This window comes from Vreelandella sp. 162(4c) (assembly GCF_058152265.1).
Window position 1 is genome coordinate 920,444 of sequence record NZ_CM176981.1, and the last position, 57,671, is coordinate 978,114.

Below are 57,671 nucleotides of genomic sequence, written 5' to 3' on the forward strand. Positions count from 1 at the left end.
AGGAGCGCTCTCAGACAGGCTTGATGCTCATCGTTTTTGCATCCCGATTGGTGCCCTTCCTTTCGTTTGATGCCGTCAGCTATGCGGCAGGTATCACCCCCCTGTCCTTCTGGCGCTTTTTGATCGCCACACTGGCCGGCGTGATCCCCACGGCATATCTAATTGTCATGTTCGGCGAAGTGCTGATTACGGCCGACTCCCGTGGTCTCACAATCGCGCTGATTCTCATCAGTGGCATTACATTGCTGCCGCTGCTGGCGAAACGCTTATGGGCTCGACAGCCATGACCGATAGCAACCGAGTGCTCTAAATCAACTTCCGTAAGCACTAACAATGCTCAGCAGGCACTTACCCGCTACTACCTGTGAGACGTATACGTGAAATCTCGGACATTGCTATTTTTACCCCTATTGGGCTTTTTTGGTTTGAGCTTTTTCTTTTATCAGGGCTTATCAATGGATCCTAGCGCCAGAGATTCCCCCTTGTTAGCTCAGCCGTTTCCGGCCTTCAACCTGACGACGCTGGAAGACCCCTCAAGGGTCGTTGATGAATCTCTTTTTAAAGATAAGGTGACATTGGTCAATGTTTGGGGAGAGTGGTGCCCCACTTGCAAGCATGAAATGCCGCAGTTATTGGACTTAGCCGCGCGAGGCGTCCGCTTGGTTGGCATCAACTACAAGGATACCCAGGCAAAGGGACTCGAGTTTCTTGACGAGTTTGGGAATCCTTTTGAAGTCAATATTTTTGATCCAGAGGGTAACCTAGGTTTTGAGCTAGGTGTTTATGGCGCACCCGAAAGCTATCTGGTCGATACCGAGGGCACTATTCGTTACAAACATACAGGTTACATAACTTCTGAAGATGTTGAGCGAGTCATCCAGGAAGTCGAGAAGTGGAAACGATAAAACGGCTCTTAAGACGCAATAATTTTTGTTGATGACTCCAACAGTAACGATTGATTAAGGAAGATATATGCTGCAATACCCTCAAATCGACCCGATCGCCATCGCCATAGGCCCTCTTCAGATTCACTGGTATGGCTTAATGTATGTAATCGGGCTAGTGGCCGCTTGGTGGTTGGGTCGGCGTCGCGCCCACCGACTCGGCCTAAGCCACGATGATATAGGCGACCTGATCTTCTACGCCGCCATCGGCATCATCGTTGGCGGCCGCCTTGGCTATGCACTGTTTTACGGGCTCGAACAACTGCAAGCCAACCCCCTTTGGTTACTAAAAATCTGGGAAGGAGGCATGAGCTTTCATGGCGGCCTTGCCGGTGTGTTAGTGGCTGCCTGGCTGTTTGCTCGCAAACATCAACTGGCTTTTATTCAACTGACCGACTTCATTGCTCCGTTAGTCCCCATCGGCCTGGGAGCGGGTCGCCTCGGGAACTTCATCAATCACGAGTTACCGGGGAGAGTTAGTGATGTACCTTGGGCAATGGTGTTTCCATCCATGATGGAGCTGGGCCCAGAGCCACGGCATCCTTCGGCTCTCTACGAGTTTGCCCTTGAAGGTGTCGTGTTGTTTGCCGTGCTGTGGTGGCTATCGCGCCGACCACGTCAGCGGGGCCTCATCTCTGGGCTGTTCCTGCTTCTGTATGGAGCCTTCCGTTTCATCGTAGAGTTCGTGCGCCTCCCCGACCCTCAGTTGGGATTCATCGCTTTTGGCTGGTTAACCATGGGGCAGCTACTGACACTACCAATGATCGTCGCGGGCTTTGCTCTGGTCGCTTGGTCCAGAGGTCAGCCAATGGATAAGCCAAAGGCGGCGTTAAACTCATGAAACAAGTCTTCGCTTTTCTAACGGTGGCACTCTTTATAGTCACCCCGGTAGCGGCACGTGAAGAGATGTTTGAGGTTGGTGACAAAAGTTCCCCCTTTAACCGTTCGCCCCAACGTGACTTTCTACCGGCTAAAGAAGCCTTCCGAACCACCGCCTGGCGAGACGATGATCGAGTTTATATCGGCTTCACCGCCGCCGAAAATTACTACCTTCACCGGCATCAGTTCGCGATTGAGAGTCTCTCTCAAGATATCAATTTCGGTGAGTTGGCTTTGCCTCCTGGCGAGCCAATGTCGCACGCGTCTTTAGGGAACATTAACGTTTTCTACGATCAGGTGTTGGTGAGTGCGCCCATCGAGGCGAGCGACACCGTTACCGGGCCGCTGGCCATCATGGTGACCTTTCAGGGCTGTTCCGACCAAGGACTCTGCTATCCACCCGAACAGGTCGAACTCGTATCACCGTACGGTTCGCCTCCGGCGGCCTTCACCATCAGCCCCTCCCGTGATACGGCGGGTAGCTCCAAAGGTGCCCCTTAAATGAATCCCGCCGACATGAGCCTGCCGCCGCTGGCGGCGGCCTTCGTCTTCGGCTTGCTGGGAGGCGCGCACTGTATCGGCATGTGTGGCGGCATCATGAGTGCCCTGACCTTTGCTGTGCCCCCCAGCATGCGACAGCCGAGGCGTTTAGCAGGTCTGTTGCTCGGCTATAATTTAGGTCGTATCAGCAGCTACATGATCGCTGGTGCCTTGGTGGCCCTGCTCGGTTCCGTGCTCAACCATGCACTGGACAGCTTCGCCCTGGTGTTGCGTATCCTGGCGGCGGTCATGTTGATACTAATGGCACTGTATATCGCCAACTGGTGGAAGGGCTTGCTACGTATCGAGGCACTGGGGCGCGTCCTGTGGCGCCGCATCGAACCAATAGGCCGTCGCTTGATGCCTGTTGTAAAAGTACCCCAAGCATTCGCACTTGGCTCGCTATGGGGCTGGATGCCCTGTGGGCTAATCTATTCGATGCTGGCCTGGAGTCTTGCTGTAGCCGAGCCATTGCGTGCCGCCGCGATGATGGGGGCCCTTTGGGCTCGGCACCTTGCCTGCCGTCCTAGCGACCGGAGTGGCAGCGCGCCGTGTCTCAATATGGATACGTAGCCCCGCGACTCGTACGCTAGCAGCGCTGCTGATTATTACGTTTGCCGTCTGGCAACTCTGGCATCTGCAATCCATGATAGGGATGATGGATACGCACAGTGCCATGACTTCGCCGCATCACTAATGATTACTTCGCGAATCATTAGCCTCGAAAACTAATTTACCTGTCCCAAGCGATTCGATTAGTTCCTTCAGACTGAAGCTTTCAGTCATCTTGTCTTGGTTCATGTTATCTAACCATCGCTCTATCACCTGGAGTTCTTGGGTCCGCAAGTTCAGACGTCGCCTTTGAGTGGCGAGTGGTACTGGTTCATTAAACTCTACGGTGCCTTGATCCGCCCAAGATAATATTTGTTTGATCTCTGGAAGACTAACGCCCAGCGAACGCAGGCAGTCGATAAAACGTAGGCGCCCCAAGGACTCTATATCGTAGAGTTGATAACCGTTGCGCGGGTCGCGGTGCGGTTGCAACAACCCTTCCCTTGTATAGTGACGTACTGTTTCTGCCGTTACCCCTCCCGTCTGAGCCAGCTCGGAAACTCGCATTGGCTTACCCTCATTTGTTTACTCGTAGCCAGCTTACAACCGCCAGGCTGCCCAAAGGTCAAGTCTTCAATTGAGCGTTTATGGCAAACCTTTCGGTTGTACATCGAAATTTAAAATGAGGCCTTGACCTTAAAGTCTGCTTTAAGGATATCTTACAAAAGCACCTCTGCCACAAGGTAAAAACCGTAATCAAGTCCTACCACCAGCTCGTTTGGCAGAGTGATTCACACACGGAGGAGAGTGTCATGCGTAAACGTAATACTGCGATCCTGTTTACCGCCATTGTTGCTGCCAGTAGCTTCGGAGCTAGCTCGCTTCTTGCCCAAGAAGAGAATCAGCAGGAGCCGATGGAGGGCAATGACATGCATAGCAATATGATGCAAGAAGGTGGTATGCACGACATGATGGGCGATATGAAATCCGTGATGGAAAAATGTAACGCCATGATGGAAAACATGCAGCATGAGAACGACGACGCTTGAAACGACTCGGATGGGGTTGCTTGTACGCAAGCAACCTTTTTCTTATGCGGGCAGCGTCAATGAGACCTTCCGCCCTGTTAACTAACCGGACACTCAATATATGAAACATTGGCAAGCGTTAGCTGTTACGTCTTTGCTGGCTTTTCCCGTATCGGGATTGGCGGCTGATATATCAGCGACCCTCTACAAAAATCCCAATTGCGGGTGTTGTGCCGAATATGCCAAATATTTGGAACAAAACGGCTTCGACGTGGAGACGGTCGACACCCATGATCTAGTGGAAATGAAAGCCGAGTATAACGTCCCTGAAGAACTGCATGGCTGCCATACCACGGTCGTAGGAGACTATCTCTTCGAAGGGCATGTGCCTGTTGAGAGTGTGACCCAAGTGCTTGATGAAAAGCCCTCTATCATAGGGCTGAGTGTGCCGGGAATGCCGCTTGGCTCACCGGGCATGTCGGGAGAAAAACGCGGCCCGCTCGAGGTCTATGCCATAGCCTCGCAACCGACCGATAGCCCCGACATTTACGCGACTCACTAAGGGATAGTGTGGCGATGAAACTACCCATCCTGGCAGGATATCTCGTAGCCGTATTTCTGATGACTGCCACATCCCTTGCCATGGCCGCCCCGTCAGAAAGCTCAGGGCCACAAGGGTTTCTTCTCTGGGCCACCCCCAACGACGTATCGGAAATCAGTTTCGAGGATAGCGGCGGCACCCCTTTAACGTTGGCTGACTTTGAAGGAAAACTGATTTTACTCAACATCTGGGCAACATGGTGTGGGCCTTGTCGAGAGGAAATGCCCACTTTAGATGCCCTCCAGGCTGAGCTTGGCAGCGATAATTTTGAAGTGGTCGCCTTATCGATCGACCGTAAGGGGATCGAGATTGTTAATGAATTTTATCAAGAGATAGGCATTGAGCATCTGGCTCCCTATATAGATAAAACCGGGATGGCTAGTGCAGATCTTGGGGCTGTAGGTATTCCCACGACGCTGCTACTTGACCGCCAAGGCAAAGAAATTGGGCGCCTCGTGGGGGAAGCCGAGTGGAACACTCAAGACATGATCGACTTTCTTACCGAAATGATTGCAACCAGATAATGAGGTAGCACCATGAGTTGTTGTGACGACAAAACCCAACAGAGCAAACAAAAATCGGGGCTACAAGGCCTGTTGACAGGGCCTCGCGGCCTGATGTTGCTGGGTGGCGTGGCAGTGGCTGGCGGCCTTGCTTTTGGCTGGGATAACCTGGTCTTGCTCGGCATCGCGCCTATTCTATTGAGCCTATTGCCATGTCTCATTATGTGCGGATTAGGCCTATGCATAATGAAGTGCAAAGACAAAAAAGGTGAAGCGACCGAGCAAAGCGACGCTACCAATGTTCAGGCCCAGGTAGAAGACGCTTCAGAAGTGAATGCCGACACAGCGCCCACCACTCACCAAATAGTAGATCAAAGCGAGTCAATCAAGCAGTCCTCGTCAAAATTCCAAGCCTAGCATAGGTAAAGGATAATGCTTGAAGTAGCCAATATAGGACTTGCCACTGCCTTTCTGGCAGGCCTGATCTCGTTTATTTCGCCCTGTGTTTTGCCACTTGTGCCTGGCTATCTTTCATTCATGACCGGCCGCTCGCTCGGACAACTACAGGAAGCGGATAGACGAGAGCGTCTTCGGGTATTAACCCAGTCAATGTGGTTCGTGCTCGGTTTTTCAACCGTTTTTTTGATGCTGGGAGCCAGTGCCACAGCCATTGGTCGTCTGCTGTTGGTGTATCGCCAAGAAGCAAACCTAGTCGGTGGCCTTATCGTCATCCTGTTTGGTGCCTTCATGACCGGGCTCATGCCGTGGCGCTGGTTTCAGCAAGAATGGCGGTTTATGGGTCGACTGAAGGACGTCGGCGGAAGCCGCAGTGCGGCTTATCTGCTTGGTTTAGCGTTTGCATTTGGCTGGACCCCCTGCATTGGCCCGATTTTGGGTGCCATTCTTACCGTCAGCGCTTCCACGGCCAACGCCTGGAGCGGCATGGCGTTGCTCGGCGTTTATTCTTTGGGTCTGGGTGTGCCCTTCATGCTGAGTGCTATTTCGCTCGATCGCTTCATAAAGCACCAGAAATTCCTGCGTCGCTGGGGGCATTTCATACATATAGCGGCTGGGTTGATCATGATTCTGATGGGTAGCTTAATGATCACAGGCAAACTATCCGAGCTGTCATATTGGTTATTGCGTACTTTCCCTGCCCTAGGTGTTATCGGCTAATCGTTATTTAAGGAAATATTGAAATGCACATGATCGTGAGTCGTTTTTTACGTGTCTTCTTACTGACAGGCTTGGCCGCAGTCAGCTTTGGCAGCGCCATTACGGCCTTGGCAACTGAAGAAGGGTTGCTTGCACTGCAATATGACGTAACAGGCAAACGACTGTTTAAAATTGAGGCTAACCAACTATTCCAGCGTGCCGATGAAGGCATGACCTGGAATGCGATTCCCTTGCCCGAAGACGTGAATGAAGGCCAGTTGCGCGCGGTATCGGTCCCCTCCACTGATCCGCAAGCGCTCTATATCGCAGGCCCCTCAATCGGGGTGCAGCGTAGCACCGACAATGGAGAAACCTGGCAAGAGCTTAGCGCTAACCTACCTAGCCGAGAGGTTACTGCGCTAGCTGTACATCGCCGTCAGAACGAAACACTTTATGCGGTAATTGAAGAAGACGGCATCTACCAAAGCGAGGATGCTGGCACCACCTGGAAAAAAATGGACAGTGGTCCTTCACAAAAGATTAACCGACTCGTCCACTCTGACATGGAAGGCAGCATGCAGACCGGCTGGCTCTACGGGGTATCGGACGATGCGGTGCGTCTATCGATGGACTGCTTTTGCGGTTGGAGACCGACCGGAGCACTTGATGCTGGCAGCGTCTATGATGTGGCTTATAGCCTTGGCAACCCAAAGCGAGTCTATGTGGTTACACAGCAAGGACTATGGCGTAGTGAAACGGGTGGTCAAGAGTGGCAACAAGTAGCTGGTGACGGCACAGAGCTCGTTGCACTCACACTCTCCGCCAAAGACACTCTCTATGGTTTAAACCAGAAAGGGGAACTTCTACACAGTGAAGACGAAGGCCAATCCTGGACTTATCCCGATGCGTAAGCACTGTTTTTTCACTGCCTCATGGCTGACGCTAATGGTTGTGGGGCACGCCATGGCTGAGGACCGTCCTTTTTCAAGCGATACTCCTCAGCTGGAAGACGGAAAAAGAGTTTACCGACAATACTGTGCTAGTTGCCACGGTACACAAGGCGAAGGCATGCCCAACTGGGAAGAGCAAAATGCTCTAGGCGAGTTACCTGCTCCACCACATGGGCCAGAGGGCCATACCTGGAAACACTCTGATGCCATGCTCTACCGAATTATTGCCGAGGGTTGGCGCGACCCCTGGAATAAAACCGATAGGCTAACGATGCCAGCGTATCAGGAAGTTTTGGCTCCCAGCGAGATACGAGATGTGGTGAATTATCTCAAGATATTATGGACACAAGAGCAAAGGCGTCACCAAGCAGACGAAAGTATTGAGAACCCCTTTCCAATACAAACTGGAATACCCCCAGAGTAAATAATAGTGTCTATGCCCTATAACAAATTTTCTTAGTCACCTTATGGGTCACCACACTGTTAGCTACCGTCTCAACCGCCCACTTGTGTTATTAAGTAGAAAACAACCTCTTGGTCCTTTTAACTCCGACAAACCTGCTCCCGGCGAATGCTAGCCCTTACTTAGAAAACCAACTTCGCATTGTCAGCGAATAAATATACACTTTAGCGAATCTCAAATGTTTATGTTGAGACATGGAAGTTAACAAATTTCATATAAAATAAACTTATTACCTAACGACTGAGGCGCCTTCAGGCTTAGTAAGATTGACTGGCTCACTTCACAATAAAGTTTTCGTCGCGCCACATATTTGATCTGAAGGCTGTGGAAGGGAGTTAGATTATTATGTTAGGTAAGCAATATAGTGTTAATAAACAACTAAGAGGTTCATAACGGTGACAACGACCCACTCCAGCGCTCGCGCTTATGGTTGCAAACAGGAGAGTACATATGTCCGTTTGGCTTGTAGATCGTTGACCTGCTCGTGCACATGGGCCTTAGGTGAACGTAAACCTGCTGACTTCGCGATAAGAGATTGACGCGTTTACAGAGCAGGAACATGTCGATACGATTTCCCAGGGATATCTGGGCTATGAACGTATTGGCGGCTATGAAGAGCTTCATGAGCACCTGGGAGTTAGCGTTTCAGACCCTAATGCGACCACCTATCGCCCTGTGCTGGCAATTTTTGCCACTGCGTTACTCATCGATTTTTCTGCCAGTTGGGAGGTTCAGTGCATAATATTCACTGCACGCGTGCTAGAGTATGCCGTAGCCACAGCGATCATACCCCCGGGTCTGCAAAAGCTGCAGGGCGTAGCGAGCTTTAGCGCCATGTTTCTCAACTATGACCTGCACGCCCAGCGCCAAGTCCCCTTCAGTTACGTTTACCTTCACGCCTAGATACTTCCGAAGCTACTAATTGCTGGCCGATACGCTTATCTGGCTGGCTGCGCCACTGGCGCTATTCGTTGGCACCGTGTGACAGGTTCTGTCTTTAAAGCGATATACCTCGATAAACGTGAGCTCAAGTGCGCCTGTGTCGGCAACAGTAATACCCATTAAGCTTTGTATCGCTCACCGAAAACCTAATGATGATGGGAATGAGGCTATGGATACCGCTTGGGTAATTATCGCCTACTTTTTGCGAGGCGCTTGATCAGGATCATATTTCCCTCCGATGCTGTTCAGGTTGCGTTCAGACAAATCATCCATGCTGTTATTGGGGTTATTTATTTGATTTTTCCCAAACCAACGGCCTTAACTGCTGTTGGCTCTTTGGGCGAGTTACTGAGGTGATTATGAGTAACAGTACAAGTAGTCGTTTGCTGATGTTGTGGGTGCCACTTGCTGGGTTTGTCATTTGGGCGGGATACCTGATTGGAACCGAGCACCGTCTCCACCTATTTCAGTTCTTACCTTTCCTCTTTTTGGCAGCATGCCCACTGATGCATATTTTCATGCATAAACACCACGGCGGTCATAAGGACAAAATAGACAAGGACTGAACCACTCTATATATACATGTACGCGCCTGGGAGAAAGACCATGAAAACGACACAACAAGAGCACCGCTTGGGTGTTTCCAAAAACACACTGGTGACTCGGAATTTAAAAATCAAGCCTAGTAAATCCAAACGCATTGAAGAAGCGCTGTCAGATATCGACCGACTCTATGGAATGGATAAGGTGGTCTACAACGAGAAAAACCGAAATATCAGCCTTGCTTACGATGCGCTGAGGCTCTGCATCGATGACGTTGAAAAAATTCTCAAGCTCCATGACATACAGGTCAGCGCTGATCGGTGGAACCGCTTTAAGAAGGAGTATTACCGTTTCGTCGATCAGAACGTTAAAGACAACGCTAAACAGGAACCTTGGAGCTGTCATTAATAGTCATAACGGCTACATGACACAACCAGGAGCAAGACTAGCTAGTTTAGGGTAAGAGCTGCTTGCCTGTGGCCTCGCAAAATCAGACCTTCCGTTAGTCATTTGCCATGTGGCTGCACATAGGTTCTATATTTAATTTATATAGCATCAAAAAACACCGCACAGGAGTCCTCGGCAGTTATTGCTGCTGTGGTTGCCGTTAATACAAGGAGTCGCTTTCATGGTTGGGCAGGATAGAACGCCACAATATAAAGAAAACAGTCTTTCGTTGGTCGGTGCCGTTGCATTAGGCACCGGCGTGATGATTGGGGCCGGTATTTTTGCGCTAACCGGCCAAATGGCCGAAATGACTGGTCGGCTATTTCCTCTAGCCTTTCTGGCCGCTGCCGTCATTGTCTCTTTCAGCGCTTATTCTTACGTTAAAATGTCCAATACCTTCCCATCAGCAGGTGGGATTGGCATGTATTTACAGAAAGCGTATGGCCCGACGCTTCCCACCGCCTTTCATGCCCTCCTGATGTATTTTTCCATGGTGATCGCACAGAGTTTTTTGGCGAGAACGTTTGGTTCCTACACGCTTGAGTTGTTTGACCTGGGGGATCGTTCACTATTTGTGCCCCTACTCGGGGTTGGTTTACTGCTAATAGCCTTTTTGATCAATTTATCCGCCAACCGCTTGATCGAGACCGTCGCCTCGGTGCTCGGATTTATCAAAATAGGTGGCATTATAGTGTTTGGTATTGTCGGCGTGTTTATTGCCGACTCCATCGAAATGGGTGCTGGCAACGATGCACCTACGCCTACGATAACGGGCTTTTTAGGTGCTACGGCGCTCGGCATACTGGCATTTAAAGGCTTCACGACGATTACCAATAGTGGTTCGGAGCTTAAAGATCCTAAGCGGAATCTTGGCAAAGCTATCACGATCTCGATTGCGCTATGCGTGGTGATCTATGCCCTTGTCGGTTTTGCCGTTGCCAGCAACCTATCTTTGCCTGAAATTATCGAAACCCAAGACTACTCCCTGGCCGCCGCTGCCCGTCCCGCACTGGGTGAAGCGGCAGTTGCGTTTACCGTCATTCTCGCCATGTTGGCAACGGCGGGCGGTATCATCGCCAGCGTCTTTGCCGTTTCACGCATGCTCGCCATGCTGACAGAAATGAAGCTGGTTCCTCACCGCCATTTCCACATGCCCGGCAGTGTACAAAAGCATACACTGGTGTACACCATCGTATTTGGCTTAGTGCTCACCGCTTTTTTTGACCTGAGCCGCATCGCAGCATTAGGCATCATTTTCTACCTGATCATGGATATGGCCATCCACTGGGGTGTGCTTCGTCATCTCAAGGACAGAGTGGGGGCTAATCCTGTTATTCCTAGCATTGCCATACTACTAGATGCTGTCGTGTTAATCGGCTTTTTATGGGTAAAAGCCATCTCGGACCCCATGGTGCTCATCGTTGCTGGCGTAGTAATGGCTACTCTTTTACTCGGCGAATGGATTTTCCTATCCAAACGCGACGCTTCAAACGATAGCGAGCACTCTCACACTCATTAACGTTAATAGCGTTATAGGAGGTACCAAATGGACGTTAGAACCTTTGGTGAATTGATCGATTGGACCCGTCAGTTACACGAGCATCTTGCAGCTTGCCTTGCTCATTGCGCCGATATACACGAAGAAGAGCGCGCTCGCATGTTGCTCAATTACTTAGCTGCACAGGAAGCGGAAATGCAGCGCGTTGTGGCGCGCTTTGAACAGACTGCTGACGCGAAAGCATTAAAAACCTACGTTTATGACTATTTGGAGCATAAACCTATCCGTACGCATCGTACCTGCGATGCGCCCTATTCCACGCTAAGTGTTGACGACATTTGCCGAGAGGTTTTTGATTTCCATGAACAAACGATAAACCTTTATCGAACCCTCGTTGGCAAAGCGGAAATTCCTGAGGCTAAAGAGCTCTTAGATTCCCTTTTAGCACTTGAAGAGCACGAAGCCATGCGCCTTGTTCGCCAAACGGGGAGAATGAACGATGTCTGAAGACCATAACGAGACAAAGGTGAAAGACCCTGTTTGTGGCATGGACGTTGATCCCCATACCTCCCGCCACCGTGCCGATCACGCGGGTAAGACTTGGTACTTCTGCTCAGAAAAGTGTCAGGAAAAGTTTATTGCCAAGCCTGATGCGTATCTTGAGCCAAGCAAACAGTCACAAGCGTCAGTACCCTCGGGGTCTATTTATACTTGCCCGATGCACCCAGAAGTTCGACGAGAAGGCCCAGGCGACTGTCCAATCTGTGGCATGGCGCTGGAACCTGAGACCGTCTCTGCTGACACCGGCCCTTCGGACGAACTCAAGGACATGACCAGGCGTTTCTGGATCGGCCTAGTACTGACCCTCCCCGTGTTTGCCCTAGAAATGGGTGGCCACGTGTTTGGCCTTATGCATTTTATTTCCCAGCAAACCTCTAACTGGATTCAACTGCTGCTGGCAACGCCGGTAGTCGTCTGGGCAGGTTGGCCATTCTTTGTACGCGGATGGCGTTCGCTAGTGCATCGCAGCCTTAATATGTTCACGCTAATCGCGATCGGTACCGGCACCGCGTTGCTCTACAGTTTGCTGGCCACCCTCACACCGGGCATCTTTCCCGACGCCTTCCGTCAAGCCGATGGTTCGGTGGCCGTTTATTTCGAAGCAGCGGCAGTGATTGTCGTTTTAGTTTTACTGGGACAAGTATTAGAGCTACGCGCTCGTGAAAAAACCTCTGGCGCTATTCGTGCTCTGCTCGACTTGGCGCCTGCTACCGCTCGACGCCTTGATGATCAGGGCAATGAGGAAGATATCTCTCTTGACCAGGTTCAGGTAGGGGATCGTCTCCGGGTGCGCCCCGGCGATAAGGTGCCATTAGATGGCGAAGTGATGGAAGGTCGCTCCAACGTTGACGAATCCATGGTTACCGGTGAACCACTAGCGGTGAAAAAGGAAGTCGGCGATGGCGTCATTGGCGGCAGCATCAATGGTCAAGGATCCTTTGTCATGCGCGCTGACAAGGTGGGCCAGGACACGATGCTGTCGCAGATTGTGCAAATGGTCGCCAGCGCCCAGCGCAGCCGCGCACCCATTCAAGGGCTTGCCGACAAAGTCGCCAGCATCTTTGTACCCGTCGTTATTCTCATTGCTGTTGTGGCTTTCATCGCCTGGTCATTGTGGGGCCCTACCCCGCCGATGGCGTTTGGCCTTATTGCGGCGGTTAGTGTTCTGATCATTGCCTGCCCGTGCGCGCTAGGTCTTGCTACCCCCATGTCAATTATGGTCGGTGTAGGGCGCGGTGCCCAGTTAGGCGTGTTGATTCGCGATGCCGAAGCTCTTGAACGTCTAGAGAAGGTCGACACCGTCGTCGTCGACAAAACCGGCACGCTTACCGAAGGCAAACCACGAGTGACCGAGTTGATTCTCACTGAAGGCATTGCTGAATCGGAGCTTTTGCGCTTGGCAGCTAGTCTTGAGCGAGGCAGCGAGCACCCCTTGGCCCATGCAATAGTCGAAAAGGCTAAAGAGGCAGAGGTAAAATTAACAGAAGCGTTGGACTTCGAGGCTCCCAATGGCATGGGCGTTATAGGCCAGATAGATGGCAAGCGTATTGCCCTGGGCAACCGGCTATTGATGGAAAGCGAGGGCGTTAACACCCAGTCTCAAGACACACATGCCGATCAATTGCGCAGCGACGGTGCTACTGTCATCTTTGCGAGCATCGACGGGAATTTAGCTGGGCTGCTCGCCATTGCCGATCCGGTCAAGGAAACCACCGAAGAAGCCATTCGTTCACTCCAGGCTGACGGCATTCGAGTGGTGATGCTGACAGGCGATAATCGCACCTCCGCCAACGCTGTGGCACGTCGGCTAGGCATTGATGAGGTCGAAGCTGAAGTGCTTCCAGAGGATAAAGGCCGAGTGATTCAGCGTCTCCGTGATGAAGGGCGCATTGTTGTCATGGCCGGCGACGGCGTGAACGATGCACCTGCGCTGGCTACAGCGGATGTCGGCATTGCCATGGGAACCGGCACCGATGTGGCGATAGAAAGCGCTGGGGTTACTCTACTGCGAGGAGATCTTACCGGTATTGCCACGGCGCATAAGCTCTCAAAAGCCACCATGCGTAATATTCGCCAAAATCTCTTTTTTGCCTTTGCTTACAACGCGGCAGGCATCCCCATTGCCGCAGGGATTTTGTACCCCTTCACAGGTATGCTGTTATCACCGATTATCGCGGCGGCGGCGATGTCACTCTCTTCAGTGAGCGTGATTGGCAATGCTTTACGACTTAGGATGATTGCTATTAAGTAACAATATCTACTCGAAGATAAATCACTCAGTTGTTCATGTTCACTATGGATATTATCCTCACGTGCATTAGCCCGAACATTTTGATCTCAACTTTTTCCTTTATGGGTTGTTTGCCATGACATCTGAGGCAACCCATTCTTTGACCTCCACCCGATGGAGGATCATGCCATGAACGTTCCAACTGAAATCTCATTTACACCTTGGAATAAAGGCAAGTTGGTTGGGCAGAAGGCGCCTCTGCGCCTTCGAGATATCTGGGACATACGTGTGCGCCTACAGCTTGCCAAAAAGACGAGAGACCTTGCCCTCTTCAATTTAGCCATCGATAGCAAATTACGAGGCTGCGACCTTGTCAATTTACGAGTATGAGATATAGCCCATGGTACGTCCATATCACCACGAGCCATGGTGATGCAGCAAAAAACGCATTGACCTGTCCAGTTCGAAATAACCGAGCAAACCCGCATTGCTATTATGGATTGGATACAGCTTGCTCAACTCAGAAACGAAGATTTCTTGTTTCCCAGCCGCATCAATAGCGCAAAGCATCTTTCAACACGCCAGTATGTCCGTATCGTGAAAGCATGGGTCACTGAAATAGGTCTGGAGGCGTCAGTATGTGGTACGCATACGATGCGACGCACCAAAGCGTCGCTGATATACCGTCGAACGAAAAATTTAAGGGCAGTGCAACTGCTCCTGGGTCACACAAAGCTGGAAAGCACCGTCAGGTATCTAGGGATAGAGGTCGATGATGCGTTGGAAATGGCAGAACAGACTGAAGTTTAATAAGGACAAACGACGACCTATCCTGGGCCGTCGTTGTTCGGCCAAAAGCAGAACCTGTCAGCAACATATAGCTCTTTGCAGTATCGGCTAAGCTCAGCAAGCTTGGCCAGTTTATCCATGTACGATCTCTTCGACCTCTTTGCGGGCCGCAAATATGACACTTTGAGCATCGTTCGCTAATAAATTTTGTGGCTTAAGGCCGCCTAACCAACTGTTACTAGATTGGAACCAAAAGGCCATTTCCCAGCTACCTTTTGTACTTTTGAAAATATCGATAATTTCCTTCACTGCTTTTAATGGTCGGTAGCCTGCAGTCGAGTCGAGTGCAAAGCCTGGATAGTAATTTACACCATTATGCTTGATGGCAAAGATCTGACCTTTTTTTTTCCACCTGTTGGGCTGTGCACTGGGGTCACTAGCACTAGGGTCAGCTAACTCCGTTATCTGTGCTGCAGAGAGCCATTCCCCACTGTTAATAACCGCTTTGCGAGCGCTGATGCTCATACTGACCTCCTGAAGCAGGTGTGGCTTTGCTACCGGTACATTTGTAAGGATTTCCACTATTTGAAATAGTGCTTTTTGTTCGATTTTTTCAGCAAAAACACCTCGCATGGCCAAAACGATTTTGCTGATATTATCCCCGAATTGCTTAAATTCACTGGCTTTAAAATGGTCTGCCTGAATGGCCAAGAGTTTTTCAGAGTGAATTTTTTGAAGCTCATGAAGAACGTAGCTCCGACTGCCATGAAGTATTTTGACTTCGCTTTTTTTCGTTTGAGTGCTCATGATACTCGCCCATATGATAGCCATTATGTAATGCTAGCTTAGCATCATCAAAATCATGGAATTTTTAATCTATTAATTATTAAGTTATTTTTTAGATTTTTTGTGTTACTGGAACCATGTTGCAGCGTTTCGCTGCGCTCCTCACTGACGCTGTCTCTCTCTAATGAACATGGTAGTAGCCTGCTCTACGCTGCCGCTCACATGCCATCTTGTTTAGCCATCAAGGTCATAGAACCACATTAGAGAGATACCGGAGCTTCGCAGCAATGCCTCATCACTATGGCTCAAGCAATGGGAAGCGTCAGGCCTTGATTAATTGATTGACAAGCTTTGCCTTGGTCTCACGCCTGTCTTGGACGATCGTGATCATCAGCAACTGCAGGACAACATAGCCTCATCAGACTCGATCCCGGCAGACTTGTTTTGAAGAAGAAGCCGCCAGCAGGATGAACCTTCGCCGAGCGTTGAAAAAATGACTTAGTCGATACCCTGCGCGTGGAGTCTCACCGGGCATACAATGTAACCGCTTACTTATGTAGCCGCAGGCTGAACGTATTGAGGGGCTCAGAGCTGCTAGAAAATGATCTGCCATACCACAACGAGGTCAGTGACAGCTAAGACGGTGATCAAAGCGTTTGACGAGTTTTAAGTGCGCAAAAAACTGTATTCTCACTTTGTAGTGCTCGATAACGCCAGGATACACCTTTCAGGCAAAAAGTCGTTGAGTGAATGCACACCGTTTGCATATGTTCGACCTACTCGCCAGAGTTGAATCCTGAGTGAGATATTGAGTCGTCAGATGAGGTATGTAAAGCCACTGTTAAGCGCTTTCCTCTCATGTGATCGCATCTGTGATGAGATACACCGGCCATTGAGTAGCTATGGAACTGATCATGCAATTAACGTTGAATGAGCGCTTGCTAGGACAGTATTTATTTTGGGGGCAAGCGATTCAAAAGCCAGTGAAACGCCAAGGAATGAAGTGGCGGTTTATCAAGGTCCTCTCGAAACTGGTTCCAGATCATGACTAACGAAACAATTATTAAACTCATTAGCATAGCTATAAGCCCCCATTTGTTCATCACTTATTTCTCCGTCTTGCGCTGCCTTTATATAATTTCGAGAAACCTGCAGGCCATTTTTTTCGGCAGCGCTCATATCAAGCGCCTCGATATCGTCATCCCATTCGTGCATGCTTAAGACCTCTCAGGTAATTTAACAAACTTTTTCATGCGCATGCGAGTTTTATCTGGGAAGCCCTACCTTGCCAAAAATCATCTAATCCACTGATATAAATGGGGTAAATACCATTTCCTGCTAGTAAGGCTCGTTAGAAAAATGCGCATGCACTTCAACATTATCACCCGTCTCTGAAAATTGCGCATAAGCATAAAAACTCTGATCATAAGCAATTTTTTATATGTATTTGCAAGATTATCCTCTGGCAATACAAGCCTTCACGTTACAGCCCTCCCCTCTGCTTTACCGATCAAGTGAAGCAGAGGGAGTTTTTCTTCACGAAAATAGACCTTTACTCAGCTCTGAAAGGGATGGCTTGATCAGCCAGCAAACTTCCCTTTAGAAGGCAAGAATCGGCCAAAAGCGGTCTTTTAGGTAGTGCTGATGTAACACCCTCAACACGGGCAAAGTTGAAGCACAGCAGAGACTTTGCCCGTGTGCCTGCGATTGTTAGATGATTCAGCTTGATAGAACTCCACAGACCTATTAAAGCCCTGCAGAAATGCCATAGTAATAGTTTTTGTTCGCGAATTTTCGTCTGTATTTTCGTCTCCAAAGATACTTACAAACACCTTAGGGCCCCTGGAGTTCATGGGTAGCATTTCTGTGGGGCCTGAGCGCGCTGGCATAGGCCGATCCTCCATCGAAAGCGCTTTTCCCCAGTGCACTGGGGATCGTTGGTTCGCGGTGAGACACCAAAAAAAGGGGGTAGCCCGAAGGCTGCAGGGGGAGCACCGATCAATGCGTTGGTTAACGCCACTATTACATGCGGCGGTGTTATCGCAAGCGACGCAAATTCGGGGGCGAATATCGCTTACGCCTCCTTAGTAGTTAGTTACTACTCTTGACTAACCATCCCAGCTCCTACGATTCAAAGCCCCATGGATGTAACCATACTTTTTTCGTCCACAGGCTCCGGCGTCACCACCGCATCCTTGATCATCAGCTTTCCGCTCAACAGCCGATCTAGGTGTACATCGAAGGAATCGAACTGCGGATGTAGCGCAGCGGGCAAATGAACGTATACGTCCTTTGTCTGCCCGATCCGGTACACTCGATCAGTTGCCTGGGCTTCTTTCGCCGGGTTCCAGTGACGTTCTACGTGGATAACATGGTTGGCGCCTACCACCGTCAAGCCCACACCTGCAGCAATTGGTGACATGATGATAATATTGAACCCGGCAATTGATTCGAATTGCTCAATCATCTTCTTGCGAGTCAGCACGTCCCGTTTTTTCTGCACAGCTGCGGTATCGCCGTTGATGATGTGAATGTCCAGACCATAGATCTGGCTCAGCCACATCTTGAGCGCTATCTGTAGCTGTTTGGTGACCATGAAAAGAATCACCTTCTCCCCTTTAGTCTTGATGCGGTCAAGCTGCTCCAGTACCACCGACAACTTTGCCGACTCTGCAATCACATTGCGAGCAGCTTCTGCTCCGGTAACTCGGAGCAAGCCCGTATCACCCATTCGTGGATGCAGCGAGATAGAACGCAACTGCTGCAACGCTGAAAGTGCCTGCCCACGCATATCTTCCTCTACACGCTGTCGCCGGTAACTATCCAGCACACCGTCATAAGCCTGTAACTGACCACCTTTCATCGCTACTGCGAGTTCGGGTGCCCTATGAAGATTCCCAGCTTCGCTCTGGAGTAGCCCTGAGCGTATATATTTGTTCGGCAAGCCTTCAAGCTGCTGCTCTTTGATTCGCCGCAGCATGAAAGGGCCAACCGCTTCGCGCAGGGAAGAGCCGGTCTCGATGCGCATCTGATCCCGTGTTTCTTCCGTAGCCTGAGTAACCGGAGTGATCCATTTACTCCGGAACTCTGCCCAGTTGCCGAGTAAACCCGGCTGAGCCGTATCCATTAGACACCAGAAATCACCCAGACTGTTTTCAACAGGAGTGCCGGTTGCCAGTAGCTTGAAATCCGCCTTCAGCCCCTTTGCCGCGCGGGTCTGCAGTGTATTCGGATTCTTGATATTCTGCGCCTCGTCAAAAATCACCACCCCCCAATCGATGACACAGAGTGAAAACTGGTAATCGCGCAAGGTCTGGTAAGTAGTCAACACTACCCGGCCACCCATATCGAGACGCTGGGTACCGGCTTCCCATCCAATTTGTAGCGAGTAACGGATATCCGCTTCGCTCATCGCATCGCTTTCATCCAGCAAATCAGCCAATTGAAGCGACTCTCGTTGGGCGCCCTTGATACGGAACTCCGACAGATCCCTGCCGGCCTGCAGCACCTTCACATCCCGGAACGGAGAAGTCTTGAAGGTCTTGCTTATCTCGTCTTCCCAGTTTTCCAGCAAACTGAGCGGCGCTACCACCAATATGGGCTTCTGTGTTTTACCCGCCGCCGTCTGGATGGCCAGATATTCGGCAACCATCACCAGAGTCATGAAGGTCTTGCCCAGACCCATATCGTCGGCTAGCAAAGCCCCTTGCAACCGATACATGTTTTCATGATCGTCGGCCAAAGCCTTGAGCAACAGATCAAGCATCCAACTGATCCCTTCGGCCTGATGCGGGTAGGGCGATCGAAGCAGCTTCGAGGCATCGACTCCCGGCGCTCTGTCCTGCTGCTGCGCTTTGGTCAGCAATTCACGGTTGAGTTCGTCCACATCCTTTAAAAGAAGCGTGACCCGCTCGGTTGCGAGCTGGTCGTTACCTTCCTGTTCCTGTTTTACAGGTTTATGCTGAAGGTCTGCTTCTATGTTCCTAAGGACACTGGCGACATTGGCAGGCTCACTGATATCAAACTGCTCTCCTTCAAATTCAACGCTCTGGGCACCCTGTTGCTGGGCGGCGTGCAAGCGTTCCTTGAAGGCATAAAGATCTTCAGTACAAGTAACATGTTTATGCAACGCTTCAGGAGGCTGGGGACGCGATGAAGTCGCAAACCAATCCCGTTTCTTGTCATCCAGTGGGCCGAAGTCCACGTGCAGCATTTTGCCAATACCCAGCACGCGAACCGAAAATCCCATATCTAGATTGATCAGAGAAGCATCAAGGAACGCGGAGGGTGTCTTGATGAACTCCTCCACCTTGTTAGCTGGTATAAGCCGACTGCCCAGCACCTCTCGTACCGCAGCGATCTTCTCCGGCTCCAGCAGTACAAGTCTTTCCTCTACCCTCAACACGCCACCATCGCGGGTCAGATCTAACTGGGTCCAGCGCTTGTCGAGTTGATCCGGAGTCGAACCATCACCCAGTGAAGGACAAAGCTCAAGGCTGCCATCCGGCATCCGCGTTGCCACAACACCAATCCCTTCAGGTACCACCACGTCGAGATTACTGAATGCGCCAAGGGCAAGATCCATGCCACTGCGCCGGGCTGCCTGCAGCTGCGCTATCAACCGCAGGTTTGCGGCTTCACCGGTCTCATCAGGAGACAGGCTGCTATGTACTGCAAGCGCCGAAAATGCCGACAGTTCAGCCGGATTCAGACGGTACGGCTGGCTCTGGCCAACATATAAGTAAGGGCCCTTGATTAGGATCGGATACTCCTGCCCATCAATGGAGGCAAAAAGCTGTACTCTGAAGCCAGGATTTCGGGTATGCCCTTTTACATTCGCGACAAAGCCATGGGTAAAGCGACCAGGCAGATTCAGCAAATCCGCCTGTTCATCATCCAGCGCGGCAGCAACTCGCGAACTTACCAGATAGCCGTTTGGCAACGACTCGGCATCGCCTTGTTCAAGCAGCATCTGCAGCACAACCATTTGCAATAGCGCAATAGGCGAGCCCTTACCTGCCTTAAGTTCAGCAATGGTCTGGGGAGAGGCAAAAAAGAGCAGACCGCTGGAATCAACCTGCGTCTGCAGCGGCTCGCCATCTATTCCAGTTGCTTGCCGACCAAACATCAACGAGTTGAACAGATCCTTGAGATGATTTTTCATGTTTTCAAGCCATTCATCGTCTTGGTTTAACCCTGGCCATGTCTGTCAGCGTTATCGTTTCTTGGGCTAGCAGCTGACAACGGATCAAGCCGCGTTTTCAGCGGCTTTACATAGGGTACGCCAAACCGCCTGAGATAGTTTCTGTAGTCATCTGGGAACATCAACTGTTCGATATCAATAGACACCCCATGGTCGGCCAAAAAGCTGAAAAAACGGTTGTGCCACGTAGAGGGACTATGGGTGATGGCTTCGTATGGCGCATCTGCACCGTAAAGTCCCTTATATCCACTTGGGGCACGTATCGTCAGTTCGGAATGTGATAGTTCTTTAGTATTATAACTATACAATCTCTCCCACGGTGGCCGCAGGTATACCCACAGTTTGAAGTTATGGGAGCCTTCAATCAGACAAAAATCACCGCAATCAATATAGATAACCGCTTTGTCAGACATGCCGTTGGCATTGGAGAGTCTTACGAAGTTTGTTTTTAATTCATCGCCAAGAATACTCTTCACCGCGAACGCGGCTTTGGCTCCAAGCATCAGGCGTGTTTTGCGTACCAACTTGAGTCTGTCGAGTCCCTCGATAAACCGCTTACGAGCCGGAAACATGCGCTGCATGGCAGCATCACCGCTTTCCTTACCAAATTGCTCCAACGCGCTAAGAAATAAACGCAAATCCTCCTTGTAAAGCCAACGTCTCACCTTTTCAATTCGATCTTCGCCCAGCGGCTGCCACCATTCACGATAGCTCTGTGCAGTACTTGCGATACGTGGATCACCAGCCAGATCCATAATGAAATTCTGCCACTCATCACCCGGTGCATCACCTGCCCGATCAATAAGAATTTCCAGAGCAACATGGCCGATACGCTTGCCGTCCTCAAAGGGGGCTTGGCTGACCGCTGGCTTGAGCAGCTCAGCCAGTACCTCGTGATATTGACCAACCGGCAGCTCCCTCAAGGTATTCAAATAATAATGCGCCCGACAGATTCTCGCATACCGCCCATCATCGAGCCCCCGTAGCTCGAAGTACAAGAAGGCCCGGTCAAGCTCCCAGCCTTCCTCATAGACGTAATCCACCAAGTGTTTCGGCCCATTAATTGAAAGAAGCCATTTCGCTTCGGAATACAGAATGGACAATAAGTCCCGTTGGTGACCAGAGCATCTGGAATTATGTGCAAAGCGGGTAGACAGCTGTTGCTCTAAGAGGTCTTGCAGTTCTTCTCTGAGGTTTTCCCCATGCTGATCTAGCTCGTCGAACATGCGGAAGTACAAAGCAATCAGGTTCTGCAGCGGAACCACGCCTAACTGCCCAAGCTGTTGCTTCACCAAGATATCAAGGATTTTCGGGCTCAGCATTCTGCGGCGGAACTCGGCATCTTCCAGCCAAAGCTGAGTAATGGCCCTCGCCGTAATGCGTTTGCACATTAAGCCAGCGAGTACCCGGCCATCCATGACCCTTGATAGCCGCCTCAAATGCTCGGATGTTTCGTAAAACAAATCGTTTTTGCCAGCAGCTCCGGCCACCCTTTTCAGGCGTTCTGTCAGTATCGGCCAACTTTCCAGAGTACCCTCAGGCCAATCTATTACCAGCAGTTCAGGTGGCGGAAGATTCATCGTATAGCTTCCTCAAGGTTCTCACTGACCCTACGGTACTCTGCACTGCTCGGCCGCCTGATGGTAAAGCGGATATCGATTCGTCGATTCTGGCTAAGCTCTTCTTCTGTATCCTGTCTTCTGGTAGCCGGTCGGGTTGGCCCATAGCCACTGACTGAGAACAGCGGCTGATTGTCTTTATTCTCTATGTCATCCAAAGAGAATTGCTCGGGCAGCAGCTCATCCCATAGCTGCCAGAGCGAGATGGCTCGAAAAGCCGACAGCCCCCAGTTTCCCTTACCCATAAAGCCGTTAAGTGGGCGGTTATCTGTGTGGCCCTCAACAAAAATCGTATCCAGGTAATCGACTCGATTATCCTTATTTATGACATCACTAAGCACCCTGCCAATCTCTACAGCTGTGCCCTGATAGGCTGTCCCAATCTCATGCGCACCGGTACCAAACCCCAGAATATCGTTAGGAATACTCAGAACGGTGTCATTTTCACTTACCGTGACGCGTATGCCCCGTTGTTGCAACAAATCAGCTGCCTCATGCAGGATAGTTCTACGCACCTGCTCTGCTTGCCGTAACTCCTGTATTTCCTGATTGAACTCCTGTTGCTGCTTTCTCAATTCTTCTTGAATTTCCATCAGTTGGATGATCAGCACAACAGACGCTAGGATGAATATGATCAAAAGCGCAGACATTACATCGGAAAAGGACATCCAATAGGGATTTTCCTCATCCACATTAGCGGGACCCTTTTTTAAAAAGCGCATCAGACCTTCTGCTCCAGATCATCCACTATCCCACTGATCGCATTCACCGTGCGCCGCATCTGATCAGCAAACTCCAGCGTGTTCTTGTTCCAGTGCTCCATCCTCTCGCCAACCTGAGTACGCACCTCAGTGGAGTAGCTGCGTAGCCACTCATCAGCCTGTTGCTCGATCCCGCCGACCTGCTCCTTGAGCGCCTGGCCAAGCCCTTGAAACTCAGTATTGATGCCCTGCAGGAACTGCTGTTGATGGTTGGCAAACACTTCAAAGCCTTGCTCTGCAGCCACCGCAGCCTTCTCGAAATGCTGGGTCGCCGTGGTCAGTTCTGCCTGCAATTGTCTGAGCGTATCCGCCTGCAAGCTCACCTGCTCGGCCAGCTCGCGGTTTTGATCAGAGGCCCCCGCCAGTGTTTCTGTTACAGCCTGCAAGCGCGAATCTAGTACGTCAGCTGCCTGCTTAAGGTTAGCTGACAGCAGACCCAATTGAGTGGAGCTGTTGTTCATATGCTGACTGCTAACCTCAACCGAACGACTGACCTCGCCCATTTCAGTCATCAACTGCTGGTGCTGTTTGGTCAATTCAAGCATCTGCTGTTGAGTCTGCTGGGCCCCCTGCGTCACGGCAGACAATAACTGCTGCTGTTCTGCCGCAAGCCGCTCAAGCTGGCTATTGAAGCGGGACTCGATAACACTCTCACGTTCACTGGCTGCTGCAGCCTGGCTGCTTATAAGCGTTTGCAGACCGCCCAGTGCCGATTCAAAGGTCTGCCCCATTTCGCTCTGCTGTTTGGCCGAGGCTTCGTTAATTGCCTGGATCTGGCCGCTCGAAGCGCTATTGAATTGCTCCAGCTGACTCTGGAATCCAGCCACCATCTGCGTATGCAAATGCTCCTGGGTGGCTGCCCGTTTGCGCTCATCCTCCGACGACTTGTCGAACTGCGCGCTGACTTTATGTTCCATCTGTTCCATGAGCTGATTGAAGCGTTGCTCCATCTGCTGCTGACGCTGCGCGGCATCTGCGCCCTGCTGTTCAAGCAGCTGTGCAAATTCTCTTGAGGTGCCCTCAGTCTGTTCTCTCGTCCTACTCTGCTGCTCGTCCAATTGCTTGAATAGCGCCTCCATTCGGCCGGCCATACCGGACACAGCCTGTTGCACTTCTTCAGCGGCATTCTTCATCAGATGACTCTGATCTGAACCTGCCGTTTTCATACCATCCATAAAACCAGATACCAGCTTCTCCAGTACATCCGTTGACTGCTGGTTAGTATTATTCACCAAGGACTGAATGGCGGGTGCCATCACGGTATTGATCGCATCAGTAAAGGCCTGCTGCATGGAGTCACTCATGCCAGATACAGTTTCCTGTAGACGATCGCCGATACGTTCATGCAGCTCCTGCAGCGCCTCCTTGCTTTCCTCGGTGGCAGCCGCGATCTGAACCAGCGAATGCTCCGCTGGTAATCGTGGATACAGATAGTCGATACGTTGCTGCAGGTCACGGATTTTTGCCAGTGCCTTCCGTTCTACCAGCTTCTCAAACACGTTAAGCAATAAACTGAGGGCCACACCCCAGATCGAGGTCATGAAGGCAACAGCCGCACCGTTGATCATCACTGAAATGCCATCTTTCAGAGTCTCGACATCTCCGGCATTAATCTGCAAGCCCTTGAGTCCGAGCGTCAGCCCGAGAAAGGTACCCAGCACCCCGATAGCAGTTAGAAAGGCAGGCGCGGCCGCAAGCAAACGACTGGAAGTCAGACCATAGGCCAGAGTGTAGTTATTGAAGAAATGCTCGGCTTCCAACGTATTGAACAGTCGGGACTTGTCTGCTGAATAAACTAGGCTTTCATCAAACTCCCGCCACAAAGGGCCGGTGACAACCCGATCCTGTTCCAGCGCCTTTTCCAGCGTGACAAGCCGATTCTGGGCCAAGCTGTTGCGATCCTGCCCTTGGATAAGCTGCTGAACCCTTTTCAAGCGCCGAGAGAAATGCAACCAATGCCGAATTACAGACATCACTGATATGGCCATGATTATCATCATGAACAACCAGATCCAGACTGCAATTTCCTCCATTTCCAGACCTGGCGTGAGTACCAACGCGAACTGTGGCCATAAATGACTGATCAAGTCGAACATATTTAACCCTATTCACTTTTCCTATTCTGGCGCTCCACGAGCTCCAGGTAATTAGTTCTGACGGCGGAAGATCCCCCACGCCACGCGGTAATTCTCCTCCCTGCACGGGCGGAAGAGTGCACTTTATCATCCACTCTGTACTCTACCGGGCCAACTGGCAAAGTATTATCTAAGTAATCTTTTAGTACCGTACCTTCAGTCAAATGTTGGACACCTTCTCAGCACTGGGAGATGCAGTGTAACTGCTCCTGTGTCGCACGAAGCTGGAAAGCACTGTCAGGTATCTAGGGATAGAGTTAGATGGCGCGTTGGAATGGCAGAACATACTGACGACGGCCTATTTGGGGCCGTCGTTGTCCGTCCAGAAGCAGCCTACTAGTCGACATTGATATAATGCGAAAGCTCAGCCGCGGCGGAGCCGTCGACTGCAACTTCTGGTCATGCGCTTATGCTTGGGCCACAAGATATTCCGCCCCATTATTGGTAAGGAGATCGTCAAGCTCAGCCCCTTCCATTAGTTCAGCATCTCGAACGCGATCGACGAAGAGCTTGTATGCATGAGCCCCAAGAAGGTCAGCCCTTCTCTCTTTGGGAAGCCTCACGATCGTTGTAACGTCCTCGGCTGTAAGCGCCTCAAACAGTGGCAGGATTACTCGAGTTATGACCGCATTTGTTCTATCCCACGAGCCTGATTCCGCTAAAAGCTCAAAAGCTCTTCCCTTGCATGCATCATGAACTTGAGGAAATTCTACAACCCTCGCAAGCTCGTCAAGGTTGAACCCTCGGATTCTTGTCTGCAATTCAGGCCGCAGTTCATCAATATCGGCAAGCGCACCTATGGCAGGTGACAGGTCGTCATACGGCGCGACCTCTACAAACCGCTCGATTCGAGCTTTAGAGGGCTGATCAATAAGGTCCCAAGCACGCGTGACTGACGCGACGAGGTAGAAAACGCTCAAAAACCTGTCGTCTCCCACATCATTGATTGCTTTGCTCAACTGAAGACCGAGCCGCTCTTCTACTAGACCAGGAGAAATCTCGTGCAATGCATTGAGGGCCGTGACAGCTTGATCCTTCTCGTACAACTCGTCGTCAGGCGTCAGAAAACCGAAAACGAGGGCATCCAAAACGGAGCGCACAAGTGCATCCGTTGGACTGACCAAGCCAGCCTTCCGAAGTTCAGCTACTGCCTTATCTACAGATGCAGGAAAATACTGAGAGGCAATAGTGGTCTTAATCCCAGCGAGTGCCGCCCTGCCCTGAACCGGAGGCTGTGAAAGCACATGAACCACAGCATTTCTAATATGGAGCCTAGCTTGCTCTGCGGATGGCCTATAAGGAACACCGACCTGCTGAAAAGAAGGATGAGCACATCGATGTCGATCTTCTCGTAGACGCTCAAGATCTACGAACTGTTGCTGATCAAAAAACTGCAATTTGTCTCGACAAGTAGCAAGGATGTTTCGCTCAAACTCGAGAGCCTTTGAGGTTCCCTGTTGATTACCTGAGTTTATCTGGCCGATATAGGTGGTGAGCTTATGCTCAAGGGCTATCGCGTTGGCGTCACCACTCACCGATAAGTCTCGGATCTTGTCGATAAGATCGAAGACCACCGCGACCCAAGTACTTACTATCGCTGCTCGGTAGGCACCGGCGCGATAGCATTGGTTAGCCTCTGCTATATAGCTCTTCGACTGATCAGAGCGGCACCGTAGGGTAAGCGCCTCAATATCTGCGAGTGTTTCCTGCAATCTTTACCTCCTTACAGCATAACGCGAAGCTTTGCGGCAGTTTTGGAGTCGTAAAAAAACAGAAAAACTGTACGGCAACAGCGACTGGTTAGGTTCTGATCTCATGGGTTTCAGTTCATATTCAAAGCAGAGACGAGATCTTTTTGAATTTTTTCGCTGTGGTCAGACGTACCGACACGAGGATTCAGGCCCCACTGAGCAGTGTGAACCAGCAAATTGCGTTCCTCTGATGTGGACATAAACACATAACGCACAATTGTTCCGATTACTTTACGGTTCCTTCTTTCATAAATTTTTTGCCAGACTGGGGCAAAACGCTCGATGAGAACGTTCATCAAACTGTCGATAGACTTAAGTAAATGCGCGTCATTTTCTCTCATATAGATGCGATCCCCGGGATTTAGGATCTTTGATACATCAAGGGCGACAATTCCTCTATGACCTGACCTCGTCTTCTTTTTGAAGACTTCTTCAAGTTGGCTAGAGGCTTTTCTGGTATTTTTCTCAATCTTTCCTTCAGATGTAACACGCTTGCACTCGATCCAAATTTTGTTCCCGCCAAATAGCACCCCGGTATCTGAGGGCGCACCGAGAATGGCAGATGCACCTTTAGCTGGGGCATGAAGCCTGGCGGCTACCAACGCTTCGAAAAGAAAGTTTCGTGCTGTTGCGGAGGTTGGAGACTCCTGTTCTAGATATATTGGCCCATTCACTGCTTTATTGAGCTTTGCAACAATACCTCCAAGCTCTGCGGCAGGAACATCTTTAAAGGCTTTGTAGACGCTCACAAAGTCATGAATTTCTAGCATCGAACTGACAAAACTCGGAAATATTCTTTCGCCATCTACAAGTGATGCCGTTCTATATGATCCGGTCCAATTGCTGACGATATTCTCATAGTGCGATGTACGCCCGGCGCCAAGATTTACCCCGATATTCTGCATCCATTCGAGGGCAGACGTATAGCTTTCCAAAATGCCTTCGTAAGACTCAGAGTCGATCATAATGTCAGTGACCTAACCTATTTAAACCAATGAATATTTATTATAGCTTGGCAGCAAACAACCATCATTGTACCAGCAGTATTTCCCCGGGAAGTCCGCTAAGGGTCATGGCCGTGTAAAAACAGAAAAAAACTGGTCTAACTCAAGAATCTTCACCCTCAGCTTCTTGTTGAGTCCACACAAGCCATTGCTCGGATGATTACCGCCTGATGCTGTGGTGATAGATGGGAATGGCAGAATCAGCAGAAAGCTCTTATTTGGCCCTGAATAGACGGAAACAACTGGGCTTTTACGCCCTCGCGGCCCTCATCAACCCATTGATATCCAAGATCTTTATGACACGCGTCAGGTTGTAGGCCAGCTCATGAAGACTCATTTCCGTGCTGACATTTTTGAGCCGCTTGGTCGTAAAGTGTATTACCCCCATCCAATCCTTCAGCGTGCCAAAGGGATGCTCCACCGTTTGGCGCCTTAAGCGCATCATTTCCGGGTTCCAATTAAGATGTGACTGCAGGGCTTCGAGTACATCTTCATGTTCCCAACGCCTTATCCGCCTCTGCTTTCCTGTTGTGCATTTTTCCCTTAAGGAGCAGCTGACACATGACGAACTCCAATAAGTATCTAGCTTCTGCCCATTTCCTTCAGATACATACCGCCAAGTAAGCCCCTGCCCTGCTGGAAAAGAATATTCATTTTTTGGGTATCCGGATTAAGTGGTAGATGGAGCCCCTTGCTCCTTCGAACCCTTAACTCTTCCAGAAGGTTGATAGATCGACGCCGTAGTTTTTCTCAGGCTCGGGAAGACCCATGCTGTAGGTCATGGTGGCCTTGCCCAGGAAGGGGGATTCCTTGGTCTGCGGCACCTTCTTCTTGTGCTTGGTGGTGTAGAGCATCCGGGCCCGCATCACCTCGAATGAGTAGCCACGGCCATCGCGGTTCTTATCCTTGGCCAGCCGGTTGATTGACTCCGTGAAGGCGTTGGTGATCGGGATGTCGGTCTCGAAGTAGGTCAGCATCTCCTCATGCCAGCCACTGATAGCACTGACGAGATCTTTCCAGACCTCCTTTTGCCCCTGTGGGATGTCGTCAATCCAGGCAGTCAGCGCCTTCTCGGCGTCACGCCGGGTTGTGGCGTCCCAGATGTGGAAGAACCGCTCCTTGTGCTCGTAGGCCGCCAAGAGCTGGGGGAATGCCCCTGTCCAGGTCTCCATGATGAGCCGTTCGCGATCTGAGACATCGTGAGCGCGCTTCAGCAGGATCTTCCGGTCACCCTTGAGGGTTCGGCGCTGGTTGGACGTCAGCTTTTTCCTGAGCCCCTTGCGGACCTTTTCCAAGGCCTCGTTGGCCATTCGCACGACGTGGAACTTATCGACCACAATGCGAGCCTGCGGCAGCACCGCCTGGACAGCACGGCGGTAGGGTTTCCACATATCCATGCTGACGATCTCGACCTGGTGGCGCTCGGTCATGCTCATGAGGCGCCTCGTCACCGCGTCCTGCTGGCGACCGGGCAGCAGGTCCAGTAGGGTACGCTCCTCCAGGTTGGTCAGGATGCAGCGGTAGCGGCGGTTCAGGTACAGCTCGTCGATCCCCAGGCAGCGGGGTGTCTCGAAGCGATGCCAGGCTGCCAGGAACTCAGCCTTCTTCTTGAATATCTCGCGGACAGTCTTCTCGTCGAGGCCCGTGGTATCAGCCACGTAGGCGTAGGGGTGATTGAAGGCTTCCTTCTCGACGTGGTTGTAAAGCCTCCGCGTCATGCGGTGATCGTCTACCATTTCCGGAAGAGCTGGCCGGAACGTCCTTCCACACGCCCGGCAGGTGTAGCGGCGACGGACCACCCAGAGGGTGACCCGCCTTCCGTGGATGGGTAGGTCGCGATAGGCCACATCGCGCTTGCCGAACCTGACAAACTCACTCTCAACGCCGCATTCCTCGCAAGCTAGAGGCTCAGGAGCTTCGACCTGGTAGTGGAGATCATGCTCTTCCATCTTGGTGGCTAGGACGTGGTACTCGGGAAGGTGCAGGATGTTGTCAGGCAAGCTGGTCATGCAAACTTTCCTTGTCGACATGGTCCATAGATGATTGCGACTCTTTGACCGCGTTGTTTTCTACGAACTGAAGGTGATTTACTCCCTTGGGTCTTCTGCTTCTCTGAGCCCTTCATGCAATGACGCAATTAGCGGGCAAGTGATATTGCCTTGTTGTGCATGGCATCGGTCGACCATTTCGCTCAGCACCTTCTCAATTCTTTCAAGCCTGTCGATCTTCTCGCGAACGTCCCCTAACTTGTGCTCTGCGAGAGCACTGGCTTCTTGACAGTGGGCGCCATCTTCCAGCCGAAGTAGGTCACTGATCTCATCCAGACTAAAGCCCAGCTGCTGCGCCGTTTTCACGAACGTCAACCTGTCGATATCGGCGGCACTATAGCGTCGAATACCTCCGGGAGGTCGTTCGGGCTCCGATAATAGCCCTCGTCGCTGGTAATAGCGGATTGTCTCGACATTGACGCCGGCCGCCTTGGCCAGGCCGCCAATGGTCATGGTGTCCGCCACTTTATCTGCATGTCTCTTCATGATGCTTGACTCCGTACCAAGCTACGGAAGTAACCTTATCGTAGCTCCCCCCATCCCGAAAGGAGAATCGTCAATGCGGACACCTAAAACGGGGCGAGGGCCCCTGGCCGCCGGAGGAGTCGCGGCCCTCCTGGCCTCGGCGTGTTGCCTCGGCCCGCTGGTTCTGATCACGCTGGGCGTTTCCGGCGCCTGGATCAGCAATCTGGCGTCGCTGGAGCCCTATCGCCCGCTCTTTATCGGCGTCGCGCTGGTGGCGATGTTCTTCGCCTGGCGTCGCGTCTTTCGGCCAGTGGAAAAGTGCCAGCCGGGAGAGGTGTGTGCCGTGCCACGGGTCAGGACGGGCTACAAGGCGATCTTCTGGCTCGTATCGCTGCTGGTGCTAATCGCCCTGGTATTCCCCTACGTCTTGCCCTTGTTCTATTAAAAGGAGATCTACCATGAAAGCTCGTTTCGCCTTCATCGCGCTACTCGCCCTGCTCAGCACGCCCGCCTTAGCGGCCTTGCAGACCGTGAAGCTGTCGGTGCCGGGCATGACCTGTGCCGCCTGCCCGATCACCGTCAAGGCCGCCCTCAACAAGGTGGACGGCGTCTCGCAAGTCGACGTGAGCTACGCGGATCTCGAGGCCGTGGTCACCTTTGACGACGCCCGAACGTCGGTGGAGGCATTGACCGAGGCCACCACCAACGCTGGGTATCCATCAACCCCGACATCCTCGCAAGCGGATCGAGAGTGATCATGAAGAATCCCAAGACCCTGCTGCGCGTGAGCGTGATCGGCACCGTCCTGGTGGCATTGTGCTGCTTTACGCCGATCCTGGTGATCCTGCTTGGCACGGTGGGCCTGGCGGCGCTGACGGGCTATCTCGACGTTGTGTTATTGCCGGCCCTGGCCTTCTTCATCGGCCTGACCATTTATGCGATTTGGCGTAAGAAGCAGTTCGACGCCTGTTGTGACAACGGCTCTATCAAATCAAGGAATACGCCCCCTGAGTGACATCAAGCAGCTGCACATCGCGGTCATCGGGTGAGTTGTTTACGAGCTTGTCCGTCACGGTGAAGGAATAAGCGTGAAAGATTCGCAGAAATTTATAAGCGTCGTGCTTGGCACCGGGTTGATGGTGCTGTGTTGCGCCGGGCCAATCGCCCTGGTGCTATTCGGTACGGCGGGCCTGGCCGCGTTGGCAGGCTATCTCGATTACCTGCTGTTTGCCGTCCTGGCCATCGTCATCGGCTTACCTCTCTACGCGCGATACCACAAGCGGAAGCAGGATGCCGGCTTTACTAATGAAGACTCGGAGAAACGTGATGATTGAACTCAACGTGAGCGGCATGACCTGTGACCGCTGTGCGGATCATGTCAGGGAAGCCTTGGAGAAGCTGCCCGGCGTGCAGTCGGTGGAGGTATCCTATCCTCAGAGGACGGCATCGGTAGCCGTTGATCCGGGGACACCGGCCTCGGCGTTGACGTTTGCCGTGACCCGACTTGGCTACCAAGCTCGACTGGCCAACAGTGGGCCCACTTCCCCGGCAGGCGCATCGGTGTCCAAGGGCCGTGATGAAGACGCCCCGCACATCGCGGTGATCGGCAGCGGCGGCGCCGCCATGGCGGCGGCCCTGAAGGCCGCCGAGCGCGGCGCCCGGATCACCCTGATCGAACGCGGCACCGTCGGCGGTACCTGTGTCAATACAGGCTGTGTGCCTTCGAAGATCATGATTCGCGCGGCCCATATTGCCCACTTGCGTACGGAAAGTCCCTTCGATGCAGGCCTGAGCGCCCAGGCGCCGGTGGTGGATCGGGCCAAGCTGCTCGAGCAGCAGCAGCGACGTGTCGAGGAACTGCGTGACGCCAAGTACGAGGGGATTCTGCGCGACCACCCGGCCATCACTGTCCTGCACGGCGAGGCCCGGTTTATCGATGCCCATAGCCTGATGGTCAAGCTGAACGAGGGCGGCGAGCAGGTCGTCCACTTCGACCGCGCCTTCATCGGTACTGGCGCCCGACCGGCAGTACCGCCGATCCCGGGTCTTGCCGACACCCCCTACCTGACCTCTACCAGTGCTCTGGCCCTGGACACTCTTCCCGAGCGGCTGATTGTGATCGGCGCCTCGGTGGTGGCCCTGGAACTGGCCCAGGCCTTCGCCAGGCTGGGCAGCCGGGTCACGGTGCTGGCCCGCAGCCGCCTGCTCTCCCAGGAAGACCCGGCGGTAGGGGATGCGGTGGAGGCGGCGTTTCGCCGCGAGGGCATCGAGGTCCTCAAGCAGACCCAGGCGAGCCGTGTGGACTACACCGACAATGAATTCATTGTCGACACCAACGCCGGCACCTTGCGGGCGGATCAACTGCTGGTGGCCACCGGACGGACACCCAATACCGAGGCCCTGAACCTGGCGAGCCTCGGCGTGGAAACCGCACATGGGGCTATTCTGGTCGATGAGCATCTGCACACCACGGTGCCGGGGCTCTATGCCGCCGGTGACTGCACCGATCAGCCGGAGTTCGTCTATGTCGCCGCCGCCGGGGGCAGCCGGGCTGCCGTCAACATGACCGGGGGCGAAGCCACCCTGGACCTGAGCGCCATGCCGGCGGTGATCTTCACCGACCCCCAGGTGGCCACCGTCGGCCTGACGGAAGCCGAGGCCATCGAGCAAGGCTTCAGCGTCGATACCCGTGAGCTGGACCTGGAAAACGTGCCGCGTGCGCTGGTGAATTTCGACACCGGTGGTTTCATCAAGCTGGTGGCCGAACGCGACTCGGGCCGGTTGCTGGGGGTGCAGGCGGTGGCGGGGGAAGCCGGTGAGCTGATCCAGACGGCGGTGATGGCGCTACGCGCACGCATGACCGTACACGACATCGCCAATGAGCTGTTTCCCTACCTGACCATGGTGGAAGGGCTCAAGCTCTGTGCCCAGACTTTCACCAAGGATGTGACGCAGTTGTCCTGCTGTGCCGGGTGAACGATATGAGCGCGACCGTGGTGCCACTGGGCGGCGGCACCACGGGTTTTGGGCATGGACACCACAGGGAGCCCTGTCACGATGAACACGACACTACCAGATTGCGGGATGATGGGGGCGATGGGCTGGATAATGCCAGTGATCGGAATTGCCCTACTATTGCTACTGGTCCTGGGCATCGCCTGTTTGGTGAAGTATCTGCTCTCTAGCAAGTGAGCGTACTCAGCGAGCCATCAACCAGCCAATCCGTTGTGGGTTGAGTTTGTCGGCCACCTTTCGCTCTCGCATACCAACCAGATAATCCGGATACCCCATTTTTTTCAGGTAGATATCGAAAGGCTTCTCTTGGGAACAGTCCCTTTGCCTGGTTGGGCGATGTCATCGGCTTGGGGAGGTAAGTAGTGATTCCTTCCTTGTGGCTGGACAGAATTTCCTCGCCCTTGAAGTAGCCTCTATCCGCTACGACTTTCATCTCCTTGATGCCAGTGGCCTCCCGAGCTTGCTTGGCCATGTTGAACAACTGCCCCCGATCATGTCCGACATTGGTCACCTCAGGGCGACAATTAGATGATGCTTGCTATCGACCGCTGTCTGTACATTGTATTCCACCGTCCCCGTACCTCTACCACTCGCGGCCATCGACCTGGAGTCTGGATCCGTTAAGGATATTTATTGGTCGGGAGGCTGAAGTCGCGCCTTCTTAACTGATTGTAATCGTGCAGTTTCTACCCTGAGCTTCGTGATGTTCTCCTTCAGGTGCGCTGTCCTCGCCTCTGCCAGTGCAGGTTCCTCGCGATCAGCTGCGCCAAGCTGACCAAGGTACCGATTGAAGCTTTCTTCGATCTGCTCAAGGCGACGCTTCATCTTGGTCGCCGTGAAATTACGGTTGCGGTTGTTGACGGCTTAGAACTTGCTGCCGTCAATGGTCACGATGGCCTGGGAGAATAGCTCCAGTCGCTGGCAAAGCACGATGAACTCTCGTCAGACACGGCGGATGGCCTCGCCGTAGTTCTTTCGAAAATCGGCAACCGTCTTGAAATCGGGTGTCAGACGCTCAGTCAGCCACATCAGCTCGACATTGCGCTGAGTCTCGCGCTCTAAACGGCGACTCGACTGGATGCGATTGAGGTAGCCATAGATGTAGAGCTTCAAAAGTACAGAGGGATGATAGGCTGGCCTACCTGTCGCATGCGGATCAACACCCTTAAAACCAAGCCCTCTGAGATCGAGGCCGTCCACGAAGGCTCAATAGCACGAACAGGGTTGTCGTTGGCGATGAAGTCGTCCAAGAGCGCGGGGAATAACGTACTTTGTTCTCGGGCCTCTCCTACCACAAATCGCTTCATCGCCATTTCCTCTACGGGCCTAGGCAAAGTATAGCGGTCACTACGTTTTCACACAGCCTCGGTCGATAAGTGACGGTTCGTTACCACATGCGAAATTGCTGCAATTCAAGAAACCCATCAAAACCCCACCCTCTCCGCATTTTCCCTCAACCACTCTCGGCATTGTGGATAGTCCGGCATCACCCGTCCAAGCTCATTCCAAAACTCAGAGGAGTGATCGTGGCGGATCAGGTGGCAAAGCTCGTGCATCACCACGTAATCCACCATTCGGTTGGGGGCCATCATGATCTGCCAGTTAAACTCCAGCTTGCCCTTGGTGGTGCAGCTGCCCCAGCGTGATTTAAACGTGCGAATGCCTACGCCCATAGGTGATACTCCCACGATGGGGGCAAAGCGCGTCACTTTCTCTTTTATTTTTTGTTCGGCTTGGCGTTTGTACCAGCGTACCAAGGCGTTGCGCACCATGTGCGGGCGTTCCGGGCCGCTGGGTAGCGTTATTAACAATCTGCCGTGTACCAGCTTTACCGGGGCAAAGGCACCGGTTTCTATCTTGAGGCGGTAGTTGCGCCCCAGATAAGGAAACGCTTCACCGGAGACAAACTCGCGGCTACTGGCAGGCGCGGCCAGCTGGTGTAAGGCCATTTTTTCTTTGATCCAGCGCCGCTTGCTAGCCAACAGCTGGTCAATCTTTTCCAGTGGGGTCTCACTGGGCACCACGATAGATACTGCGCCTTCTTCCACGCGGATATCCGCCGATTTACGGCGATTAGTGCGGATGATTTCGGCAATAAAACCCGAGGCATCTCGGTATTCGGTTGGGTTTGCCATGGCGGTCATGGATTCGCTTTTCCAAAACGGTTTTTGGCCAGCTCCATAAAGCGGTCTTGCACCACAGTGACCAGTGCTTTATCCGCAAAGGAGCCATCCAGAACGGCGCGCTTAATCTCTTTTTTCATGCGTTTGACCTGATCCTGCTTATCGAAGAAGTCGACGATCTGGGTGGCTTCATCAAACATTCCAACGAGGTCTTGGCTGATGGCCTTGATCTCATCATGCACCGCTTCGCTGATGGCATCTTCCCCGGCATGGTGGGTCACTTCCGCCATTAGGATGTTGTAGAAAGCAAACTCGGTTTCACTCAGCCCCAGGGCATCGGCTTCCTGTTTATGCTCGGTGCTGATGGTGCTAACCATCTGCGAGAGCAGCTCCAACTGTTGGTCCCATTTACCCGCCGTTTTCTCGATAATATCGCGCAGGCGTAGGCTAAGCGATTTGTAATACTCGGGGTCTTCTTCCAGGTTGACGGTGATGTGGTGCTTAATCGCGCTTTCGATCTCGGACGCTTTCGATTCCGGGGATTTGATCTGCTCCACGGTTTGCTTGAAGTTGGCATCCATTAAATCCACTGGCGGGATCTTGGGGTCTACCCCCGTGCTGATAATGTGGTCTTCCACCAGCTTGCGAACTTTTTCACCTACATCAGCAAGGTTAAGGCCTGGGTCGCGGTAGCGGTTTCTCGCGGCGTTTTGTACCTTGCCCCAGAATTTTAGGTCAGGCACAAACGGTTTGGCCGCTGTATCCGGCAGGATGATATCCATTTGTTTGGCAAAGGCTTTATACGCCAGCTCAAACTGTTGGCGTTTGTCTTCATCCTTGAGGAAAAGGACGTAGGCATCAATATCCTTCTCTTTTACCGCTGCAAATAGCTTTGCAACCCTTGTGTGGGCGGCCTTCAGCTTGGGGATCTCGTCTTTAAGGCTGTGGTAGGTGCCTTCAGCGTCTTCGTTACTGAACATCTCCAGCGCTTCGGTCAGCTGATCAGATAGTCCGTAGTAATCGACAATAAAGCCTGCCTGCTTTGTCCCCTTGCCGTTAGGTGACGAGCAGGTGCGGTTAACCCGTGCAATCGCCTGCATCAGCGTGTGGTCTTTCAGATTACGGTCGATATACATGGCTTGGGCAATGGGCGCATCAAAGCCGGTTAGCAGCATATCTTTCACGATCAGAAAAGCCGTTGGGTCTTCACTTAACGGCTTGGTGAAGTTGCCGACAACCTGTTTCTGGCGTGCTTTATCGGTGTGCTGCGCCAAGTAAGCCGGGTCGTTGTGGCTGCCGGAAACAATGACTTCAGACGGTGGAGCATCCAGCTCATCCAGGGTTTTCTTGAACAGAGTGGCAGCATAGCGGCTACCGACTACAATCATCGCTTTGAAGCCGTTGGGATGAATGTGCTCGCGGTAGTGTTTCAGCAGGTCGATGCATACCCAGCGGATGCGTGCCGGTGCCTCGCGTATCGCACGTTCCACTCCGTACTTTTTCCTGATCTCTTTTTTTTCGTCGTCGCTGTAATCGCGAAAGTACTCCTCGAAAAGCGCATCCAGTGAATCGCCCACCACATCGGACAATACCTGACGGCCTTCGTAGAGAATACGCACCGTGGCCCCATCGGCTACGGCTTCGTTGATTTTGTATTGATCAATATAGCCACCGAAAGCCTGGCTCATTTTCTGTGTTTTCAGCAAAGGTGTGCCGGTAAAGCCAATCTTGGGGGCATTAGGTAGCGCGGCGTTAATGGTGGCAGCGAGGTTACCGAACTGGGTGCGGTGGGCTTCATCGGCTAGCACGATCACTTTATCGCTGGGGTTCAGGTCGCTGAAATCGCCTTCGGCTTCTGCATCCTGAAACTTCTGCACCATGGCAGTAACGATATCGGATGAATCGAGCTGTAACAGCGTTTTAAGCTGAGCAACAGAACCGGCATTGTGAATGGTTTCATTCTGAGCATCGCGGAACGTCGCGGAGAGCTGACTATCCAGCTGTGTGCGGTCAGTGATGAACACCAGCTTGTACTGTTGTAGCTCTGGGTCGCGGCGCATCTTCACCGCCAGCATTACCATGGTGAGCGACTTACCAGAGCCTTGGGTATGCCACACCACCCCCGATTTTTCCTTACGATCCTGGCCTTCTTTCAGGCGCTTAATCACCTTGTTAACCGCACGGTACTGCTGATAGCGGGCAATTTTCTTAATCAGCCGCCCATCCACGGCTTCAAACAGGGTGAAGTTCTGTAGCACGTCGAGAAAGTTAGCGGGTGAGAAAAGCCCTGCCAGCAGGCGCTCTTGAGCGTTGATATCTGCGTGAGCCGGTTGGCCCGCTGCAATGCGCTGCGCTTCTAGCAGGTAAGCTGGGGAAGGCACATCGGTAACTTGGTAAGCAGTGGCGGCAGGTAGTGGATGCTGTTCTGCCTGAGCGGAAGCGAGTAACTGGCGGATATCCCCGTCGGTAAAAGGATAAGCATCTTTCCAATCACCGTAATGTTGAGTGCTAGAGCTAATCGTACCTACCCTGGCTTGGTCTCGGCAGGTGGAGACCATAAGCTGGTTGTACCAGAACAGCTTTTGAGCACCTTCGTCATCTTCGTGATAACGCAGATTAGCGTAGCGCCGTAACTGGTCAACACCTTGCGCTAGGGCATCAGCAATATAGGGCGACTTGCACTCAATCACTGCCAACGGCAGGCCGTTTACGAAGCAAACGATATCCGGGATGATGTTCTGGTTAAGGCCTTCAATCTTGAATTGGTTGGTGCAGAGAAAGTCGTTGTTGTCAGGCTGGTCGAAGTCGATGATTTTGACCGTCTGCCCCTTGCGCCCCTTACCCACGTCTTGCTCTACCGAGAGATAGTTGACCAGCTGCTGGTAGATTGCGTGGTTGTACTCCATCAGGCCCGCATGGTGGGGATGAGTAATCTCCCGCAGTACCTTGCGCAGGTTCTCTTCGCTGATCCAGGGATTTAAGCGCCGCAGGGCGGCTTCTAACTGTTTGACCAGCACTACATCACGATAGTAGCCGCGCTCACCGGTAGAAGGGGCACCGTCAATAGGCAGCACAGGGGATAAACTTGCCCCAGGAACATAATTCCAGCCCAGTTGCTGAAGCTGAGCGATGGCGGGCAATTCGACCTTTTCGACTTCATCCTGGAACAAGGTAATTATCCTTTGTAGTACTTTTCGCTCAGCCTAGCATGCTACCGCCATCGGTTCAGCCGTTTACGGCATTCAGTCTCCGGTAATCGGGCACCTGCCTTCAGCATGCTGTCTAACGCATCGGCGAGCTGTTGCGTCGAAAGCAAGGCATGGCGTTCCAGCTCGTCCAAAATCCAGAGCACACCCCGCACTTCAAGCTGGCCTTGTTGGCCGGATTTGCGCAGCGCACCGTCACCGGTTAATAGCGGCCAGCGCCGCTCTCTGGCCAGAAAATAGCAGGACACATCGGCCAGAGAAGAGTTGCCCAGGGTTTGGCGAAGTTCAAAAAGCGACACCACCTCATCGCCACTTAAGCCTTCTACCATCAGCCCCAGATCCGTCAACTGCTGGCCGGGTGGCTGCCTTAACTCTCGCCATACAAAATCCGTGGTGACGAATTGATGGGGCAGTGCAAAGACGGTTGAAAGCAGGCCACTACGATGAAGATCAATCCAAATATTGGTATCAGAGACAAGTATTTTCGCTGACATGCGCGCCGCCACCTGTCTGTCCGTTGGCCATTACCTCCTGGATATTCCCCAGGCCGGTATTGAGTAATTCCGCTGCCCGTGAGGGGGTCACTAACCCTTCCGCAAGGGCTCGGTAAACCAGCTGCCGTAGGCGGTAAGAAGTCTCTGATGGCAAGGGGTTAGGCTCACTGGTGCGGTAGCCCTGCATTGACCAGTATTTGACGGTGCTTTGGTAGAGGTTCGGGTTGATGATACCCAGGTCATGCAGCCGCCGTAGAATCGCCTGAATAGAAATGCCCCACTCTTGTTTGGCCAGCAGGAACTCGTCAAACAAAACACGCTTTCGGTGCTCGCCGAAAATGGCGCGTACTTGGCTAGCAGGAAACAGAAAAGCACCGGCAAAGCGGTGGCAGTTGTTCTCTTCTTCCCGGGTGCCGTGAATAGCGTCAGGCATAGCCATCACGAGGTGGCCTAACTCATGGGCGAGGTTAAAGCGTTGGCGTTCACCGGGGCGGTCAGTGTTGCTCACAATCACCGCATCCGCGCCCTCGTTGACCAGCGCACACAGGCCATCAAATTTTTGGTGGGCATGTAAGCCCACGACCTTGATGTCGTTTTCTTCAAGGGTTTCGGTCAGGTTGGCAATGGGGTTGAGCCCCAGGTTCCAGGCGTGGCGCAACGCTTCTGCCGCCTGTTCGATCTCTTCAGCGTTAGCTACCGAAAAACGGCGATGCCAATGGGTAAAACCACGGCGGCGTGGTTCAGTGTCGAACACGTTTTCCGCTGCCAAATAGCGCTCAAGATGCTCGCGCACCTGCTCTTTCACAGCTTCCTGCTGGCGTTTGCCAAAGGCGGAGTGCTTGCGAAAGTCGACCGCGCCTAACGCCACGGAATCCGGGCGGAAAAAATACTCAGGGCTTACCTCCAGCACATCGGCGAGCTGGATTAAGCGAGTGGAGTTGGGCGCGTCCTTGCCCTGCTCATATTTAGACAGAGCCTGCTTGGTAATGTCCCCCAGCTGGTCGGCCACCTGCTGCAGGGTCATGTTCTTGAGGACACGCGCACGATGCAAACGATCATGCAGCATGGGGGAACCTTAATGACGAGGAATTGAGTTGACAAGTATGGGTTAAAAAACAAACCTGTCAACGCAAGTGGAAGGCTATTGCACGAGAAAAATCAGGCGTCGGCTAGCTCGCGGGTATCGACATTGACGCGGACTTTGCCGGTGAGTAGATCTTGCATGAGGGCTTTTTTGATATTTATTTTGCCAGCTAATTTTTCTTCAAGTAGACGTTGCTTGTCATCAATTGCACCCAAAGTTCTACAGATGCATTCTTGCTCAGCGATAGACGGCAACAGAACTGGGAACATCTTTAGCTGACTTGAGTTTAGACTTGCAAGGTTAGTAGTTTGTTTGGCACAACTGAGGTAATAGTTTTTACCATACTGACTACCGGACAAATAATTAAAAAACTCAGGAAGTAGTTGATCTTTCATTGTTCTAACGACAAAAACATGATTTTGATGAACGCAGGGGCTTATCAACCCTTTCCAAATGGCACCTCGCCCAATCTTATCAAAGTCTCCACCCTCGTTTACCAACACATCATCGGTCTGCAAAGAAAAGCGACTCAATCGTCCTTTATCAATTTCAATGTACTTTATTTCAGTTAAGTCAAGATAGCCGTCCTGCACATTTGCCACTCTAAGGTAAGGAACATTTATCATATCCCCCTTAGAGTTTGAGTTTTTTGCAATTCCTGTTTGAATAGTTGCAACTTCTTCAAGCAATGCACAATCCCATCCCACCGGTGACTCTTTGAACTCGGTATGACCAATGCCCTTGGTCAGCAGCTCCTGCATCATGCCGGTTTTCAGGTCTTTCAGCTTGTCGATCTGGGAGCGTGTTTTTTCAACCACCTCGTCGACGGATGACAGAATGGCGGCGATTTTTTTCTGTTCGGGGAGTGGAGGACGATATAGCTTTAAACCGCCCAGCTGCGCAAGGTTTAAGTTTATTTGGGCATTTCCAGCTTGTGAATCATTTATTTGCTTTGCTATATAAGGACTTTCAATTGAAAATCTAACAAATTCTGGAATGACTTCATGGTTATGAAGTCTAACTATTCCAATTGCTTGGTTAATATTAGCTGGAAGGTTATTCTCTTTAACTATTGCTGACCGTCCTATCGCACCGGCTATTGATACTAGCAAATCTCCAGCATGAAGTTGTGAACGCTTTAAAAGTTGATGAGTCTTATGATCTATAAACTTCAAGTCACTTTCATCAATATGCCCATCTTTAGAAATGTTCTCAACTCTAATGAATTTAATGCCATATTGAGTATAGCTAGCGCCACTAGTTGTAGGTGTCGTGCCTTTAGTAACCACTGATGAAACATCATTTAACGAGCATTCACTCCACCCAGCAGGTAATAAATTATTCATACCCCAGCTCCCTCAAATACCCCTTCATCACGCTTTCGGCTTCGGCGACTTCGGCATCCAGTTCATGCAGCGAGACCTTGTACTTATCCCACCAGCGTTCTAGCTGGCTGATAATGTCAGCGCTGTTGTCAGCATCGGGCGCTGCTTGCTGGACGATGTCACGCAGCTGTTCTTTGCTATCGATGGCAGGTTTGAAAGCAAAGTAGGCCTCATCACGGCGATCAAACACGCAGCTAACGTCAAACTCCATCAGAATTTCTTCGCGGATATACTCACTCTCCACTTCCCGCACGGGGATTCCGCCGTGGAGGATGGCATGCACATCGAAGATCTCTGGCGGTGGGCTGGTATCGGCGTAGCGGCGGATATTCAGGTTGTAATCGTTCTCGGCAATGCCCGCCAGGGTGACGACTTTTGAGTAGCGCTTGATCTCGGCGTAATCGTCAAAGGTAGTAACGATCTTCTCGATATCCTGCTGACGAAGCTTGTTCTGGTTCTTACCTTCTTCAAACTCCAGCTCGCTGTTGATAAACAGCACCTTGCCTTTACGCTCGGCAGGCTTCTGCTTATTGATAATCAGCAGGCTGGCGGGAATGCCGGTTCCGTAAAATAGCGCCGGTGGCAGGCCAATTACGGCTTCCAGCAGGTCGTCGTTCAAGATGCCCTGACGGATGGCTTTTTCACTGGCACCCCGGAACAGCACACCGTGGGGCATCACCACCCCCATCATGCCTTCGGCATTGAGACTGGCTATCATGTGCTGAACAAAGGCCAGGTCGCCGGAATCCTTGGGTGGCGTGCCGTAGGGGTAACGACCATAGGCGTCGTTATCGGCTTCTTCCTTACCCCACTTCTTCAAGCTGAACGGTGGATTCGCCAGTACCCGGTCGAAGGTCATCAACTCACCGCCTTGGGTGTGCTGTGGATCGCCTAGCGTGTCGCCCTTGCGAATATCGGCGCTGTAAACACCGTGCAAGAACATGTTCATCTTGCAGATGGCCCAGGTGTTCAGGTTCATCTCTTGACCAAACAGCGATAGGTTAGCCGGGTTCTCGCCATTGGTAGCTAGATGATTGCGAGTTTGCACAAGCATACCGCCCGACCCCGCCGTGGGGTCGTATATGCGCATGCCCGCGTGGGGCTTGAGCAGCGATACCAGCAGCTGCACCACTTCAGACGGCGTATAGAACTCACCGCCTTTTTTACCTGCGCTGTCCGCGAACATCTTGATCAGATATTCGTAGGCCGTGCCCAGCAGGTCAGGCCGCTCGAAATCCTGGTTGCGTAACCGGTAGCGGCTGAAATGGCTAAGCAGATCACGCAGCTTTTTATCAGAAAGCTTGTTCTTGATGTTGAAGTCGATAGACACCAGCACGCCTTCCAGCGTGGCGTTGTGCTCTTCAATGGCTTCGGTGGCCTTGTTCAGCTCAGCGCCAATATCGTGCTTCAGGTCTTTGATGGCACCCCAGCGGGCAACGGGCGGAATGTAGAAGGTTTTGTCGTATTCGTCTTCATCATCGGCCAACTCTCGCGCCTGGGCCTCGCTTTTGCCTTTACTGAGGTAATACGCAACCACCGATTCCTGGGCTTCCTCGAAGGCATCCGACAGGCGCTTCAAGAACATCATGCCGAAGATGTAATCCTTGTACTCGGACGCATCCATATTGCCGCGCAGAATATCGGCGGCTTCCCATAAGAAGGATTCCAGCTGTTGCAGCGTAACGGTGTGGCTCATTGATGATTCCATGTATGCGATAACCGTGGGCATTGCTGATACCTAGCCCCCACAAAATAGTGAGCCGAGTTTAGCGTTGTGGGGGCATGTGGGCAAAGGTGTTCGCTGTGAGCGATCTTAGCTAATTACTTTTGTTACAGAGCAAATAGCTGTTAAAGCTTAAAATCGCTCAGTTATGACTGGTACTGAATGAACGCATCCTTAGCCCATACTGTTTCGTATCAGCTTTGCAAAGGTAAGAAGCTCGATAGAACGCCTCCTGAAAGCTATTCACGTCACCTCGGTCAATCCAATAGAACGGATGGTCAGGCACATGAATCCATGGCTCTTGAGGATTCCAAACGATCCCAAGGGCACTGTACCAAGCGCGTGACACACGACTGATAAGGTTCTCATTGGGAGAGCATGCCTTGCCAGGCATGTGATAGGAGCCACGGTTGAGTATCAAGAAAAAGTGATAATGCATCTTGCCATTGTCACCTACTTCGCGAGTCCAGGCGAAACGTACCTTGGTATCAGGCACCCAGTTAATTTTACGCCTGCGTTTCAGGTCGTGCTTGATAATGGCCCTAAGAGAAGCTATGAATTTTGGCATCAGAAGCATGTGATCTACAACTGTCATTTGGTCACTTATTAGGGTGGGGATGACCGGTTCAACCCGTATAACAAGTACATGAGAATAGTCTTCTAACGCATCCTCAAGTGTCTTTTGTAGCGATTCAAGGTACTCAAACACCATCGGTAAATACTTTACTTGAATGGGCATGTCATTAAACAAGGGATCATGGTGCAAGTGCAGGTTAGGGTTAGAGGTTAGTCGTTGTGTCATTTTCAATCTCCGGTATGTGAATAACTACTCATTACCGACAAGGCTTGGGCTTTAGTGGCGAACACGATGAATCCTCCAGCAGTTGCTGGATTAAGTACATGATGGTTTATCGGTTATTAGCCTTTAGGCGGCTACTTAGGTACAGGATTGAGGACCCTATCTTTATCCTTTGGTTAGACTATCAATCTTAATAAGATCTATTGTTTTAATTACTAGATCTACCTAGGATAATGTTAATAATAATTAAACAAGGGTAAAAAAGGTTTATTTAATGATCATAAACGCAGGTGGGTAGTGGCGTGAGCGGATGGTAGCTGATAAAAAAACAACTCTTCAATTAAATTAAAATAATTTAAGAAACGAACACTACACGACACCTCCGTCCCTGCGCTCAATACTGTCAATAATCCAGGTCTCGATCTCACTCTCGACCCAGGCAACGGCGCGAGTGCCAAGCTTAATTGACTGGGGGAATTGTCCCAAGCTTATGTACTTGTAGATCGTTGATCTAGCCAACCCAGTGCGTTCCATAACATCTTTGATGCGGATCAATTTAGTGCTCATGACGAACTCCTGTTATTCGTTCATGAGATGAGGCCAGCGAGTATTCTATTACTTATCCCACTCTCTTTATAACTCCCTATAATAAACCAATCTTTCTTAATCTAAATAATGTGCACCCCTACTCTGATAGCATGCTAAAGGTAGCTGGCATGCTGCTTAAAAAACAAAAAGAGCATTCAAAGATAACCTTTACATAATTCTTCAATAACATATTTTAAGCCATTAGACTAATCACAACTGATGGATAGTTCACACCGCCCAGTTCTGTTTTTGGTAGAGCTAGGGCCTCTGAGCATGCTGGCATCTATCTGCGTTTTTTATAGAAACATCAGCTCATTTTGATAAAGCTAATCATTGGTGAATTCACTTAATTTGCGAACCACTCTATGCTGCTACAGCCAATGCCTTAGCATCCATAATGGTGGTTTCGTCTGGCAAACAACCTGCTTAGATCTAGCCCGGCAAAGCAGGGTATGAAACCGGTTTATTAATATACTTATCATCTTCCAAATTGATCATTAATTAGCCATTTTCTTGCGAAAAAAAGGGCATAAAATGTGATCAACCTATATTCCATATATTTAATATCAATAGCTTATGCTATCAACAATCCTTTACTAACACATTGTTACGTTACGTTGTAACGATACGTCGTTATGTAACGCTGTGATGATATTTTTTTTCAAAAGCCTTCATGCTAAGATATACAACAAGGTGCATCACAAATATACATCCATTAAAGTAAAGAGAAGATAATGCCAGGTTTAATTAAATGGTTAAAAAAAGATGATACAGAACAGCACACCTGGGCTTATAAGTACTTATGCTCAAAAGGTTTAAAACTATACCCTAACCCTTCAAACTATTATGAAGCCTTAGTTAATTTTGACAAACAAAATCAAACAGACCCCGTCTACAAACTAGCATTAAACTCCCTCAAATCTGCTTGGCGTCAGAAAAATCTTAGAGAGAAAAGAAAAGGTAAAACAGAATTTAGCATAGTCATTAGTAATGAAAAAAAGAAAAAGTTAAAAACACTTGCTCGGCAACAAGGAAAGACACTTGGTGAAACGCTTGAGGATTTGATAAATAATGAAATAACACGAAACAAAGAGTACGAAGAAAAAATAAAGAACGAGAAAGAGACTTTAAAACAGATGCTTCATATTACTCGGGAAGCTCATAAAATAAAAATAAATGAGCTAGAAAAAACGACCACAACTCTTTTACATTTACTTAAAAAATATGTTTTAAAAATGATACAACATGAAATAGGTGCCTACGAAGCAAACCACCCATCCATTTATGAACACATGGGGAGTAAAAAACATCAAGATCAAAGGATTGCCATGGAAAGTGAAATTATTAATAAAGAATTAAAAAAACTTCCTTCTTGGAACGCAAAGAAATTTCCATTTCTATAGAAAAATAAATTATCACGAAATTATTTATCCACGATAAAAAAATTTATGACGATGATTAACTGTAAGTTATTCATGACACTTACCAATAATGATGACACTTTTAACTATAAGCACTGACCAAAATTTAGCGACAAAGACCTTAAACGCAACAAGAGAGCAATATGATATATGCACATGATAAAAACCTCCTTTTTAGTCTCAAGGAGGATACTATCCGTAGAAGGAAATTAATCACGCATGATGTGAAGGCAAGTATGAACCGCCCCGGTTATTCCGGAGACCGGTTTGTTTGAGTCAGGCAGCTTCACCCGACTCCTCCAATTGACGATAATACGTCCTTTCTCGTTCTGCTGGTGGAACGTTTCCGATGGGTTCCAGCAGTCGACGATTGTTGAACCAGTCAACCCACTCTAGCGTGGCATACTCAACGGCATCCAGTCCCCTCCATGGGCCACGATGATGGATCACCTCCGTTTTGAACAAGCCGATGATGGTCTCGGCCAGCGCATTGTCGTAGGAGTCGCCGGTGGTACCGACTGAGGCATTGATACCCTCGTCAGCCATACGCTCGGTGTAGCGGATCGAGAGATATTGGCTTCCCCTATCACTATGGTGGATCAACCCTTGTCTGTGTTTTCGTGCCCACAGAGCTTGCTCCAGAGCGTCCAGCACCAGTGCTGTTCTCATCGACGTCGCTACACGCCAACCCACGATACAGCGTGCATAAACATCGATAACGAACGCAACGTAAACGAAGCCAGACCAGGTAGCGACATAGGTAAAATCGGCCACCCAAAGCTGATTAGGACGCATGGCCGTAAAGTCACGTTTCACTAAATCAGGTGCCCGTTTCTGGCCGGGATCACTGATGGTCGTGAAGGGGCGTTGGCCTCGCACCACGCCGCGAATTCCCAGGCGGCGCATGAGCCGTTCTACAGTGCAACGAGCAACCTTAACGCCTTCACGGCGGAGTTGCCGCCAGACCTTACGGGCACCGTAGACGCAGAAGTTTTCTTCCCACACCCGCTGAACCTCAGCCGTCAGAAGCTCATCCTGCCGATACCGGTCTGCCCGCCGTTCAGGATCAGCTTCAAGTGCCTTGTGGTGGTAATACGTCGATGGGGCGATTGGCAGCTGGCTACAAATCGACTCGACCCCGAACTGAGCACGATGCTCGTCGATAAATGACACCATCAATTGGGTTTGCGGTCGAGCTCCGCCTGGGCGAAAAAAGCAGCCGCCTTACGGAGAATTTCATTGGCACGCTTCAATTCGGTGTTTTCACGCTCTAGCTGCTTAAGTCGTTCATGTTCAGACAGGTTAACCGAGCTGTTTTCCTGCGTGAGTTCTGTGCGTTTGCACCAAGCTCTCAAGGTCTCTGGTGTACAACCGAACTTGCTGGCAATGGAACAGATCGCCGCCCACTTGGACGGGTATTCGCCTTGCTGTTCAATAACTAAACGAACAGCTCGCTCCCGCACTTCCGGGGAATATCGTTTTGGTGAGTTCATAACTCCATCCTCTCAAGATATGGAGTCTCCGGTAAAGACGGGGCGGTTCACTCAGCTTACGCGCTTATCTTGTAATAATTCTGCCAATTGCTACTAGACAGATAAGCCAAGTTACCCACATCAGACAGCGCATGACGGTAAAGCCAACAGGACACTTCTTAACTCTTGCTTTAAGGGAATGGGCTGAAATTGAATCGCCAGAGTTTAATACAACCGACGTTTACTATAGCCAAAATGGGCGGTCTCAATGACCAAGTGCAACACCTAACCTATCAGGTAGGGTATTGCCATGACTCACTGTTATCGCCATCTTTCTGCCGAAGACCGAGCCGCCATCATGCTGATGCGGGCTAACCACTCGATTCGCGCTATCGCCCGTCAGTTAGGGCGTTCGCCCAGTACTATTTCACGAGAACTGGTGCGTCATACTGTTAGCCCTAACAGAGCGTATGACGCCAGCCTCGCTGGACATCGCGCCCGACTGTCCCGCTGTCGGCCTCGCCGTAGCTTGAAGCTTCCTCTCGACGGTGAGCTGTTCGAACTGGTGCTCTACCTGCTGCGCAAGTACTGGTCACCAGAGCAAATAGCCCGCACACTAAAGCGTATGTTTCCTGATAATACTGACCGCCACGTCTCGCACGAAGCCATCTACAATGCGCTCTACCTCATGCCGCGCGGCTCGCTCAAGAAAGAGCTGATTGCCTGTTTGCGCCAGGGTAAAGGTAAACGACGCCCTCGCAGCCGTGGCAAGGATAGGCGACAACAGATTCCAGACTTGGTGAGCATCCATCTGCGGCCGCCTGAGATCGAAGATCGCCTGATGCCCGGCCACTGGGAAGGGGATCTCATCATGGGCGCTAACAATCGCTCTGCCGTTGGTACATTGGTGGAGCGCACGACGCGTTTAGTGATTCTGGCGAAAGTGGATGGCACCACGGCCACAGCGGCGGCTGTCGGCTTCAGCGACAAGCTCAATGAGGTGCCGCGCTCCCTGCGCCTGTCCATGACCTATGACCAGGGCAAAGAGATGGTGAAACATGCCGAGATCACTCAGAAGACGGGGACAGCGATCTACTTTGCCGACCCGCATAGCCCATGGCAGCGGGGTTCCAATGAGAACACCAACGGGCTGTTGAGACAGTACTTGCCGAAGGGCACGGATCTGTCGGTCTACAGCCAGGAAGAACTCGACGAGATCGCCGACTCACTCAATACACGGCCGCGCAAGACACTGGACTGGCGCTCGCCACTGGAAGTCTACGCCAAGGTGCTCAAGAAATCCGTCGCCAGCCCGAGCACTCTTCAATATTGTTGCACTTGGAACTTGAGGCCGCCATGTTCCGAATCACATTGTACTGTCGTATATATTTCACTGGGGGACTATTTGGGGGACTAGATAAATTATAGACACAAAAAAGCCGCTGAAATCAGCGGCTTAATCTATATTCATGGCGGAGGGGGAGGGATTCGAACCCTCGAAGCCTTGCGGCTTACACACTTTCCAGGCGTGCTCCTTCGACCACTCGGACACCCCTCCGCGTTTTGGCGCTGTTGAAAGGCTGAACCTTTCGCGACAGAACGGCGCATATACTATTGGCTAAGCCTCGAAATAGCAAGCCTTTTCCGGCTGACGAACCTTTAGGTTAGTGACATACCCCGGTTATCGTTCAGACAATACAGCGTAGCTGCCGTTGGCTTCCAGGCAGAGCGTCTCGCCACAATAGAGCTGCTGGGTTAGCGCTATGCGGCCTTTTCCTCGCTCAGCGAGCTTGTTGGCAAGCTGAGTAGGGCCTTCTGGCACTGCTGGCGTGCATATCAGGCGGTAGTCACTGGTTACCGGCGCCAGAAAACGCTGGCTAGCCTCGGCAACCACGACATCCCGCACAATGCCCCGCTCACGTAGCCATAGCGTTACCCAGCACCAGCCTTGTAGCGTCGTCTGCGCCGTCAGTGCACCACCAAAGCCCGTGCCTTTATCGTTAAGGTTGGGCTCCAGCGCTAACTGCCAGGCTAGTGAATCACCCTGACGCGTCATTTTGCTAATACCTAACGCGCCCACCATGGGTATGGCGTCGCTCAGCCACTGCTGAAAAACGGCCAGATTTTCCGGCTGGTCTTTTGGTAGTGGCAATCGTGGATGAGGGATGCCTGGCTGACGGGGGAGACTCATCGCTAGTCCCAACGCTCTACAAAGTCAGCAACATTATGCTGCGGTACCGGTTTATGGCGACCACCCAAAGTGCCCAGATAGATAAACGCGACGACTTCGTCATCTTCATCCAGATTCAGCCCTTTGCGAACTACGGGGTCGAAAGCGTACTTTCCGCTGCGCCACATTGCTCCCAACCCTAAGGCGTGGGCGGCTAGCAGTATGCCGTGGGCGGCGCACCCGGCGGAGATCACCTGCTCCATTTTGGGTACTTTTTCAAGTTTGGGCGTGACCTTGGCGATCACGGCGATAATCATCGGCGCCCGCAGCGGCTTTTTACGCGCCGAGTTGAGCGTTTTGTCATCGGCGCTAGGATCCTCCTGAAACTCCGCCTCGGCGAATAGCTCGCCCAAGCGTTCTCGCCCTTCTCCGCTAAACTCGATAAAGCGCCAGGGGCGCAGCTCTTTATGATCCGGGGCACGTAGCGCGGCCTGATAAATGGCGCTGAGCTGTTCGCCGCTGGGCGCTGGCTCCATCAGCTTGCCCATTGAGCTACGCTCGTGAAGCAGCGTGAGTGCGTCCATTGATGACTCCAAGTCCAATTGTGTGAGGCTACTTTAGCACCGTCATTTATAGCATTGTCATTTATAACATTGCCGCTTACTGCCTTGCTAGGCGCAGTGGCGTGGGGGGCGTTAACCCTGGGGTTGCGCGCCAGGGGCTGATATCTAACCCGCCGCGCCGCACATAACGCGCCAGTACCAGCAGCTGCGTAGGCTTTGCCTGGGCCATTAAATCGCAGAAAATATGCTCAACGCAGTGCTCGTGAAAATCCTGGTGCTGGCGAAACCCAATCAGGTAACGCAGCAGCCCTTCGCGGTCGATTTTCGGGCCTTTATAACGAATCAGCACGCTGCCCCAGTCTGGCTGGCCGGTAACCGGGCAGTTGGATTTCAGCAGATGGGAGTAGAGCGTCTCCTCGACGACCTCTTCCCCTACCGTGAGGTGGTCACTGCTAGGCGTATAGTCGCTTACTGCGATATCTAAATCGTCCAAGCATTCGCCCGGTAAGTGCTGTGGCGAAAGCTCTGGCGCATCCACATCAAACAGCTCGACACTCACTTCAGCCCCCGCCGCTAAGGAGAGGTCATTGGCCAGCGTTTCCATCACTTCCTGACGACTATAGAAACGGGTTTGGTTGAAGCTATTGAGGTAGAGCTTCCAGGATTTGGACTCAATCAGATTAGGTGAGGCTGCTGGCAAGCGAAAGCGCACCACGGCCACAATAGGCTTACCGCGGCTGTTCAGCCAGGAGACTTCAAAGGCGTGCCACTCATCTTCCCCCACAAACGGCAGAGCCCCCTCTTCGATCCCCAGCGGCACTCGATTAGCCGCGCGGGGAATAGGATATAACAGCCCCGCGTCATACTGCTCAGGGTAAGCGGAATCGCGCCCTAACGGCGCGTGCGCTAAAGTGTCTGGGCGATGTGCCATTGTATAAAGCTCTCTCTTCTCAATCAGATTGATGCGTCTAGCAGCCTGCTAGCTGCGGATACCTTTGCCGCGCTCTAGCATCGCCAATGCAATACTAAACAACACAATGATGAAGGCAAAAATGGCAGCGAGCGCCCAGCCAACGGGAATATCCGACACACCTAAGAAGCCATAACGGAAAACGTTGACCATGTACAAAATTGGATTGAGCATGGAAACGCCCTGCCAGAAGTCAGGCAACATTGAGATAGAATAAAACACTCCTCCCAAATAGGTCAGTGGCGTCAGGATAAACGTCGGCACGATAGAAATATCGTCGAACTTATTGGCCAGTAACGCATTAATAAAGCCGCCAATAGAGAACAGCGCAGACGTGAGCACTACGACTAATACCGTGAGCAGCGGGTGTTCCATGGTTAGGCGAGTAAAGAACAGTGAAACGACCGTCACAATCAGCCCGACGCCCAACCCACGTGCCATACCGCCTAAAATAAAGCCGGCCAGTATCACCCAATTGGGCATGGGCGAAACCATCATCTCTTCGATCGAACGCTGAAACTTATTGGAGAAGAAACTCGACGCCACGTTGGAGTAGCTGTTGGTAATCACCGACATCATGATCAGCCCTGGAACAATAAAGTCCATGTAGCTGAAGCCGTCCATGTCACCAATCCGCGAACCGATTAGGTTGCCGAAGATAATAAAGTACATCGCCATGGTGATCGAGGGCGGCAGCAACGTTTGCGGCCAAATGCGGGTGAAGCGTTTGATCTCTTTTAGCACCAGCGTCCACAGGGCGATCAATGTTTGCGTAGCATTCATACGCGTTCCTCCGTCTTCTCAACGCGCTGGTCTATCGCCCCTAGCCCACTACCTTCCACCATCGACACAAACATCTCCTCTAAGCGGTTGGCTCGATTACGCATGGAAACCACCTGGATGCCCTGTTCACTCAACGCCTTGAAGACATCGTTTAAACGTTGCCCGCGATGCACCACGAGTGATAGCTGAGTAGACTCCAGCTGCTTTATCTCAAACCCGTCTATCTTGGGTATGTCTGTAATGGCTTCGGAGGTATCAATTAGGAAGGTCTCGGTATTCTGCTCAGCCAGCAGGCCTCGCACGCTAGTGTTCCGCACAATGTCGCCATTATTGATAATCGCCACATTACGGCACAGGCTCTCAGCCTCTTCCAGGTAGTGCGTCGTCAGGATGATGGTGGTGCCTTCGTCTTGGTTAATCCGCCGCATGTACTCCCACATACTGCGCCGCAGTTCGATATCCACCCCGGCGGTTGGCTCATCCAGAATCAGCAGTTTGGGGCGATGCATCAGCGCTCGAGCGATCATCAGGCGGCGTTTCATTCCACCTGACAGCATGCGCGCGCTGCCGTTGCGCTTTTCCCATAGGCCCAGATCGGTCAGTAGCTGTTTAGCTCGGGGTAAAGCCTCGCGACTGGTCATGCCGTAGTAACCTGCCTGGGCCAGTACGATATCGAGCACTTTCTCAAATTGATTGAAGTTGAACTCTTGAGGCACTACGCCTAGCTGGTACTTGGCTTTAGCGAAGTCTTTATCCACATCAATGCCGAATATGGAGACCTTGCCCGCCGTCTTTTGCACCAGCGAGCAGACCACCCCCAAGGTGGTGGACTTGCCGGCTCCATTGGGGCCCAACAAAGCAAAAAAATCGCCCTGCTGGACGTCGAGATCAATACCTTTGAGCGCCTGAAAGCCGTTGCCATACACTTTGGTAAGGCCACGGATCGACAATGCCGGTTCGGCCATGAACATGTCCTGTCAGCAAAATAAGAAGAGAAGGAGAAACATTAGGGCGCAAACGACTTTTTTCAAGGTGGGCAATCGAGCCGAACGCCAGACACGCAAAAAAAGACGCCCAGCAAATAGCTGATGCATCAGGGAAGAAATTGAAACTAGAAGCGCTTTGAGTGGGAAAGGAGGCTTTTGCAGTCAGCGCTCCCCCTCAATAAGGTTCTCAATAATACTGTAGCCGTACTTTAGCTCGTCGGCCCTGCGGAGTGCAAGACCACCAGTCACATGCCCCTAAGAGTCGTTTAGAGCATGTTTCAAAACCTTGAAAACATGCTGTGACCGATAACCCCACTTCGTGCGTACTGGCAAGAAAATTCACATTAACAATGCACTCCCGAGCATGACGATCAGAACTGACCGTCGATGTCGGTAACTCCAATCAACTTGTGGTTGACGAATTCCTTCAGCCCGAGGCCGATCAACTCGCGGCCATAGCCGGAGCGACGAACGCCGCCGAAAGGCAAGTCGGCCTTCACTGCCGTTGGGTGATTGATGTAAACCATACCGGTGGATATCTGAGCCGCCACCTGGCGACCTCGCTCAATGTTCTGCGTGAACACTGATCCGCCTAATCCAAAGGGAGAATCGTTGGCGATCTCGATGGCTTCGGACTCACCCTTGGCTCTGAACACCAGAGATACCGGACCAAAGAACTCCCAGTAGTAGGCAGGGTTATCCTTCGTCAAGTCCGTCAACAGCACGGGCTGCACGAATGCACCGCGCTCGGGTATTGCGGCACCGATTACGGTCGCCGTAGCACCATGCTTAATTGCATCTTCCACTTGCTTTTGGATATCATCCGCTGCGCTCTGAGACGACAAAGGCGCCAATGTCGTCGTCGGATCCATGGGATCCCCCGCCTTGAGTACGGCGACGCTGGCTTTGTACTTCTCCAGGAAGGCGTCATAAACCTCCTCGACGACGATGATCCGCTTGGACGAACAGCACACCTGCCCAGCGTTCCAGTGGCGGCCGAACACGGCCCATTTCACCGCCTTGTCGATGTCGGCATCATCCAGCACCACAAACGCGTCGGCGCCGCCCAACTCCATCGTTGACTTCTTCAGCGCCTTGCCAGCCTGTGCAGCCACCACCGCGCCAGCTCCTTCAGAACCGGTCAAAGCGACACCGTGAACGCGTGGATCGTTAATGATGGTTTCCAGCTGTTCGCGCGTTGCATAGAGATTCTTGAATCCGCCAACCGGCAAGCCAGCGTCAAGCATCAGCTTCTCGAAAAGCGCAGCCGATTGCGGAACGTTGGATGCATGCTTGAGCACGACCACGTTACCGGCGGCAAGCTGAGGAGCGATGATGCGGGCGATCTGATAATAGGGGAAGTTCCACGGCTCTATCGCAAGGATAATGCCCAGCGGCTCGTGTACCAGCCAGGCCTCGGTCACCACCGGATCCTTGGACGGCAGTTTCTCAGGTGCCAGCTGCCGCTCGGCGCTCTCGACATAGTACTCGAAGATCGCAGCTGACAGCTCGACCTCCGCCTGCGCCTCGCCCAGCAGCTTGCCCATCTCCAGGGTCAGCAGTTTCGCATACTCCTCGCTATTGGCTCGCAACAAGTCGGCAGCTTTCTGCAGGATAGCGATCCGCTGCTGGATGGGGGTGCTCTTCCAGTTGCCGAATGCTGCATCGCCGCGATCCAGCGCCAGAGCGACCTCTGCATCGGTTGCGCTGGGAAAATTTTTGATTGTCTCCCCAGTATAGGGATTGGTCGTTGCATAAGCCATTCTTTTAACCCTCCGTTACTCGGGTTATCTGTGTGCATCAGGTCAGCGCGCAGGTCCCCCAAAATCACTGTGAAAAGAAACGATTACCCTGGACTACCCCCTCTCCAGCAGACATCCCCGTCCTATGCCTGCAGTTTTGATATTCATCGACATGGTGGCGGACACAAATTGGTGAGCAGAGCAGCTCGTCGATGACGGCCTGACCCTCACGGTGGCACACCACCAATCGAGTCGATACCGTATGCCTCAGCCTCGGTGAGTCAAAGCGCCCGGCAGCTGCCTGCGATCGTCGGCCATCGAAGCCTCACTGCATGTGGGAATAAAAGCCAGCGCGCACATTGGTCATCGCGATCTGAGTGGTAGATGTACCCACGACCATGCACCGCTGGGTCACCATCATAGCCAAGGTTAAGCATTTGTATATTGTCATGGATCATGTCTGCGTGCGCTTCCGTTGTGAACGTACACAGTCGCAATAGCCGCCGTACCTCAGTGGAGGCCGCCGCTGACGGTAATAAGTAAGTGAGAGCGTTAGTTACTGGCTTATCTTCAAATTAATAAGATTCCTAACCGCCAACATGGAAGCCACAAGCTTCACATGATCTTGAACGACGATGATAACCTGACAGGCGGGAGTACTGGCGAACCAGCTGAGTTTGGGCTAAAAACCAAAGCAGATCAGCCCACGGCCATCCACGACCTTTAGTCAGAGCCCTATTGTGCTGAAAGCCACTGACTCAGTATCAGCAAAAAGAACCTAGACCAAGACTGCATATTAAAGCAGTGAGATCGGAGAAGTTTGGGATAATAGAAGCTTAGCGGAGAAGGTGAGCTATAGGGCTGGCATGTCGCAGGACTGGCATTCCAGTTCCCGACTTTGGCGTAGCTACCTGATACTGCTTACATGGAGCGGGAAAGGAGATTCGAACTCCCGACCCTCGCCTTGGCAAGGCGATGCTCTACCACTGAGCTATTCCCGCAACGCAAACAACATACTAGATGGCGTCCCATAGGGGGTTCGAACCCCTGTTACCGCCGTGAAAGGGCGGTGTCCTAGGCCACTAGACGAATGGGACTAAATCAAACCTGGAGCGGGAAAGGAAATCGACCGGGCTGGCGTTCCAGCTCCCGACCCATCGCTTACCGATCCGGTACTACTAAAACTGGAGCGGGAAAGGAGATTCGAACTCCCGACCCTCGCCTTGGCAAGGCGATGCTCTACCACTGAGCTATTCCCGCTTATAGAGCACTTACTTAGCTTTTACCTAACTTACCGGAAGTGGCGTCCCATAGGGGGTTCGAACCCCTGTTACCGCCGTGAAAGGGCGGTGTCCTAGACCACTAGACGAATGGGACACTATTAAGCACTTTAATGCTTGGAGCGGGAAAGGAGATTCGAACTCCCGACCCTCGCCTTGGCAAGGCGATGCTCTACCACTGAGCTATTCCCGCATTCCGATAACCCTGACGACCGCTTACTCTAGCTCTAGAAAGAAAAAGAATAAGTGGCGTCCCATAGGGGGTTCGAACCCCTGTTACCGCCGTGAAAGGGCGGTGTCCTAGACCACTAGACGAATGGGACGTTGCATTGCCTCGTCGAGGTGGCGCGTATGTTACTCAGACCTTATTGAGCTGTCAAGCACCCTGCCTTCACCAAACTAACTGACACGCTTTCAATTACCTACCTCTACGTCCAATTTTTGCGAAGCCAGTATGCACACCGAGGGTGCCCTGGACACTCATTCGGCGTCATAACGGTGCAAACGGTTATTTTTCTTATATTTAGTCTTTTCAGCAGAGACCGACAAAACCCTTAAAAATCTTTTATTTAAAATAAAATCGATTTTTATGGCACACCCCTTGCTACTTCATTGTGTTCCCTGGCTGACCAATTCCATCATAAATGAGGTGTGCTATGTCCTTATCCCGTCGCAAGTTTCTCACCACAGCTGCCGTCTCCTCCACGGCAGGCCTTGTCTTGGGCGCCCCGTCTATCGCCCGTGCGCAGTCCGCTGAGAGCTTCAACTGGCGTATGACCAATGCTTACCCGCCCGGCTCGCCCTTTTACGTGGAAGGCCCTGGCAGCCCCACTGACGTGATCGCCAAAATCAACGCCATGTCCGGCGGACGACTCAATATTCAGCATTTTTCATCCGGCGAGCTGATCCCAGCCTTTGAAGGCTTTGAAGCCGTTCAAAGCGGCACCATCGAGATGAATGCCGCCAATAGTTACTTCTGGTCAGGCACCACCTTTGCCGCTCAGTACTTCACTACTGTTCCATTTGGTATGAGCTTTATGGGCCATATGGCGTGGCTTTACCACGGCGGCGGCTTGGAGCTTTGGCACGAAGTGTATGAGCCCTACGGCATGGTCGCCTTCCCGCTGAACAATACCGGCGTGCAAATGACCGGCTGGTTCCGCGAACCGATCGAGGATATTAGCCAGCTCAACGGGCTGCGCATGCGCGTTCCTGGCTTGGCGGGCCAGGTTTACTCTTCGCTTGGCGTGGATGCCCGTGTACTGCCCGGTGGTGAAATCTTCCCCGCGCTGGAGCGTGGCGTGATTGATGCAGCTGAATTCGTAGGCCCCTTCCAAGACCGTCGCATGGGCCTGCATAACGCCGCCAAGTTCTACCACACTACAGGCTGGCACGAACCCTCGACCACGGGCGAACTGCTTATCTCGAAAACCCACTGGGATAGTCTGCCAGAAGATCTGCAGATGATTG

The 57,671-nt window shown here is 51.8% G+C and carries 52 protein-coding genes, 7 tRNA genes, 4 pseudogenes and 1 other annotated feature (2 of these 64 running past the window's edge); of the genes and pseudogenes, 28 read left to right on the top strand and 35 right to left on the bottom strand.

Features of this window, described 5'->3' with window-relative positions:
• The 5 genes and pseudogenes from AC4EYZ_RS04090 to AC4EYZ_RS04110 all read left to right on the top strand — a co-directional run.
• Positions 1–287 carry the final stretch of a TVP38/TMEM64 family protein gene (locus tag AC4EYZ_RS04090; protein WP_427768882.1) on the top strand. 391 nt of this gene lie to the left of the window's left edge, so 287 of the gene's 678 nt are visible here — the last part of the coding sequence; its start codon lies off the left edge, out of view; its stop codon occupies positions 285–287.
• A 90-nt stretch (positions 288–377) separates the two neighbouring features.
• Complete coding sequence (locus AC4EYZ_RS04095) at positions 378–905, top strand: DsbE family thiol:disulfide interchange protein (RefSeq protein WP_035586998.1); 528 nt, start codon at positions 378–380, stop codon at positions 903–905.
• Positions 906–972: 67 nt separating this feature from the next.
• Positions 973–1,785, top strand: a complete 813-nt coding sequence (gene lgt, locus AC4EYZ_RS04100) for a prolipoprotein diacylglyceryl transferase (RefSeq protein ID WP_008958484.1) — start codon at positions 973–975, stop codon at positions 1,783–1,785.
• Positions 1,782–2,324: a protein-disulfide reductase DsbD N-terminal domain-containing protein gene (locus AC4EYZ_RS04105; protein WP_008958483.1), complete on the top strand. Its 543-nt coding sequence runs from the start codon at positions 1,782–1,784 to the stop codon at positions 2,322–2,324. The genes lgt and AC4EYZ_RS04105 overlap by 4 nt, the downstream gene beginning before the upstream one ends.
• Positions 2,325–3,060: pseudogene (locus AC4EYZ_RS04110) on the top strand (sulfite exporter TauE/SafE family protein).
• Here the strand turns inward: AC4EYZ_RS04110 and AC4EYZ_RS04115 are convergent.
• A complete protein-coding gene (locus tag AC4EYZ_RS04115; protein WP_008958479.1) occupies positions 3,057–3,482 on the bottom strand; it encodes a MerR family transcriptional regulator in 426 nt (141 codons plus the stop codon). The pseudogene AC4EYZ_RS04110 and the gene AC4EYZ_RS04115 sit on opposite strands and share 4 nt — an antisense overlap.
• Positions 3,483–3,727: 245 nt before the next feature.
• Between AC4EYZ_RS04115 and AC4EYZ_RS04120 the strand changes: the two genes are divergently transcribed.
• The 14 genes from AC4EYZ_RS04120 (at position 3,728) to AC4EYZ_RS04185 (ending at position 14,646) form a co-directional block, all read left to right on the top strand.
• Positions 3,728–3,964 carry a hypothetical protein gene (locus AC4EYZ_RS04120; protein ID WP_190374062.1) on the top strand — a complete coding sequence of 79 codons (237 nt, stop codon included), beginning with the start codon at positions 3,728–3,730 and terminating at the stop codon, positions 3,962–3,964.
• 100 nt (positions 3,965–4,064) lie between these two features.
• Positions 4,065–4,505 (top strand): DUF411 domain-containing protein, encoded by a 441-nt coding sequence (locus AC4EYZ_RS04125; RefSeq protein WP_008958477.1) that lies wholly within the window; start codon positions 4,065–4,067, stop codon positions 4,503–4,505.
• A 14-nt stretch (positions 4,506–4,519) separates the two neighbouring features.
• Positions 4,520–5,068 (top strand): TlpA family protein disulfide reductase, encoded by a 549-nt coding sequence (locus AC4EYZ_RS04130; RefSeq protein WP_008958476.1) that lies wholly within the window; start codon positions 4,520–4,522, stop codon positions 5,066–5,068.
• A gap of 12 nt (positions 5,069–5,080) precedes the next feature.
• On the top strand, positions 5,081–5,464 hold the full coding sequence (locus AC4EYZ_RS04135) for a hypothetical protein (protein ID WP_008958475.1): 384 nt from the start codon (positions 5,081–5,083) through the stop codon (positions 5,462–5,464).
• 15 nt (positions 5,465–5,479) lie between these two features.
• Positions 5,480–6,223, top strand: coding sequence for a cytochrome c biogenesis CcdA family protein (locus AC4EYZ_RS04140; RefSeq protein ID WP_008958474.1), 744 nt, complete (start codon positions 5,480–5,482; stop codon positions 6,221–6,223).
• A 23-nt stretch (positions 6,224–6,246) separates the two neighbouring features.
• Positions 6,247–7,113, top strand: coding sequence for a WD40/YVTN/BNR-like repeat-containing protein (locus AC4EYZ_RS04145; protein WP_008958473.1), 867 nt, complete (start codon positions 6,247–6,249; stop codon positions 7,111–7,113).
• Positions 7,114–7,165: 52 nt separating this feature from the next.
• Positions 7,166–7,576: a c-type cytochrome gene (locus AC4EYZ_RS04150; protein ID WP_223828032.1), complete on the top strand. Its 411-nt coding sequence runs from the start codon at positions 7,166–7,168 to the stop codon at positions 7,574–7,576.
• 1,370 nt (positions 7,577–8,946) lie between these two features.
• The gene (locus tag AC4EYZ_RS04155) at positions 8,947–9,123 is read left to right on the top strand and encodes a DUF2933 domain-containing protein (RefSeq protein ID WP_008958470.1); all 177 of its coding nucleotides are present in this window, start codon (positions 8,947–8,949) and stop codon (positions 9,121–9,123) included.
• Positions 9,124–9,163: 40 nt separating this feature from the next.
• Positions 9,164–9,508, top strand: coding sequence for a hypothetical protein (locus AC4EYZ_RS04160; RefSeq protein ID WP_022522184.1), 345 nt, complete (start codon positions 9,164–9,166; stop codon positions 9,506–9,508).
• Positions 9,509–9,728: 220 nt separating this feature from the next.
• Entirely contained in the window at positions 9,729–11,066 is a 1,338-nt protein-coding gene (locus AC4EYZ_RS04165; RefSeq protein ID WP_008958468.1) for an APC family permease, read from the top strand.
• Between the two features lie 27 nt (positions 11,067–11,093).
• Entirely contained in the window at positions 11,094–11,552 is a 459-nt protein-coding gene (locus tag AC4EYZ_RS04170; protein ID WP_008958467.1) for a hypothetical protein, read from the top strand.
• Complete coding sequence (locus AC4EYZ_RS04175; RefSeq protein WP_008958466.1) at positions 11,545–13,857, top strand: heavy metal translocating P-type ATPase; 2,313 nt, start codon at positions 11,545–11,547, stop codon at positions 13,855–13,857. Before AC4EYZ_RS04170 ends, AC4EYZ_RS04175 begins: the two co-directional genes overlap by 8 nt.
• Before the next feature lie 168 nt (positions 13,858–14,025).
• Positions 14,026–14,226: a site-specific integrase gene (locus AC4EYZ_RS04180; RefSeq protein ID WP_092490836.1), complete on the top strand. Its 201-nt coding sequence runs from the start codon at positions 14,026–14,028 to the stop codon at positions 14,224–14,226.
• Positions 14,227–14,304: 78 nt separating this feature from the next.
• The gene (locus AC4EYZ_RS04185; protein ID WP_269449327.1) at positions 14,305–14,646 is read left to right on the top strand and encodes a tyrosine-type recombinase/integrase; all 342 of its coding nucleotides are present in this window, start codon (positions 14,305–14,307) and stop codon (positions 14,644–14,646) included.
• Between the two features lie 111 nt (positions 14,647–14,757).
• On the opposite strand, the gene AC4EYZ_RS04190 is transcribed toward AC4EYZ_RS04185, so the two are convergent.
• From AC4EYZ_RS04190 to merR, 11 genes and pseudogenes are all read right to left on the bottom strand, one after another.
• Positions 14,758–15,432 (bottom strand): hypothetical protein, encoded by a 675-nt coding sequence (locus AC4EYZ_RS04190; protein WP_050713461.1) that lies wholly within the window; start codon positions 15,430–15,432, stop codon positions 14,758–14,760.
• A gap of 993 nt (positions 15,433–16,425) precedes the next feature.
• On the bottom strand, positions 16,426–16,626 hold the full coding sequence (locus AC4EYZ_RS04195; protein ID WP_092490835.1) for a hypothetical protein: 201 nt from the start codon (positions 16,624–16,626) through the stop codon (positions 16,426–16,428).
• Positions 16,627–17,542: 916 nt separating this feature from the next.
• Positions 17,543–20,575: a DEAD/DEAH box helicase gene (locus tag AC4EYZ_RS04200; protein ID WP_427768873.1), complete on the bottom strand. Its 3,033-nt coding sequence runs from the start codon at positions 20,573–20,575 to the stop codon at positions 17,543–17,545.
• A 26-nt stretch (positions 20,576–20,601) separates the two neighbouring features.
• Complete coding sequence (locus AC4EYZ_RS04205) at positions 20,602–22,194, bottom strand: EH signature domain-containing protein (RefSeq protein ID WP_427768871.1); 1,593 nt, start codon at positions 22,192–22,194, stop codon at positions 20,602–20,604.
• Positions 22,191–22,955, bottom strand: a complete 765-nt coding sequence (locus AC4EYZ_RS04210) for an OmpA/MotB family protein (RefSeq protein WP_035566029.1) — start codon at positions 22,953–22,955, stop codon at positions 22,191–22,193. Before AC4EYZ_RS04210 ends, AC4EYZ_RS04205 begins: the two co-directional genes overlap by 4 nt.
• Positions 22,955–25,090, bottom strand: a complete 2,136-nt coding sequence (gene zorA, locus AC4EYZ_RS04215) for an anti-phage ZorAB system protein ZorA (RefSeq protein WP_427768869.1) — start codon at positions 25,088–25,090, stop codon at positions 22,955–22,957. The genes AC4EYZ_RS04210 and zorA overlap by 1 nt, the downstream gene beginning before the upstream one ends.
• 446 nt (positions 25,091–25,536) lie before the next feature.
• Positions 25,537–26,841, bottom strand: a complete 1,305-nt coding sequence (locus tag AC4EYZ_RS04220; RefSeq protein ID WP_427768866.1) for a hypothetical protein — start codon at positions 26,839–26,841, stop codon at positions 25,537–25,539.
• 110 nt (positions 26,842–26,951) lie between these two features.
• Positions 26,952–27,845 (bottom strand): hypothetical protein, encoded by an 894-nt coding sequence (locus tag AC4EYZ_RS04225; protein WP_427768864.1) that lies wholly within the window; start codon positions 27,843–27,845, stop codon positions 26,952–26,954.
• 289 nt (positions 27,846–28,134) lie between these two features.
• A pseudogene (locus tag AC4EYZ_RS04230) lies at positions 28,135–28,542 on the bottom strand (transposase); the annotation flags it as partial.
• Between the two features lie 49 nt (positions 28,543–28,591).
• Entirely contained in the window at positions 28,592–29,893 is a 1,302-nt protein-coding gene (locus AC4EYZ_RS04235; protein ID WP_008957405.1) for an ISL3 family transposase, read from the bottom strand.
• A gap of 78 nt (positions 29,894–29,971) precedes the next feature.
• Positions 29,972–30,418, bottom strand: coding sequence for a mercury resistance transcriptional regulator MerR (gene merR, locus AC4EYZ_RS04240; RefSeq protein WP_006911920.1), 447 nt, complete (start codon positions 30,416–30,418; stop codon positions 29,972–29,974).
• A 73-nt stretch (positions 30,419–30,491) separates the two neighbouring features.
• On the opposite strand from merR, the gene merT reads away from it, so the two are divergent.
• From merT to AC4EYZ_RS04270, 6 genes are all read left to right on the top strand, one after another.
• Positions 30,492–30,842 carry a mercuric ion transporter MerT gene (merT, locus tag AC4EYZ_RS04245; RefSeq protein ID WP_008957404.1) on the top strand — a complete coding sequence of 117 codons (351 nt, stop codon included), beginning with the start codon at positions 30,492–30,494 and terminating at the stop codon, positions 30,840–30,842.
• 13 nt (positions 30,843–30,855) lie between these two features.
• Complete coding sequence (gene merP, locus AC4EYZ_RS04250) at positions 30,856–31,152, top strand: mercury resistance system periplasmic binding protein MerP (RefSeq protein WP_006911918.1); 297 nt, start codon at positions 30,856–30,858, stop codon at positions 31,150–31,152.
• Positions 31,153–31,154: 2 nt separating this feature from the next.
• A complete protein-coding gene (merF, locus tag AC4EYZ_RS04255) occupies positions 31,155–31,412 on the top strand; it encodes a mercury resistance system transport protein MerF (RefSeq protein WP_008957403.1) in 258 nt (85 codons plus the stop codon).
• A 73-nt stretch (positions 31,413–31,485) separates the two neighbouring features.
• Entirely contained in the window at positions 31,486–31,731 is a 246-nt protein-coding gene (gene merF, locus AC4EYZ_RS04260; RefSeq protein ID WP_008957402.1) for a mercury resistance system transport protein MerF, read from the top strand.
• Positions 31,724–33,373 (top strand): mercury(II) reductase, encoded by a 1,650-nt coding sequence (gene merA, locus AC4EYZ_RS04265; RefSeq protein ID WP_008957401.1) that lies wholly within the window; start codon positions 31,724–31,726, stop codon positions 33,371–33,373. The genes merF (AC4EYZ_RS04260) and merA overlap by 8 nt, the downstream gene beginning before the upstream one ends.
• 81 nt (positions 33,374–33,454) lie before the next feature.
• Positions 33,455–33,589, top strand: a complete 135-nt coding sequence (locus AC4EYZ_RS04270; RefSeq protein WP_008957399.1) for a hypothetical protein — start codon at positions 33,455–33,457, stop codon at positions 33,587–33,589.
• 97 nt (positions 33,590–33,686) lie between these two features.
• Here AC4EYZ_RS04270 and AC4EYZ_RS04275 read toward each other — a convergent pair.
• The 9 genes and pseudogenes from AC4EYZ_RS04275 to AC4EYZ_RS04315 form a co-directional block, all read right to left on the bottom strand.
• Positions 33,687–34,719 (bottom strand): annotated as a pseudogene (locus AC4EYZ_RS04275) (IS1182 family transposase); the annotation flags it as partial.
• 117 nt (positions 34,720–34,836) lie between these two features.
• On the bottom strand, positions 34,837–35,556 hold the full coding sequence (locus tag AC4EYZ_RS04280) for a M48 family metallopeptidase (protein ID WP_273191053.1): 720 nt from the start codon (positions 35,554–35,556) through the stop codon (positions 34,837–34,839).
• Entirely contained in the window at positions 35,553–38,705 is a 3,153-nt protein-coding gene (locus tag AC4EYZ_RS04285; protein ID WP_273191055.1) for a type I restriction endonuclease subunit R, read from the bottom strand. The genes AC4EYZ_RS04280 and AC4EYZ_RS04285 overlap by 4 nt, the downstream gene beginning before the upstream one ends.
• Positions 38,706–38,746: 41 nt before the next feature.
• Positions 38,747–39,235: a PIN domain-containing protein gene (locus AC4EYZ_RS04290; RefSeq protein ID WP_273191057.1), complete on the bottom strand. Its 489-nt coding sequence runs from the start codon at positions 39,233–39,235 to the stop codon at positions 38,747–38,749.
• Complete coding sequence (locus AC4EYZ_RS04295; protein ID WP_273191059.1) at positions 39,210–40,301, bottom strand: helix-turn-helix domain-containing protein; 1,092 nt, start codon at positions 40,299–40,301, stop codon at positions 39,210–39,212. The genes AC4EYZ_RS04290 and AC4EYZ_RS04295 overlap by 26 nt, the downstream gene beginning before the upstream one ends.
• A gap of 92 nt (positions 40,302–40,393) precedes the next feature.
• A complete protein-coding gene (locus AC4EYZ_RS04300; protein ID WP_273191061.1) occupies positions 40,394–41,665 on the bottom strand; it encodes a restriction endonuclease subunit S in 1,272 nt (423 codons plus the stop codon).
• On the bottom strand, positions 41,658–43,400 hold the full coding sequence (locus AC4EYZ_RS04305) for a type I restriction-modification system subunit M (protein ID WP_273191063.1): 1,743 nt from the start codon (positions 43,398–43,400) through the stop codon (positions 41,658–41,660). The genes AC4EYZ_RS04300 and AC4EYZ_RS04305 overlap by 8 nt, the downstream gene beginning before the upstream one ends.
• A 169-nt stretch (positions 43,401–43,569) precedes the next feature.
• A complete protein-coding gene (locus AC4EYZ_RS04310; RefSeq protein ID WP_273191065.1) occupies positions 43,570–44,229 on the bottom strand; it encodes a YagK/YfjJ domain-containing protein in 660 nt (219 codons plus the stop codon).
• Positions 44,230–44,595: 366 nt separating this feature from the next.
• On the bottom strand, positions 44,596–44,793 hold the full coding sequence (locus AC4EYZ_RS04315) for a helix-turn-helix transcriptional regulator (RefSeq protein WP_273191066.1): 198 nt from the start codon (positions 44,791–44,793) through the stop codon (positions 44,596–44,598).
• Positions 44,794–45,548: 755 nt separating this feature from the next.
• Between AC4EYZ_RS04315 and AC4EYZ_RS04320 the strand changes: the two genes are divergently transcribed.
• On the top strand, positions 45,549–46,217 hold the full coding sequence (locus AC4EYZ_RS04320) for a hypothetical protein (protein WP_273191068.1): 669 nt from the start codon (positions 45,549–45,551) through the stop codon (positions 46,215–46,217).
• A gap of 294 nt (positions 46,218–46,511) precedes the next feature.
• On the opposite strand, the gene AC4EYZ_RS04325 is transcribed toward AC4EYZ_RS04320, so the two are convergent.
• Positions 46,512–47,728, bottom strand: a protein-coding gene (locus tag AC4EYZ_RS04325; protein ID WP_101146781.1) for an IS3 family transposase whose coding sequence is annotated in 2 segments (ribosomal slippage) — positions 46,512–47,443 and positions 47,443–47,728 — 1,218 coding nt in all. Because the reading frame shifts where the segments join, the coding sequence is not laid out codon by codon here.
• Positions 47,337–47,453, bottom strand: a sequence feature (AL1L pseudoknot). (Overlaps the previous gene by 117 nt.)
• A gap of 289 nt (positions 47,729–48,017) precedes the next feature.
• Between AC4EYZ_RS04325 and AC4EYZ_RS04330 the strand changes: the two are divergent.
• A pseudogene (locus AC4EYZ_RS04330) lies at positions 48,018–49,034 on the top strand (IS30 family transposase); the annotation flags it as partial.
• Positions 49,035–49,177: 143 nt separating this feature from the next.
• On the opposite strand, the gene AC4EYZ_RS04335 reads toward AC4EYZ_RS04330, so the two are convergent.
• The 13 genes from AC4EYZ_RS04335 to AC4EYZ_RS04395 form a co-directional block, all read right to left on the bottom strand.
• Positions 49,178–49,265: transfer RNA gene (locus AC4EYZ_RS04335), tRNA-Ser, on the bottom strand.
• A gap of 123 nt (positions 49,266–49,388) precedes the next feature.
• Positions 49,389–49,898, bottom strand: coding sequence for a YiiD C-terminal domain-containing protein (locus AC4EYZ_RS04340; protein WP_474192404.1), 510 nt, complete (start codon positions 49,896–49,898; stop codon positions 49,389–49,391).
• A gap of 2 nt (positions 49,899–49,900) precedes the next feature.
• Positions 49,901–50,461 (bottom strand): nitroreductase family protein, encoded by a 561-nt coding sequence (locus AC4EYZ_RS04345; RefSeq protein WP_027959664.1) that lies wholly within the window; start codon positions 50,459–50,461, stop codon positions 49,901–49,903.
• Between the two features lie 76 nt (positions 50,462–50,537).
• Positions 50,538–51,371 carry an NADPH-dependent 7-cyano-7-deazaguanine reductase QueF gene (gene queF, locus AC4EYZ_RS04350; RefSeq protein ID WP_474192403.1) on the bottom strand — a complete coding sequence of 278 codons (834 nt, stop codon included), beginning with the start codon at positions 51,369–51,371 and terminating at the stop codon, positions 50,538–50,540.
• A gap of 48 nt (positions 51,372–51,419) precedes the next feature.
• Complete coding sequence (locus AC4EYZ_RS04355) at positions 51,420–52,193, bottom strand: ABC transporter permease (protein ID WP_027959666.1); 774 nt, start codon at positions 52,191–52,193, stop codon at positions 51,420–51,422.
• The gene (locus AC4EYZ_RS04360) at positions 52,190–53,158 is read right to left on the bottom strand and encodes an ABC transporter ATP-binding protein (protein ID WP_474192401.1); all 969 of its coding nucleotides are present in this window, start codon (positions 53,156–53,158) and stop codon (positions 52,190–52,192) included. The genes AC4EYZ_RS04355 and AC4EYZ_RS04360 overlap by 4 nt, the downstream gene beginning before the upstream one ends.
• A 392-nt stretch (positions 53,159–53,550) precedes the next feature.
• Positions 53,551–54,942, bottom strand: a complete 1,392-nt coding sequence (locus AC4EYZ_RS04365; protein ID WP_027959667.1) for an NAD-dependent succinate-semialdehyde dehydrogenase — start codon at positions 54,940–54,942, stop codon at positions 53,551–53,553.
• A gap of 905 nt (positions 54,943–55,847) precedes the next feature.
• Positions 55,848–55,922, bottom strand: a tRNA-Gly gene (locus tag AC4EYZ_RS04370).
• Between the two features lie 20 nt (positions 55,923–55,942).
• Positions 55,943–56,018: transfer RNA gene (locus AC4EYZ_RS04375), tRNA-Glu, on the bottom strand.
• An 88-nt stretch (positions 56,019–56,106) separates the two neighbouring features.
• Positions 56,107–56,181 (bottom strand) — tRNA-Gly (locus tag AC4EYZ_RS04380).
• 41 nt (positions 56,182–56,222) lie between these two features.
• Positions 56,223–56,298 (bottom strand) — tRNA-Glu (locus AC4EYZ_RS04385).
• 21 nt (positions 56,299–56,319) lie between these two features.
• Positions 56,320–56,394: transfer RNA gene (locus tag AC4EYZ_RS04390), tRNA-Gly, on the bottom strand.
• Positions 56,395–56,448: 54 nt separating this feature from the next.
• Positions 56,449–56,524: transfer RNA gene (locus AC4EYZ_RS04395), tRNA-Glu, on the bottom strand.
• A gap of 333 nt (positions 56,525–56,857) precedes the next feature.
• On the opposite strand from AC4EYZ_RS04395, the gene AC4EYZ_RS04400 reads away from it, so the two are divergent.
• Positions 56,858–57,671: the 5' portion of a TRAP transporter substrate-binding protein gene (locus tag AC4EYZ_RS04400; protein ID WP_022520405.1), read on the top strand. 290 nt of this gene lie beyond the right edge of the window; only the first 814 of its 1,104 coding nucleotides appear in the window; the start codon lies at positions 56,858–56,860; its stop codon lies beyond the right edge, outside the window.

Bases quoted from the DNA above. Each gene is read 5' to 3' on its own strand.
- lgt (WP_008958484.1), top strand. From the start codon at position 973: ATGCTGCAATACCCTCAAATCGACCCGATCGCCATCGCCATAGGCCCT.
- AC4EYZ_RS04105 (WP_008958483.1), top strand. From the start codon at position 1,782: ATGAAACAAGTCTTCGCTTTTCTAACGGTGGCACTCTTTATAGTCACC.
- AC4EYZ_RS04115 (WP_008958479.1), bottom strand. From the start codon at position 3,482: ATGCGAGTTTCCGAGCTGGCTCAGACGGGAGGGGTAACGGCAGAAACA.
- AC4EYZ_RS04120 (WP_190374062.1), top strand. From the start codon at position 3,728: ATGCGTAAACGTAATACTGCGATCCTGTTTACCGCCATTGTTGCTGCC.
- AC4EYZ_RS04125 (WP_008958477.1), top strand. From the start codon at position 4,065: ATGAAACATTGGCAAGCGTTAGCTGTTACGTCTTTGCTGGCTTTTCCC.
- AC4EYZ_RS04130 (WP_008958476.1), top strand. From the start codon at position 4,520: ATGAAACTACCCATCCTGGCAGGATATCTCGTAGCCGTATTTCTGATG.
- AC4EYZ_RS04135 (WP_008958475.1), top strand. From the start codon at position 5,081: ATGAGTTGTTGTGACGACAAAACCCAACAGAGCAAACAAAAATCGGGG.
- AC4EYZ_RS04140 (WP_008958474.1), top strand. From the start codon at position 5,480: ATGCTTGAAGTAGCCAATATAGGACTTGCCACTGCCTTTCTGGCAGGC.
- AC4EYZ_RS04145 (WP_008958473.1), top strand. From the start codon at position 6,247: ATGCACATGATCGTGAGTCGTTTTTTACGTGTCTTCTTACTGACAGGC.
- AC4EYZ_RS04150 (WP_223828032.1), top strand. From the start codon at position 7,166: ATGGCTGAGGACCGTCCTTTTTCAAGCGATACTCCTCAGCTGGAAGAC.
- AC4EYZ_RS04155 (WP_008958470.1), top strand. From the start codon at position 8,947: ATGTTGTGGGTGCCACTTGCTGGGTTTGTCATTTGGGCGGGATACCTG.
- AC4EYZ_RS04160 (WP_022522184.1), top strand. From the start codon at position 9,164: ATGAAAACGACACAACAAGAGCACCGCTTGGGTGTTTCCAAAAACACA.
- AC4EYZ_RS04165 (WP_008958468.1), top strand. From the start codon at position 9,729: ATGGTTGGGCAGGATAGAACGCCACAATATAAAGAAAACAGTCTTTCG.
- AC4EYZ_RS04170 (WP_008958467.1), top strand. From the start codon at position 11,094: ATGGACGTTAGAACCTTTGGTGAATTGATCGATTGGACCCGTCAGTTA.
- AC4EYZ_RS04175 (WP_008958466.1), top strand. From the start codon at position 11,545: ATGTCTGAAGACCATAACGAGACAAAGGTGAAAGACCCTGTTTGTGGC.
- AC4EYZ_RS04180 (WP_092490836.1), top strand. From the start codon at position 14,026: ATGAACGTTCCAACTGAAATCTCATTTACACCTTGGAATAAAGGCAAG.
- AC4EYZ_RS04190 (WP_050713461.1), bottom strand. From the start codon at position 15,432: ATGAGCACTCAAACGAAAAAAAGCGAAGTCAAAATACTTCATGGCAGT.
- AC4EYZ_RS04195 (WP_092490835.1), bottom strand. From the start codon at position 16,626: ATGCACGAATGGGATGACGATATCGAGGCGCTTGATATGAGCGCTGCC.
- AC4EYZ_RS04200 (WP_427768873.1), bottom strand. From the start codon at position 20,575: ATGAAAAATCATCTCAAGGATCTGTTCAACTCGTTGATGTTTGGTCGG.
- AC4EYZ_RS04205 (WP_427768871.1), bottom strand. From the start codon at position 22,194: ATGAATCTTCCGCCACCTGAACTGCTGGTAATAGATTGGCCTGAGGGT.
- AC4EYZ_RS04210 (WP_035566029.1), bottom strand. From the start codon at position 22,955: ATGCGCTTTTTAAAAAAGGGTCCCGCTAATGTGGATGAGGAAAATCCC.
- zorA (WP_427768869.1), bottom strand. From the start codon at position 25,090: ATGTTCGACTTGATCAGTCATTTATGGCCACAGTTCGCGTTGGTACTC.
- AC4EYZ_RS04225 (WP_427768864.1), bottom strand. From the start codon at position 27,845: ATGATCGACTCTGAGTCTTACGAAGGCATTTTGGAAAGCTATACGTCT.
- AC4EYZ_RS04235 (WP_008957405.1), bottom strand. From the start codon at position 29,893: ATGACCAGCTTGCCTGACAACATCCTGCACCTTCCCGAGTACCACGTC.
- merR (WP_006911920.1), bottom strand. From the start codon at position 30,418: ATGAAGAGACATGCAGATAAAGTGGCGGACACCATGACCATTGGCGGC.
- merT (WP_008957404.1), top strand. From the start codon at position 30,492: ATGCGGACACCTAAAACGGGGCGAGGGCCCCTGGCCGCCGGAGGAGTC.
- merP (WP_006911918.1), top strand. From the start codon at position 30,856: ATGAAAGCTCGTTTCGCCTTCATCGCGCTACTCGCCCTGCTCAGCACG.
- merF (WP_008957403.1), top strand. From the start codon at position 31,155: ATGAAGAATCCCAAGACCCTGCTGCGCGTGAGCGTGATCGGCACCGTC.
- merA (WP_008957401.1), top strand. From the start codon at position 31,724: ATGATTGAACTCAACGTGAGCGGCATGACCTGTGACCGCTGTGCGGAT.
- AC4EYZ_RS04270 (WP_008957399.1), top strand. From the start codon at position 33,455: ATGAACACGACACTACCAGATTGCGGGATGATGGGGGCGATGGGCTGG.
- AC4EYZ_RS04280 (WP_273191053.1), bottom strand. From the start codon at position 35,556: ATGACCGCCATGGCAAACCCAACCGAATACCGAGATGCCTCGGGTTTT.
- AC4EYZ_RS04290 (WP_273191057.1), bottom strand. From the start codon at position 39,235: ATGTCAGCGAAAATACTTGTCTCTGATACCAATATTTGGATTGATCTT.
- AC4EYZ_RS04295 (WP_273191059.1), bottom strand. From the start codon at position 40,301: ATGCTGCATGATCGTTTGCATCGTGCGCGTGTCCTCAAGAACATGACC.
- AC4EYZ_RS04300 (WP_273191061.1), bottom strand. From the start codon at position 41,665: ATGAATAATTTATTACCTGCTGGGTGGAGTGAATGCTCGTTAAATGAT.
- AC4EYZ_RS04305 (WP_273191063.1), bottom strand. From the start codon at position 43,400: ATGAGCCACACCGTTACGCTGCAACAGCTGGAATCCTTCTTATGGGAA.
- AC4EYZ_RS04310 (WP_273191065.1), bottom strand. From the start codon at position 44,229: ATGACACAACGACTAACCTCTAACCCTAACCTGCACTTGCACCATGAT.
- AC4EYZ_RS04315 (WP_273191066.1), bottom strand. From the start codon at position 44,793: ATGAGCACTAAATTGATCCGCATCAAAGATGTTATGGAACGCACTGGG.
- AC4EYZ_RS04320 (WP_273191068.1), top strand. From the start codon at position 45,549: ATGCCAGGTTTAATTAAATGGTTAAAAAAAGATGATACAGAACAGCAC.
- AC4EYZ_RS04340 (WP_474192404.1), bottom strand. From the start codon at position 49,898: ATGAGTCTCCCCCGTCAGCCAGGCATCCCTCATCCACGATTGCCACTA.
- AC4EYZ_RS04345 (WP_027959664.1), bottom strand. From the start codon at position 50,461: ATGGACGCACTCACGCTGCTTCACGAGCGTAGCTCAATGGGCAAGCTG.
- queF (WP_474192403.1), bottom strand. From the start codon at position 51,371: ATGGCACATCGCCCAGACACTTTAGCGCACGCGCCGTTAGGGCGCGAT.
- AC4EYZ_RS04355 (WP_027959666.1), bottom strand. From the start codon at position 52,193: ATGAATGCTACGCAAACATTGATCGCCCTGTGGACGCTGGTGCTAAAA.
- AC4EYZ_RS04360 (WP_474192401.1), bottom strand. From the start codon at position 53,158: ATGGCCGAACCGGCATTGTCGATCCGTGGCCTTACCAAAGTGTATGGC.
- AC4EYZ_RS04365 (WP_027959667.1), bottom strand. From the start codon at position 54,942: ATGGCTTATGCAACGACCAATCCCTATACTGGGGAGACAATCAAAAAT.